The 57,671-nt window shown below is 59.6% G+C and carries 48 protein-coding genes and 2 tRNA genes (2 of these 50 running past the window's edge); 36 read left to right on the plus strand and 14 right to left on the minus strand.

The window, feature by feature from the left end:
• Positions 1 to 1,348: the 3' portion of a 23S rRNA (uracil(1939)-C(5))-methyltransferase RlmD gene (gene rlmD / locus RV1423_RS14145; RefSeq protein ID WP_034297678.1), read on the plus strand. Its footprint begins 11 nt before the window's first position; only the last 1,348 of its 1,359 coding nucleotides appear in the window; the start codon falls outside the window, past its left edge; it ends in the stop codon at positions 1,346 to 1,348.
• A gap of 66 nt (positions 1,349 to 1,414) precedes the next feature.
• On the opposite strand, the gene RV1423_RS14150 is transcribed toward rlmD, so the two are convergent.
• The gene (locus RV1423_RS14150) at positions 1,415 to 2,107 is read right to left on the minus strand and encodes a Bax inhibitor-1/YccA family protein (RefSeq protein ID WP_034297681.1); all 693 of its coding nucleotides are present in this window, start codon (positions 2,105 to 2,107) and stop codon (positions 1,415 to 1,417) included.
• A 227-nt stretch (positions 2,108 to 2,334) separates the two neighbouring features.
• Between RV1423_RS14150 and ndk the strand changes: the two genes are divergently transcribed.
• The 16 genes from ndk (at position 2,335) to RV1423_RS14230 (ending at position 18,943) form a co-directional block, all read left to right on the plus strand.
• Positions 2,335 to 2,760: a nucleoside-diphosphate kinase gene (gene ndk / locus RV1423_RS14155; protein WP_034297683.1), complete on the plus strand. Its 426-nt coding sequence runs from the start codon at positions 2,335 to 2,337 to the stop codon at positions 2,758 to 2,760.
• 66 nt (positions 2,761 to 2,826) lie between these two features.
• Positions 2,827 to 4,008: a 23S rRNA (adenine(2503)-C(2))-methyltransferase RlmN gene (gene rlmN / locus RV1423_RS14160; RefSeq protein ID WP_034297686.1), complete on the plus strand. Its 1,182-nt coding sequence runs from the start codon at positions 2,827 to 2,829 to the stop codon at positions 4,006 to 4,008.
• The gene (gene pilW / locus RV1423_RS14165) at positions 4,005 to 4,814 is read left to right on the plus strand and encodes a type IV pilus biogenesis/stability protein PilW (RefSeq protein WP_034297689.1); all 810 of its coding nucleotides are present in this window, start codon (positions 4,005 to 4,007) and stop codon (positions 4,812 to 4,814) included. The genes rlmN and pilW overlap by 4 nt, the downstream gene beginning before the upstream one ends.
• Positions 4,807 to 5,865 (plus strand): RodZ domain-containing protein, encoded by a 1,059-nt coding sequence (locus RV1423_RS14170; protein WP_034297691.1) that lies wholly within the window; start codon positions 4,807 to 4,809, stop codon positions 5,863 to 5,865. The genes pilW and RV1423_RS14170 overlap by 8 nt, the downstream gene beginning before the upstream one ends.
• A gap of 18 nt (positions 5,866 to 5,883) precedes the next feature.
• Positions 5,884 to 7,152 carry a flavodoxin-dependent (E)-4-hydroxy-3-methylbut-2-enyl-diphosphate synthase gene (gene ispG, locus RV1423_RS14175; protein ID WP_034297694.1) on the plus strand — a complete coding sequence of 423 codons (1,269 nt, stop codon included), beginning with the start codon at positions 5,884 to 5,886 and terminating at the stop codon, positions 7,150 to 7,152.
• Between the two features lie 76 nt (positions 7,153 to 7,228).
• The gene (gene hisS, locus RV1423_RS14180; protein ID WP_034297696.1) at positions 7,229 to 8,575 is read left to right on the plus strand and encodes a histidine--tRNA ligase; all 1,347 of its coding nucleotides are present in this window, start codon (positions 7,229 to 7,231) and stop codon (positions 8,573 to 8,575) included.
• A gap of 27 nt (positions 8,576 to 8,602) precedes the next feature.
• On the plus strand, positions 8,603 to 9,265 hold the full coding sequence (locus RV1423_RS14185; RefSeq protein WP_034297698.1) for a tetratricopeptide repeat protein: 663 nt from the start codon (positions 8,603 to 8,605) through the stop codon (positions 9,263 to 9,265).
• Between the two features lie 43 nt (positions 9,266 to 9,308).
• Positions 9,309 to 10,493: an outer membrane protein assembly factor BamB gene (gene bamB, locus RV1423_RS14190; protein ID WP_034297700.1), complete on the plus strand. Its 1,185-nt coding sequence runs from the start codon at positions 9,309 to 9,311 to the stop codon at positions 10,491 to 10,493.
• Positions 10,494 to 10,499: 6 nt separating this feature from the next.
• Positions 10,500 to 11,840: a ribosome biogenesis GTPase Der gene (der, locus tag RV1423_RS14195; protein WP_034297702.1), complete on the plus strand. Its 1,341-nt coding sequence runs from the start codon at positions 10,500 to 10,502 to the stop codon at positions 11,838 to 11,840.
• Between the two features lie 120 nt (positions 11,841 to 11,960).
• Positions 11,961 to 12,200, plus strand: a complete 240-nt coding sequence (gene hfq / locus RV1423_RS14200; protein ID WP_034297704.1) for an RNA chaperone Hfq — start codon at positions 11,961 to 11,963, stop codon at positions 12,198 to 12,200.
• Between the two features lie 39 nt (positions 12,201 to 12,239).
• A complete protein-coding gene (gene hflX, locus RV1423_RS14205; protein ID WP_034297707.1) occupies positions 12,240 to 13,367 on the plus strand; it encodes a GTPase HflX in 1,128 nt (375 codons plus the stop codon).
• A gap of 98 nt (positions 13,368 to 13,465) precedes the next feature.
• Positions 13,466 to 14,776, plus strand: a complete 1,311-nt coding sequence (hflK, locus tag RV1423_RS14210) for an FtsH protease activity modulator HflK (RefSeq protein ID WP_034297710.1) — start codon at positions 13,466 to 13,468, stop codon at positions 14,774 to 14,776.
• Entirely contained in the window at positions 14,776 to 15,660 is an 885-nt protein-coding gene (hflC, locus tag RV1423_RS14215; RefSeq protein ID WP_034297713.1) for a protease modulator HflC, read from the plus strand. Before hflK ends, hflC begins: the two co-directional genes overlap by 1 nt.
• A gap of 239 nt (positions 15,661 to 15,899) precedes the next feature.
• On the plus strand, positions 15,900 to 17,051 hold the full coding sequence (locus RV1423_RS14220; protein WP_034297716.1) for an ATP phosphoribosyltransferase regulatory subunit: 1,152 nt from the start codon (positions 15,900 to 15,902) through the stop codon (positions 17,049 to 17,051).
• A 3-nt stretch (positions 17,052 to 17,054) separates the two neighbouring features.
• Positions 17,055 to 18,368: an adenylosuccinate synthase gene (locus RV1423_RS14225; protein ID WP_034297717.1), complete on the plus strand. Its 1,314-nt coding sequence runs from the start codon at positions 17,055 to 17,057 to the stop codon at positions 18,366 to 18,368.
• A gap of 38 nt (positions 18,369 to 18,406) precedes the next feature.
• Positions 18,407 to 18,943: a phosphoribosyltransferase gene (locus RV1423_RS14230; RefSeq protein WP_034297720.1), complete on the plus strand. Its 537-nt coding sequence runs from the start codon at positions 18,407 to 18,409 to the stop codon at positions 18,941 to 18,943.
• Between the two features lie 89 nt (positions 18,944 to 19,032).
• Here the strand turns inward: RV1423_RS14230 and RV1423_RS14235 are convergent, their stop codons facing one another.
• Together RV1423_RS14235 and RV1423_RS14240 are read right to left on the minus strand one after the other, a co-directional pair.
• Positions 19,033 to 20,088 (minus strand): SDR family oxidoreductase, encoded by a 1,056-nt coding sequence (locus RV1423_RS14235; RefSeq protein ID WP_034297722.1) that lies wholly within the window; start codon positions 20,086 to 20,088, stop codon positions 19,033 to 19,035.
• Positions 20,089 to 20,116: 28 nt separating this feature from the next.
• A complete protein-coding gene (locus RV1423_RS14240) occupies positions 20,117 to 21,301 on the minus strand; it encodes an MFS transporter (protein WP_034297725.1) in 1,185 nt (394 codons plus the stop codon).
• A 101-nt stretch (positions 21,302 to 21,402) separates the two neighbouring features.
• On the opposite strand from RV1423_RS14240, the gene RV1423_RS14245 reads away from it, so the two are divergent.
• The 3 genes from RV1423_RS14245 (at position 21,403) to pbpC (ending at position 30,453) form a co-directional block, all read left to right on the plus strand.
• Complete coding sequence (locus RV1423_RS14245; RefSeq protein ID WP_034297728.1) at positions 21,403 to 22,284, plus strand: LysR family transcriptional regulator; 882 nt, start codon at positions 21,403 to 21,405, stop codon at positions 22,282 to 22,284.
• Positions 22,285 to 22,414: 130 nt separating this feature from the next.
• A complete protein-coding gene (locus RV1423_RS14250; protein ID WP_034297730.1) occupies positions 22,415 to 28,231 on the plus strand; it encodes an alpha-2-macroglobulin in 5,817 nt (1,938 codons plus the stop codon).
• A gap of 56 nt (positions 28,232 to 28,287) precedes the next feature.
• The gene (gene pbpC, locus RV1423_RS14255; protein WP_034297790.1) at positions 28,288 to 30,453 is read left to right on the plus strand and encodes a penicillin-binding protein 1C; all 2,166 of its coding nucleotides are present in this window, start codon (positions 28,288 to 28,290) and stop codon (positions 30,451 to 30,453) included.
• A gap of 237 nt (positions 30,454 to 30,690) precedes the next feature.
• On the opposite strand, the gene RV1423_RS14260 is transcribed toward pbpC, so the two are convergent.
• Positions 30,691 to 30,775: transfer RNA gene (locus RV1423_RS14260), tRNA-Leu, on the minus strand.
• A gap of 179 nt (positions 30,776 to 30,954) precedes the next feature.
• Between RV1423_RS14260 and RV1423_RS14265 the strand changes: the two genes are divergently transcribed.
• Positions 30,955 to 32,010, plus strand: coding sequence for a DMT family transporter (locus RV1423_RS14265; protein WP_034297732.1), 1,056 nt, complete (start codon positions 30,955 to 30,957; stop codon positions 32,008 to 32,010).
• Between the two features lie 237 nt (positions 32,011 to 32,247).
• Here RV1423_RS14265 and RV1423_RS14270 read toward each other — a convergent pair.
• A tRNA-Leu gene (locus RV1423_RS14270) sits at positions 32,248 to 32,332 on the minus strand.
• Positions 32,333 to 32,580: 248 nt separating this feature from the next.
• On the opposite strand from RV1423_RS14270, the gene rnr reads away from it, so the two are divergent.
• The 3 genes from rnr to cysE all read left to right on the plus strand — a co-directional run bounded on the left by rnr (position 32,581) and on the right by cysE (position 36,735).
• Positions 32,581 to 35,055 (plus strand): ribonuclease R, encoded by a 2,475-nt coding sequence (rnr, locus tag RV1423_RS14275; protein WP_034297734.1) that lies wholly within the window; start codon positions 32,581 to 32,583, stop codon positions 35,053 to 35,055.
• Positions 35,056 to 35,094: 39 nt separating this feature from the next.
• Positions 35,095 to 35,832, plus strand: coding sequence for a 23S rRNA (guanosine(2251)-2'-O)-methyltransferase RlmB (gene rlmB, locus RV1423_RS14280; protein WP_034297736.1), 738 nt, complete (start codon positions 35,095 to 35,097; stop codon positions 35,830 to 35,832).
• Positions 35,833 to 35,985: 153 nt separating this feature from the next.
• Positions 35,986 to 36,735 carry a serine O-acetyltransferase gene (cysE, locus tag RV1423_RS14285; RefSeq protein ID WP_034297738.1) on the plus strand — a complete coding sequence of 250 codons (750 nt, stop codon included), beginning with the start codon at positions 35,986 to 35,988 and terminating at the stop codon, positions 36,733 to 36,735.
• A gap of 41 nt (positions 36,736 to 36,776) precedes the next feature.
• Here cysE and RV1423_RS14290 read toward each other — a convergent pair whose 3' ends face one another.
• The 5 genes from RV1423_RS14290 to RV1423_RS14310 are packed head-to-tail and all read right to left on the minus strand — an operon-like array spanning position 36,777 to position 41,259.
• The gene (locus tag RV1423_RS14290; protein WP_034297739.1) at positions 36,777 to 37,571 is read right to left on the minus strand and encodes a UDP-2,3-diacylglucosamine diphosphatase; all 795 of its coding nucleotides are present in this window, start codon (positions 37,569 to 37,571) and stop codon (positions 36,777 to 36,779) included.
• A gap of 23 nt (positions 37,572 to 37,594) precedes the next feature.
• Positions 37,595 to 38,083 carry a peptidylprolyl isomerase gene (locus tag RV1423_RS14295; protein ID WP_034297742.1) on the minus strand — a complete coding sequence of 163 codons (489 nt, stop codon included), beginning with the start codon at positions 38,081 to 38,083 and terminating at the stop codon, positions 37,595 to 37,597.
• Positions 38,084 to 38,120: 37 nt separating this feature from the next.
• Positions 38,121 to 38,708 carry a peptidylprolyl isomerase gene (locus RV1423_RS14300; RefSeq protein WP_034297744.1) on the minus strand — a complete coding sequence of 196 codons (588 nt, stop codon included), beginning with the start codon at positions 38,706 to 38,708 and terminating at the stop codon, positions 38,121 to 38,123.
• 59 nt (positions 38,709 to 38,767) lie between these two features.
• Entirely contained in the window at positions 38,768 to 40,024 is a 1,257-nt protein-coding gene (locus tag RV1423_RS14305; protein WP_034297747.1) for a L,D-transpeptidase family protein, read from the minus strand.
• Entirely contained in the window at positions 40,024 to 41,259 is a 1,236-nt protein-coding gene (locus RV1423_RS14310) for a nuclear transport factor 2 family protein (protein ID WP_051516687.1), read from the minus strand. Before RV1423_RS14310 ends, RV1423_RS14305 begins: the two co-directional genes overlap by 1 nt.
• A gap of 208 nt (positions 41,260 to 41,467) precedes the next feature.
• Here RV1423_RS14310 and cysS point away from each other — a divergent pair, with 208 nt between their 5' ends.
• The 4 genes from cysS to tilS all read left to right on the plus strand — a co-directional run bounded on the left by cysS (position 41,468) and on the right by tilS (position 46,134).
• Positions 41,468 to 42,874 (plus strand): cysteine--tRNA ligase, encoded by a 1,407-nt coding sequence (gene cysS, locus RV1423_RS14315; RefSeq protein ID WP_034297752.1) that lies wholly within the window; start codon positions 41,468 to 41,470, stop codon positions 42,872 to 42,874.
• Positions 42,875 to 42,879: 5 nt separating this feature from the next.
• A complete protein-coding gene (locus tag RV1423_RS14320; protein WP_034297754.1) occupies positions 42,880 to 43,524 on the plus strand; it encodes a DNA-3-methyladenine glycosylase in 645 nt (214 codons plus the stop codon).
• A 117-nt stretch (positions 43,525 to 43,641) separates the two neighbouring features.
• Positions 43,642 to 44,622, plus strand: a complete 981-nt coding sequence (locus RV1423_RS14325) for an acetyl-CoA carboxylase carboxyltransferase subunit alpha (protein WP_034297757.1) — start codon at positions 43,642 to 43,644, stop codon at positions 44,620 to 44,622.
• Positions 44,623 to 44,706: 84 nt separating this feature from the next.
• Positions 44,707 to 46,134 (plus strand): tRNA lysidine(34) synthetase TilS, encoded by a 1,428-nt coding sequence (tilS, locus tag RV1423_RS14330; RefSeq protein WP_034297760.1) that lies wholly within the window; start codon positions 44,707 to 44,709, stop codon positions 46,132 to 46,134.
• Between the two features lie 121 nt (positions 46,135 to 46,255).
• On the opposite strand, the gene RV1423_RS14335 is transcribed toward tilS, so the two are convergent.
• A complete protein-coding gene (locus RV1423_RS14335) occupies positions 46,256 to 46,624 on the minus strand; it encodes a hypothetical protein (protein WP_373419962.1) in 369 nt (122 codons plus the stop codon).
• 47 nt (positions 46,625 to 46,671) lie between these two features.
• Positions 46,672 to 46,827 (minus strand): DUF3096 domain-containing protein, encoded by a 156-nt coding sequence (locus RV1423_RS29075; RefSeq protein WP_081768828.1) that lies wholly within the window; start codon positions 46,825 to 46,827, stop codon positions 46,672 to 46,674.
• A gap of 183 nt (positions 46,828 to 47,010) precedes the next feature.
• Between RV1423_RS29075 and RV1423_RS14340 the strand changes: the two genes are divergently transcribed.
• Positions 47,011 to 47,646: a LysE family transporter gene (locus RV1423_RS14340; RefSeq protein WP_034297764.1), complete on the plus strand. Its 636-nt coding sequence runs from the start codon at positions 47,011 to 47,013 to the stop codon at positions 47,644 to 47,646.
• A gap of 106 nt (positions 47,647 to 47,752) precedes the next feature.
• Here RV1423_RS14340 and RV1423_RS14345 read toward each other — a convergent pair whose 3' ends face one another.
• The gene (locus RV1423_RS14345) at positions 47,753 to 48,046 is read right to left on the minus strand and encodes a PsiF family protein (protein ID WP_034297767.1); all 294 of its coding nucleotides are present in this window, start codon (positions 48,044 to 48,046) and stop codon (positions 47,753 to 47,755) included.
• 147 nt (positions 48,047 to 48,193) lie between these two features.
• Positions 48,194 to 48,589, minus strand: a complete 396-nt coding sequence (locus tag RV1423_RS14350; RefSeq protein WP_034297769.1) for a lysozyme inhibitor LprI family protein — start codon at positions 48,587 to 48,589, stop codon at positions 48,194 to 48,196.
• A gap of 116 nt (positions 48,590 to 48,705) precedes the next feature.
• On the opposite strand from RV1423_RS14350, the gene RV1423_RS14355 reads away from it, so the two are divergent.
• The 7 genes from RV1423_RS14355 to RV1423_RS14385 all read left to right on the plus strand — a co-directional run.
• Complete coding sequence (locus RV1423_RS14355; protein WP_034297772.1) at positions 48,706 to 49,056, plus strand: hypothetical protein; 351 nt, start codon at positions 48,706 to 48,708, stop codon at positions 49,054 to 49,056.
• A gap of 119 nt (positions 49,057 to 49,175) precedes the next feature.
• Positions 49,176 to 51,677 (plus strand): ABC transporter permease, encoded by a 2,502-nt coding sequence (locus RV1423_RS14360; RefSeq protein ID WP_034297774.1) that lies wholly within the window; start codon positions 49,176 to 49,178, stop codon positions 51,675 to 51,677.
• A gap of 29 nt (positions 51,678 to 51,706) precedes the next feature.
• Complete coding sequence (locus tag RV1423_RS14365) at positions 51,707 to 52,105, plus strand: group II truncated hemoglobin (RefSeq protein WP_034297775.1); 399 nt, start codon at positions 51,707 to 51,709, stop codon at positions 52,103 to 52,105.
• Positions 52,106 to 52,474: 369 nt separating this feature from the next.
• Entirely contained in the window at positions 52,475 to 53,197 is a 723-nt protein-coding gene (locus tag RV1423_RS14370; protein WP_081768829.1) for a TonB family protein, read from the plus strand.
• Positions 53,194 to 53,700 (plus strand): RNA polymerase sigma factor, encoded by a 507-nt coding sequence (locus RV1423_RS14375; RefSeq protein ID WP_034297777.1) that lies wholly within the window; start codon positions 53,194 to 53,196, stop codon positions 53,698 to 53,700. The genes RV1423_RS14370 and RV1423_RS14375 overlap by 4 nt, the downstream gene beginning before the upstream one ends.
• A gap of 114 nt (positions 53,701 to 53,814) precedes the next feature.
• Positions 53,815 to 54,816 carry a FecR domain-containing protein gene (locus RV1423_RS14380; RefSeq protein ID WP_051516688.1) on the plus strand — a complete coding sequence of 334 codons (1,002 nt, stop codon included), beginning with the start codon at positions 53,815 to 53,817 and terminating at the stop codon, positions 54,814 to 54,816.
• A 271-nt stretch (positions 54,817 to 55,087) separates the two neighbouring features.
• Positions 55,088 to 57,671: the 5' portion of a filamentous haemagglutinin family protein gene (locus RV1423_RS14385; protein WP_081768830.1), read on the plus strand. Its footprint extends 9,629 nt past the window's final position; 2,584 of the gene's 12,213 nt are visible here — the first part of the coding sequence; the start codon lies at positions 55,088 to 55,090; its stop codon lies off the right edge, out of view.

Raw genomic sequence — 57,671 nt, forward strand, 5'->3', positions numbered from 1 at the left:
TATCATCGATATCAAGGCCCTCGACATGGACGGGCGCGGCGTCGGTCATCTGGCGAACGAGGACGGCACCCAAGGCAAAGTGATTTTCGTCGAAGGCGCCTTGCCGGGCGAGCGGGTGAGCTTCCAGTCTTTCCGCAAGAAGCCCAAATGGGAAGCCGCCACCATGACGCAGTTGTATCGGGAGTCATCCTTGCGCGTCAAGCCGCAGTGCGAATATTTCGGGGTTTGCGGCGGCTGCGCCATGCAGCATCTGGAGTCTTCAGCGCAGGTAGCCATGAAGCAGCGCGTGCTCGAAGACAATCTCTGGCATCTCGGTAAGCTCAAAGCGGAAACCATGTTGCGCCCGATTTACGGGCCGACTTGGGGCTATCGCTATCGCGCACGGATTTCGGTTAAGAATGTCGTCAAGAAGGGCACGGTGCTGGTCGGTTTCCATGAAAAGAAATCACCTTTCGTCAGCGACATGAAAACCTGCGTAATCCTGCCGCCGAACGTATCGGCGATGCTGGTACCGCTGCGCCAGTTGATCGGCTCGCTGTCGATCATCGACCGGTTGCCGCAGATCGAATTGGCAATCGGCGAGGGCGATGGCGGCGAGAAAACGACAGTGATGGTCTTGCGCGTGATGGCTCCGCCGAGCGCCGAGGATGAGGTCAAACTGAAAGCTTTCGCCGACCAACATAAGGTCGAATGGTGGCTGCAACCCAAAGGCCCGGACACGGCCTATCCTTACTATCCGCCGCAGTCGACCCTGCATTACACCTTGCCGGAGTTCGGTATCCGTATGCCGTTCAAACCGACCGATTTCACTCAGGTCAATCATCAGATCAATCGTGTGTTGGTGGCAAGGGCGCTGCGTCTGCTCGATGTGCAGCCGCATGACCGCGTGGCCGATCTATTTTGCGGGCTGGGCAATTTCACTTTGCCGATCGCGACGCTGGCAAAGGAAGTGGTCGGCATTGAGGGCAGCACGGCATTGACAGAGCGCGCTGCCGAGAACGCCAAGATCAATCAGGTGGCGGAGAAAACCGCTTTCCATTGCCGCAACCTGTTCGAGGCGACCGTCGAAGACTTTATTGCGCTCGGCAAATTTGACCGCATGCTGATCGATCCGCCGCGCGAAGGCGCTTTGGAGGTCTGCAAGGCGATCGCCGGGCTTGGCGGAAGTCATGCCTATCTGAAGCCTAAACGCATCGTCTACGTGTCATGCAATCCGGCGACATTGGCGCGCGATGCCGGAGAGCTGGTAAGTGCCGGCGGTTATCGCCTGAAGCTGGCAGGAGTCGTTAATATGTTCCCCCATACGGCGCATGTGGAATCGATCGCGGTATTCGATTTGCCGGACTGAAACGCCTTGCTCAATAAAAAGCCGACCCGGAGGTCGGCTTTTCGTTTTTTTTTTGCAAGCAGGGTTTTAGTCGCGGTTGCCGCCAAAAATACCCAGTATCGACAGCAGATTGACGAACACGTTGTAGACATCCAGGTAGATCGCCAGCGTCGCCGAAATGTAATTGGTTTCGCCGCCGTTAATTACTTGTTGTACATCAAACAAGATGTAAGTTGAAAAAATGGCGATTGCGACGACGGAAATGGTCAGTTGCAGTGCCGGCAATTGCAGGAAAATATTGGCCAACGAGGCGACAATGATTACCAGCAACCCGGCAAACAGCCATTTGCTCATGCCCGAGAAGTCGCGTTTGGACACGGTAGCAACAGTTGCCATGACGCCGAAAATCAACGCGGTACCGCCAAATGCCGTCATGATCAGTTGGCCGCCGTTGGAAAAGCCGAGCGTGTATTCGATCAGGCGCGACAGCATCAGACCCATGAAGAACGTGAAGCCGAGCAGGACGGCGACGCCCAGGCCGGAATTCTTGGTCTTTTCGATAGCATAGAAGAAGCCGAACGCCACCGCCATGAACACGACGAAACCGATCATCGGGCTGCCGGCGAACATGCTGAAATGCATTTGTACGCCCAGCCATGCGCCCAGTACGGTTGGAATCATGGACAATGCAAGCAGCCAGTATGTGTTGCGCAGCACGCGATTGCGGGCGACGGCGCTGGTGCTGACAGTTTCAAATGCGTCTTGCGGATATTGGTTCATTGTTCCTCCAGTAGCGTTAAATGCGAACAGAGCATAGCACGACGCTCCTTGCATGAGACAGTGGCGTATCAATGAAGTTCTTCGGATCGTTGTCCGTCAAATTTGTCAGAGTGTCATGTTTTACAGCGAATATAGGCTGATAAACGGCCTTTTCGTGGTAGAATCAAAGGTTGATTGAATTGTTAATTAACAGCTTTAACCCTTTCTTTTTATTGGAGTTTTTACACATGGCAATTGAACGCACCCTGTCGATTATCAAACCGGACGCAGTTGCGAAAAACGTGATCGGTCAGATTTATACCCGTTTCGAAAACGCCGGCCTGAAAATCATCGCTGCGCGCATGATTCATTTGTCGCGTGCCGAAGCAGAAGGTTTCTACGCGGTCCACCGCGAACGTCCATTCTTCAAGGATCTGGTCGACTTCATGGTCTCCGGTCCGGTGATCGTGCAAGCCCTCGAAGGCGAAAACGCGATCCTGAAGCACCGCGACCTGATGGGCGCCACCGATCCGAAGAAGGCAGAAAAGGGCACAATCCGCGCCGATTTCGCCGATTCCATCGACGCCAATGCCGTACACGGTTCCGACGCGGCAGAAACAGCGAAAGTTGAAATCGCTTACTTCTTCCCGGCGCTGAATATCTATTCGCGTTAATTTGCAGCAAAGTTGCCTTGAAGTTTGGCAGTCCATGCATCAAGGTTAACCATAGCGGTACATGTTATGACAACAGCTCTCACCAATCTGCTGGATCTGGATCCCGCACAACTCGTCGCCTATTGCGGCGAGTTGGGTGAGAAGCCGTTTCGCGCAAAACAATTGCAGCGCTGGATTCACCAGTATGGCGTTGCCGACTTTGCCGAGATGACCGATCTCGCCAAATCGCTGCGCGAAAAACTGGCCACGCGCGCCCATGTGACGGCGCCGGCCATCATCAGCGATCACACTTCCACCGACGGCACCCGTAAATGGCTGGTGGATGTCGGCAACGGCAATGCCGTTGAAACCGTGTTCATTCCCGAAGAGACGCGCGGCACCTTGTGCATTTCCACCCAGGCCGGCTGCGCCGTCAATTGCCGTTTCTGCTCGACCGGCAAGCAAGGCTTCAACCGCAACCTGAGCGTCGGTGAGATCATCGGTCAGTTGTGGATGGCCGAGTTCGAGTTGCGCAAGACCAAGGGCGTGGAGCCGGGCCCCAAAGGCGAGCGCCAGATCACCAACGTGGTGATGATGGGCATGGGCGAGCCTTTGCTGAATTTCGAGCCTACCGTTACCGCTTTGAAACTGATGCTCGACGATAACGCGTATGGTCTGTCGCGCCGCCGCGTGACGCTGTCGACCAGCGGCGTGGTGCCGATGATCGACAGGCTGTCGCAAGAGTGTCCGGTGGCGCTGGCAGTGTCGCTGCACGCGTCCAACGATGCGCTGCGTGACGGTCTGATTCCCTTGAATAGGAAATATCCGCTGTACGAATTGATGGCGGCGTGCAAACGCTACCTTGAATTCGCACCACGCGATTTTGTGACTTTCGAATATTGCATGCTGGACGGCGTCAACGATAGCGACGCGCATGCGCGCGAACTGGTGGCGCTGGTGCAGGGTGGCGGCGACGGCAAGGCCGCGGTGCCATGCAAATTCAATCTGATTCCGTTCAATCCTTTCCCCGAGTCTGGGTTGAAGCGTTCGCACAATCCGCGCATCAAGGCGTTTGCCCAGATCCTGATGGATGCCGGCATCGTCACGACCATCCGCAAGACGCGCGGCGACGACATTGATGCCGCCTGCGGCCAATTGGCGGGCGAAGTCAAAGATCGCACGCGTGTGCAGGAGCGCATGCAAAAGATGACCGAATACCAGCAAAAATTCGGCAAGGATTTCGGCCGCATCGTGGAGATCTCCGAGTGAAGAAAAGCTGGCAGAACGGTGTAGTTGCCTTGATGCTGGCGCCTGCTTTGCTGCTGACCGGATGTGTTTCTGCTAAATCCGACAAGCCAGAGCTTGTCGGCGATGTTGTTCCCCGCACCGTGATTCCGGCTGATGCGCAAAAGCGTGCCGACATTCGTTTGCAACTGGCGATCGGTTACTACGAACAGCGCCAGTTTGCGGTGACGGTGGAGGAGGCCGGTCTTGCCTTGCAGGCTGTTCCCGATTTTGCCGAGGCGTACAGCATGCGCGCGTTGGCCTATATGGAGATGGGGCAGGTGCAGGCGGCCGAAAGCAATTTCCTCCGGGCGCTGAATCTGGCGCCGGGCAATCCTGATTTTGCAAATAACTACGGTTGGTTTTTGTGCAACGACAACCGTGCCGCCGAGGCGATTCCATATTTCGAGGCGGCTGTCGGCAATCGAGCCTACCAATCTCCGGGTAAGGCATTGGCCAATGCTGGTGCGTGTAGTTTGAAGCTGCGGGATGTGCAGGCTGCGGAACGTTATTTTTCACGTGCTTTTCAGTTTGACCCGGCCAGTCTGACGACTAATGTCAATTTGACCAGGCTTTATTTTGACCGTCGTGAATTCGAGCGGGCGCGCTTTCACATCGGTCTGGCGGTAAACAATGGCGTCTTGGATGTGGATACGCTATGGCTTGCCATCAAGATTGAACGTAAACTAGGCAATCAATCAGCCGAAAATGAACTGGCGGCGCAGTTGCGTCGTCGCTATCCGTCTTCGTCAGAATACGCGGCTTATCAACGTGGAGCATTTGATGAGTGATCAGCAGGGAAATGAAGCGCCAGTCTCGGGCTTTGCATCGGGGACAGAAGAGGTAAGGCCGGCAGCATTACCCGGCGCGCTATTGGCTGCACAACGTCAGGCCAGGGGGTGGTCTGTGGAGCATGCCGCCAGTCAGTTGAAATTTGCAACGCGGCAAGTGCTTGCCCTTGAGGCGGACAATTATGCCGCGCTGCCTGGCCCGGTCATTGTCCGGGGGTTTGTACGTGCGTACGCCAAGCTGCTGGGCATGGATTCCAATGTCCTGGTGGCGGCGTTGCCGCAAGAAGCGCCTGTGCAGAATGCGCCTATCGCACCTCAACGCACGCTGTCGACGCCGTTTTCGGAGTCGCCCCTGCCATTGGGCAATCGCAGCAAAATGTCGTTTGGCCTGGCAGTCGGCATTATTCTTATAGTGGTATTGGTCGGTGCGGCAGCGGTCCTGTACCGTACCGATCTGCTTAACGATGTGCCTCAACTGGCCTGGCTGAAACATGCTGTCAAGCCGGCAGCGGCGTCGGAAGAGCCGCCGGCTCAGGCGCAAGCCGATATTCAGCAGGATTTGCCGCCTGAAGTGCAGGACGGTTCCGACAAGAGCAAGCTGGAGAAGGCCGAGTCAGCGATGGTGGATGCGGCCAGCTCGGCGATCACGAGCGTTTCCGATCATGTGGCGAACGCGGTTTCGCCGCCTTCCCAGCCGGAACCGGCGGTTTCCGCGAAGGCCGCGCCATCGACCGACCCGGCGCAACCCAAAGTCGCAGTGGCGCCGGTGAATCCTGCCTCTCCTGTGACAGGCAATCTGAGCATCAGCAACAGCAAGGATTTATTGCGCCTGACGTTCCGCGAGGACTCGTGGGTGGAAATTCGGCGCGGCGACAAGTCGACCATGATTTCGCGCCTGCTCAAGGCCGGTACCACGGAAGCCTTCGATATCACCGAACCGGTTACGTTGGTGGTCGGCAATGCTGCCGGCGTTGATGCCAGCTTGCGCGGCGCCAGATTGGATCTGGAAACCAGCGCCAATAGCAATGTGGCTCGTTTGAGTCTGAAATGAACCTGAAATAAAGCGCGTATGTCTTCTTCGCCTTCTCCGATTGCATCTGGTCCATTGGGCCGTCGTCAAAGCCGCCGCGCCGTCATCCGATATGGCGATCGCGAAGTTGCGGTCGGCGGCGGCGCCCCGGTCATGGTGCAATCGATGACCAATACGGATACCGCCGACGCCATCGGCACTGCAATCCAGATCAAGGATCTGGCGCGGGCGGGGTCCGAAGTGGTGCGCATCACCGTCAATACGCCGGAAGCTGCGGCGGCAGTGCTGGCCATCCGAGAGCAACTGGATCGCATGGGTGTGGATGTGCCGCTGGTGGGCGATTTCCATTACAACGGCCATACGCTGCTCAACGATTATCCCGACTGCGCCAGGGCGTTGTCGAAATATCGCATCAACCCCGGCAATGTGGGCAAGGGCGCCAAGCGCGATACTCAATTTGCACAGATGATCGAAGCGGCCTGCCGCTATGACAAGCCGGTGCGCATCGGTGTCAACTGGGGTAGTCTCGACCAGGCTTTGCTGGCGCGCATCATGGATGAAAATGCTGTACGCAAGGAGCCGTGGCCGGCGCAAGCCGTGATGTACGAAGCGCTGGTGACGTCCGCTATCGAGAACGCGCAGCGCGCCGAAGAGCTGGGGCTGGACGGCAACAAGATCATCCTGTCCTGCAAGGTCTCCGGCGTGCAGGACCTGATCGCCGTTTATCGCGAATTGGCACGCCGCTGCGATTATCCGTTGCATCTCGGTCTGACCGAAGCAGGCATGGGCAGCAAGGGTATCGTTGCGTCGACGGCGGCCCTGTCGGTGTTGCTGCAGGAAGGCATCGGCGACACCATCCGCATTTCGCTGACGCCGGAACCGGGCGGCGACCGTACCCGCGAAGTCATCGTCGGCCAGGAGATCCTGCAGACCATGGGCTTGCGCAAATTCACGCCGATGGTGATCGCCTGTCCGGGGTGCGGCCGTACGACCTCGACCGTGTTCCAGGATCTGGCGGACAAGATCCAGACCTATCTGCGCGAGCAGATGCCGGTATGGAAGGGCGTGTATCCCGGCGTCGAAAGCATGAACGTCGCCGTCATGGGTTGCATTGTCAACGGTCCGGGCGAATCCAAGCATGCGAACATCGGCATCAGCTTGCCGGGCACCGGCGAATCGCCCGCCGCGCCGGTGTTTATCGATGGCGAAAAGCGTATGACATTGCGCGGCGACCGCATCGCCGAAGAATTCCAAACCATAGTGCTGGACTACGTGCAAACGCATTACAGCAAGCAAACCGCGGCCTGAACTGTGGCCAGAACTCGCCTGAGGGCGGGCCTTTGCGCAGATGGCCGCCGACTGAACAAACCTGAAAATCACTAGCATGTCTGAAAACAAGAAAATCGAAAAAATCGTCGGCGTCAAAGGGATGAATGACATCCTGCCGGCCGATGCCCCGCTGTGGGAATTGTTCGAGAATACCGTGCACTCGGTATTGAAGAGCTACGGCTTCCAGCAAATCCGCACGCCTATCGTCGAACCGACCGCCTTGTTCGCACGCGGCCTGGGTGAAGTCACCGATATCGTCGAAAAGGAAATGTATTCCTTCACAGACTCCATGAACGGCGACAACCTGACTCTGCGGCCGGAAAACACCGCCAGCGTGGTGCGCGCAGCGCTCGAACACAACCTGACTTACGATGGTCCCAAGCGACTCTGGTACGCGGGTCCGATGTTCCGCCACGAGCGTCCACAGCGCGGCCGCTATCGCCAGTTCCATCAGGTCGGCGCGGAAGCGCTGGGCTTCACGGGCCCGGATATCGACGCCGAACTGATCATGATGTGCCAGCGCCTGTGGGACGACCTCGGCCTGCAGGACATCCGCCTGGAACTGAACTCCATCGGCGACGCGGAAGAGCGCAGCAAGCATCGCGCCGATCTGATTGCCTATTTCGAACAGCACAAGGAGTTGCTGGACACCGATGCCCAGCGTCGCCTGTACGCGAATCCGCTGCGCATCCTCGACACCAAGAATCCGACGATGCAGGAGATGGTCAATGCGGCCCCCAAGCTGCTGGACTACCTCGGCGAAGAATCGCGCGCGCACTTCGAAGGCGTGCAAAAGATCCTGCGCCACAACAACATTCCGTTCACGATCAACCCGCGCCTGGTGCGCGGCATGGATTATTACAACCGCACCGTGTTCGAGTGGGTGACCGACCAGCTCGGTTCGCAAGGCACTGTCTGCGGCGGCGGACGCTACGATCCGCTGATCGAGATGTTCGGCGGCAAGCCGACACCGGCCTGCGGTTTCGCCATGGGCGTGGAACGTTTGCTGGAGCTCATGAAAGCCGGCGGCGAGCAATATGCGCCGAACCAATGCGACGTCTATCTGGTCCATCAGGGCGAAGATGCACAACTGCAATCCTTCGTGCTGGCGGAAAGATTACGCGGTGCCGGGCTGGATGTTGTGCTACATTGCGCATCGGCGAGCGCAGGCGGTAGTTTCAAGTCGCAAATGAAGAAGGCGGACGCCAGCGGTGCGGCGTTTGCGGTCATTATTGGCGAAGATGAAGTAATGAACGCGACTGCGACCGTCAAGACCATGCGCACGGAGGATGGCGAAAGCAAGCAGGTTACGATTCCGTTTGACGGCGTGACCGATTATGTCGTGGAGCAGATCGTCGGCGATCACGACCATGATCATGACCACGTTCATTACCATCCTTAATCCCTGAACCATTTTTAGACTTATTTCATGGCATACGATCTCGAAGAACAAGAACAGTTGGCGTCCATCAAGGCATGGTGGAGCAAGTACGGCAATCTTCTGACCTGGGTAGTGATTGTCGCGTTGGCCGCTTACGCCGCCTGGAGCGGCTGGGGCATCTACCAAAGCAAGCAATCGCAACAGGCGGCGCAATTGTACGAAGAGCAGCAAAAGGCGGCTGACGCCAAGGACAACGCCAAGGACAACGCCAAGGTGCTGCGCGCCGCGACCGACATGCAAGAGAAGTTCAGCGGCACCGCGTATGCGCAGATGAGCGCGCTGGTGGCAGCGAAAGCGGCATTTGACGCCAACGACGCCGACAACGCCAAGAAACAGTTGCAATGGGTCATCGACCATGGCCGCGATGCTGAATACAAGGCGATTGCCGCAATCCGTCTGGCCGGCATCCTGCTCGATGCAAAGGCGTATGACGATGCATTGAAACTGCTAGCCGGTGATTTTCCGGCTCAGTTTGCCGGTGCGGTAGCCGATCGCAGGGGCGATATTCTGGTGGCGCAAGACAAGCGCGACGAGGCGCGAGTTGCCTACCAACTGGCGTTGGACAAGACCGACGAGAGAAATCCCGGCCGCCAACTGATCCAGTTGAAGCTCGACGCCATTGGCGGCGCCCCAGTCAAGGCTGCGGCCTGAGTGTTATTCCAACAGCGTGAAATCCGGTAAGAGGAAAAATTATATGCGTCGTGAGTCACAAGTCGTTCCCCAGCGCGTTTCCAGGCGTGCAGCTTCCCTGGCGGTCAAACTGAGCGCGTTTGCTGCGGTTGCCGTCCTGTCGGGCTGCTCGCTGTTTTCCAGCAAGAAGGAAGTGAATCCTCCGGCGCCGCTGGTTGAGTTCAAGCAGACTTTGCGCACGCAAACCGTATGGACGGCATCGGTCGGCAAGGCCGGCACCTTCCAGTTCAGCCCGGTCTTTGCCGGCGGTAGTATTTTTGCCGCAGCAGCCGATGGCGCTGTGGTGCGTCTGAATGCAGCCAGCGGCCAGGTCGTCTGGCGCGTCAATGCGGGTACGTCGCTGACGGCCGGCGTCGGCAGCGATGGCAATACTGTGGTGGTGGTAGGCGAGAAGGGCGTGGTCCAGGCTTTCGACGGCAATGGCAAATCGCTGTGGAAAGCGCAGGCGCCTAGCGAAGTCTTGTCCGCTCCTGCGATCGGCTCTGGCTTGGTGGTGGTGCGCAGCATCGATAACCGCATTACCGCATTCGACGCCGAAAGCGGTGCGCGCCGCTGGACGGTGCTGCGTCCGTTGCCGACGCTGACCCTGCGCACCGCACCGGGTATCGTGCTGGATGCGCAGACGGCCTATGTCGCTTTGCCGGGCGGTCGTCTGTCGGCGCTGGCGCTCAACAACGGCGCTCCGCGCTGGGAAGTCGCCGTGGGCGATCCGCGCGGCACGACCGAACTTGAACGTATCGCCGACGTGTCCGGCGTGCCGGGTCTGGGCGTACGCGATGTTTGCGCGGTTGCTTTCCAGGGGCGTATCGGATGTTTCGATGTCGCCAATGGCAATGTGCGCTGGATCAAGGACTTTTCGAGCGAATCCGGTTTGACGCTGGATGAGCGTTACGTCTTTTCGGCTGACGACAAGGGCGGTGTGACTGAGTTCACCCGCGATACCGGCGCCGCGCTGTGGCGTAACGGCAAACTGGCCTATCGCCGCTTGTCGCCGCCGATTGCAGTTGGCAAAGCCGTCGCGGTAGGGGATTATCAGGGTTACATCCATTTCCTGTCGCGCGACGATGGTTCGTTTGTCGCCCGTATAAGCACTGACGGCAGTCCGATTCTGGCGACGCCGATTGCCGCCGGGCAAGCCGTCGTTTTTCAAACTCAAGCAGGAACAGTCGTCGCCTTGGCGGCAGAATAATATTTAATGAAGCCGGTTATTGCACTTGTTGGTCGTCCCAATGTCGGTAAGTCGACATTGTTTAATCGGCTCACCCGTTCACGTGATGCGCTGGTCGCAGACTTGCCCGGATTGACCCGCGATCGTCACTACGGCGAAGGCCGGGTCGGCGAACGCCCCTTCTTGGTGATCGATACCGGCGGTTTCGAGCCGGTGGCCAAAGAAGGCATCATGCATGAAATGGCCAAACAGACCAAGCAGGCTGTGGTCGAGGCCGATGTCGTAATATTTATTGTCGATGGTCGCCAGGGCCTGACCCCGCATGACAAGACCATCACCGATTTCCTGCGCAAATCCGGCCGGTCGGTCATGCTGGTGGTCAACAAATCCGAGGGTATGAAGTACACCTCGGTGACTGCCGATTTCTATGAGCTGGGACTGGGCGATCCTTACGTGATTTCCGCCGCGCATGGCGATGGCGTTGCCGACCTAGTGGAGGAGGCGCTGGACGTCGCCGTGGCGCAGCGCCCCGATCTCGGCGAAGAAGTCGATGTCGCGCGCGGCATCAAGATCGCCATCGTCGGCCGCCCCAATGTCGGCAAGTCGACGCTGGTCAACACCTTGCTTGGCGAAGAACGCGTGATCGCTTTCGACATGCCGGGAACGACTCGCGACTCGATCGAGATTCCTTTCGAACGCGACGGCAAGCAATATACGCTGATTGATACCGCCGGTATTCGCCGTCGCGGCAAGGTGTTCGAAGCCATCGAAAAGTTTTCGGTGGTGAAGACCTTGCAATCGATCTCGGAAGCCAACGTCGTGCTATTGCTGCTCGACGCCCAGCAAGATATTTCAGAGCAGGATGCGCATATTGCCGGTTTTGTCTTGGAGTCTGGACGTGCGCTGGTGGTGGGGGTGAACAAGTGGGATGGTCTGCAAAGCGATCGGCGTGATGAAATCAAGATGGATCTCGAGCGCAAGCTCAACTTCCTGTCGTTCGCCAAATTCCATTTCATCTCCGCGCTGAAGTCCACTGGCATCGGCCCGCTGATGAAGTCCATCGATTCGGCTTATGCGGCGGCAATGGCCAACCTGAGCACGCCGAAGCTTACGCGCGCCCTGATTGAAGCCGTAGAACATCAGCAACCTCGCCGCAAAGGCTCCATCCGTCCGAAATTGCGCTATGCGCACCAAGGCGGCATGAATCCTCCGGTCGTGGTGATTCACGGCAACGCTCTTGAAGGCGTGGACGACAACTACAAACGTTATCTCGAGAAGCATTTTCGTGAAACTTTCTCGCTGGTTGGCACTCCACTCCGTATCGAGTTCCGCTCGAGCAAGAATCCTTTCGTACGCCAAGATAAATAAGCATCGAATCTTGGCGGTAGGTGGGAAATCGTTTACATTCATAACGCATAGATTGGTAAAGCACTTGAAATTTTTTCAGGTGCCTCCAAATCCTAATCACAACAACACAGTGGAGCTGCCATGAGCAACAAAGGGCAATTGTTACAAGACCCATTTCTTAATGCCTTAAGAAAAGAACACGTCCCCGTTTCCATCTATCTGGTCAACGGGATCAAACTGCAGGGCCACGTGGAGTCGTTCGACCAATATGTCGTTCTGCTGCGCAATACCGTGACGCAAATGGTGTACAAACATGCCATTTCGACCGTCGTTCCTGCTCGCGCCGTCAACCTGAGCCTCGATTCGGCAGAAGCGGAATAATGGTTTATCCAGCCGGCGCCATGCCGTGTGCATACTGATATGCGTGCCGCGCTAGTCGGCCTGGATTTCGGCAAGAGCGATTTTGCCGCAAGTCTGGATGAACTGTTTTTGCTGGCCAAATCGGCTGGCGCAGAACCTGTGACGACCATCACGGGCAAGCGCGCCAGTCCGGACGCCGCGCTTTTTGTCGGTTCCGGCAAGGCTCAGGAGATCGCCGATGCGGTCGCGGACCTGGAACTCGACATTGTCATCTTCAACCACGCCTTGTCGCCCGCGCAACAGCGCAACCTAGAACGGGTGCTGAAAACGCGGGTGCTGGACCGTACCAGCCTGATCCTCGATATTTTCGCCCAACGCGCCAAAAGCCATGAAGGCAAGGTGCAGGTCGAACTCGCTCAATTGCAACACTTGGCGACCCGCCTGATTCGTGGGTGGACTCACTTGGAACGGCAAAAGGGCGGTATCGGCCTGCGCGGCCCGGGCGAGACCCAGCTCGAAACCGACCGCCGGCTGCTGGGAGATCGCGTCAAGGCCTTGCGTGGCCAATTGGACAAGTTGCACCGCCAACATGCCACGCAGCGCCGCGCACGCGGTCGCAATGATACGTTCTCGGTGTCGCTGGTCGGTTATACCAATGCCGGAAAATCGACGGTTTTCAACGCCCTGGCCAAGGCCGGCGTGTATGCCGCGAATCAACTGTTTGCCACGCTCGACACGACCTCGCGTCGGGTTTACCTGGGTGAAGTGGGGCATGTTGTCATTTCCGATACGGTCGGTTTCATCCGTGAACTGCCTCACCAATTGGTGGCGGCTTTCCGTGCGACGCTGGAAGAAACCATCCATGCCGATTTGCTGCTGCATGTTGTGGATGCGGCAAGTCCGGTGCGCATGGAGCAAATCGAGCAGGTCAATCTGGTGCTCAAGGAGATTGGCGCAGAGCATATTCCCCAAATCCTGGTCTGGAACAAGATCGATGCCGCCGGGCTGGAACCGGCGATCGAACAAGACGAGTATGGTAGAATCCACCGGGTTTTTGTCAGTGCGAAAACTGGTGCTGGCCTGGATTTGTTGCGGCAGGCAATTGCCGATTCGCTCAGGTCGTCGATTGAAGCGCGCAGGGGCGCTCAATCGCAGATTCTCGATTCTCAAGATATGCACGCGCATTAATCAGTTGGCGTGAACCGCTACGGTTGGTCGTGCAGGCGGTTCTGAGGTTGGCGGGCATTCCTTTTGATTCTTTAAATTACTAAGCCGGATCGCAACGCATGCTTGTTTCTCTATTCAAAAAACTCGGTTTGAAGTTTTCGCTGAACGACCCCCAATGGGGGCGCGGTTCGCAAGACGACAACAACCGTCAAAATCAGAATAACGGTGGTAATGGCGGCAAGAAGCCGGAAGACGGCCCTCCCGATCTCGATCAGCTCTGGCGCGATTTCAATCAGCGTCTGAGTCGCATGTTCGGCAAGCGTGGCAATGGCGGCGGTTCGGACAACGGCGATGGCGGCTTCAATCGCGGTGACATCAAGGGCGCAGGCATCGGTGCCGGGGTAATTGCCATCATCGTCGCTTTCCTGTGGCTGGCCAGCGGTTTCTTTATCGTGCAGGAAGGCCAGACGGCTGTCGTCATGACCTTCGGCAAGTATAGCCATACCACGCTGCCGGGCTTCAACTGGCGCTGGCCGTATCCAGTGCAAAGCCATGAAATCGTCAACGTGTCGCAAGTGCGCACTGCTGAAATCGGCTATCGCAGCAACGCCAAGAACAAGCAATTGAAGGAAGCCCTGATGCTGACCGATGATGAAAATATCATCGATATCCAGTTTGCCGTCCAGTACAAGTTGAAGAATGCCGCCGAATGGCTGTTCAACAATCGCGATCAGGACGAAACCGTGCGTCAGGTCGCCGAGACCGCCATTCGTGAAATCGTCGGCCGCAGCAAGATGGACTTCGTACTGTATGAAGGCCGTGAAAAAGTTGCACTGGATGTCGGTCAACTGATGCAGCAAATCCTTGACCGTTACAAATCTGGCGTGCAGATTACCAATGTCACCATGCAAGGCGTGCAACCGCCCGAACAGGTGCAGGCAGCCTTCGATGATGCCGTCAAAGCAGGCCAGGATCGCGAGCGTCAAAAGAACGAAGGCCAGGCCTACGCCAACGATGTGATTCCGAAAGCCAGCGGTGCGTCTTCGCGTCTGCTGGAAGAAGCTGAAGCCTATCGTTCGCGCATCGTCGCCAATGCAGAGGGCGATGCGGCCCGCTTCAAGCAGGTTCTGGATGAGTATCAGAAAGCGCCTGCCGTGACGCGCGACCGCATGTATCTGGAAACCATGCAGCAGATATTTTCCAACACGACCAAGGTCATGGTGGACGCCAAGAGCGGCAACAACTTGCTGTACCTGCCGCTGGACAAGTTGATCCAGCAGACCGACAGCACCGCCGCCAAGCCGACGACGCCGTCGCCGGCAGCCGCCGCGCCAACACTTCCAGGAACAGATCCAGTGTATCCAGTCGATGTCCAGCGCGACTCCCGTAATCGGGATGCGCGTGATTCCCGCGATCGGGAGGTACGTTAATGAGCCGCCTGATCACCAGCATCATCGTTGCCGTCATCGCCATCTGGCTGGTGTCGTCAACCATTTTCGTCGTCGAACAGCGTCAGTCGGCCATCGTCTTCGCCCTCGGCGAAGTCAAGCAAGTGGTGACCGAGCCGGGTCTGCATTTCAAGTTGCCGCCGCCGTTCCAGAATGTGATCTATCTCGACAAGCGCATCCAGACCTTGGATACGCCTGATGCTGACCGTTTTATCACGGCAGAGAAGAAGAACGTCCTGGTGGACTCCTTCGTCAAGTGGCGCATCGTTGATCCTCGCCTGTATTTCATCAGCTTCGGCGGCGATGACCGTCGTGCGCAAGACCGTCTGTCGCAGATCGTCAAGGCGGCGCTCAATGAAGAAATTACCAAGCGTACCGTGCGCGAAGTGATTTCCGGCGAGCGCGGCAAAGTGATGGACGCGATCCAGCGCAAAGTCGCCACTGAGGCCAAGCAGATCGGCGCCGAAATCATTGACGTCCGACTGCGCCGGGTTGATTATGTCGAGCAGATCAACAATTCCGTCTATGAGCGCATGAAGTCCGAGCGCGCCCGCGTGGCCAATGAACTGCGCTCCACCGGTGCGGCAGAGTCGGAAAAAATCCGCGCCGATGCGGATCGCCAGCGTGTCGTGATCCTGGCGGAAGCTTACCGCGATGCCGAAAAGATCCGCGGCGCCGGTGATGCCAAGGCCTCCCAGATTTATGCGCAGGCATTCGGCCAGAATCCTGAATTCTTCAAGTTCTACCGTAGCCTTGAGGCATACCGTGCGAGCTTCAAGAACCGGCACGATTTGATGGTAGTGGACCCCAATTCCGAATTCTTCAAATATTTCAAGGGCGTAGGAGGCGTCAGCGCCAAGAAATAGAGCATGGGAAGATCGTGATATAACAGAAGTTCGGGGTTCAAGGGGTTCAGAGAACCCAGGAATGGATGCCGCTGGTTCGAGGGTATCCTTCTGTTTTTTGTTGCTCTGGTATTTCTTTCGAGTATTTGTTTCCCCAACATTGACGCAGTTTCCATCAGGCATACGCTTCTTCGGACGCGTGTGCCTTGCTGCGTGTGGTGGGGGTTTGGTTCAGACATATTTTTGGATTGAATTGTGTTATGCCTAACTGGCTTCTTCCTGAAAACATTGCCGACGTCTTGCCGTCCGAAGCGCGCAAGATTGAAGAGTTGCGCCGCAGCATGCTCGACAATTTCCGATTGTACGGCTACGAGATGGTCATGCCGCCGCTGCTCGAATATCTGGAGTCGCTGCTGACCGGCGCCGGGCAGGACACCGACCTGCGCACCTTCAAGCTGGTGGATCAGTTGTCGGGACGTACGCTGGGTATTCGCGCCGACATGACCACGCAAGTGGCGCGCATTGACGCCCATTTGCTCAATCGCGATTCCGTTACGCGCCTGTGCTATGCCGGCAGCGTGCTGCATACGCGTCCATCTGGTTTGCACGCCACGCGCGAACCGCTGCAGATCGGCGCCGAGATATATGGTCACGCTGGTCTCGAAGCCGATGCTGAAATCCAGGAACTGGCGCTGGCGTCGCTGGCGCTGGCCGGTATCGACAAGGTGCGCCTGGATCTGTGTCACGTCGGCGTGCTGCGCGCAATCATCGCCAAGGATGAGAAGGCGAGCAAGCAGGCCGCACAATTGTTCGGCTTGCTGGAAGCCAAGGATATTCCCGGTCTGCAGGTCGTGACGAAAGATTATCTGCCGACTACGCGCGACGCCTTGCTGGCGCTGCCCGGCCTGTATGGCGACATCGATGTTGTCGCCAAGGCGCGCAAGGTCTTGCCGTCAATGCCCGGCATCGCCCAGGCGCTGGACGAACTGCAGTCGCTGGCGCGACTGGCGGGCGAAGCCAATGTCACCGTCGATCTGGCCGACTTGCGCGGCTACCATTATCACAGTGGCGTGATGTTTGCGGCGTATGTGCCGGGCCTGCCCAATGCGGTGGTGCGTGGCGGCCGTTACGACCACGTCGGCGAAGCATTCGGACGCGCCCGTCCAGCGACCGGTTTTTCCATGGATTTGCGCGAACTGGCCCGTCTGATGCCGGGTGCGGAAAGAAAGCGCGCAATTCGCGCGCCATGGGGTACCGAGGCCGGTTTGCGTGAGAAAATAGCGGAATTGCGCCAGGCCGGAGAAATTGTCATTCAAAGTCTCCCGGGACACGAGAACGACCAGGACGAGTTCGACTGCGATCGCGCAGTGGAGCTCAGCAATGGAAATTGGATTATCAAAAATTTGGGTTAAGCCATGTTACAGAAAAGCAATGCAAGGAATGTCGTCGTCATCGGTACGCAGTGGGGCGATGAAGGTAAAGGCAAGATCGTCGATTGGCTGACCGATCATGCGCAAGGCGTGGTGCGTTTCCAGGGCGGCCACAATGCCGGCCATACACTGGTCATCGGCGGTCAGAAGACCGCACTGCAACTGATTCCGTCCGGCATCATGCGTCCTGGCGTGGCTTGCTACATCGGCAATGGCGTGGTGCTGTCCGTGCCCGACCTGCTGCGCGAAATCGACAAACTGCATGCGGCCGGCGTTGAAGTCGCCACGCGCCTGAAAGTGTCGGCGGCCTGTCCGCTGATTCTGCCTTACCACGTCGCCCTGGACGTGGCGCGTGAAGCTGCGCGCGGCGCCGCCAAGATCGGCACCACCGGCAAGGGCATCGGCCCGGCCTACGAAGACAAGGTCGCCCGCCGCGCCATTCGCGTTGCCGACCTGCTCAATGAAAAGCGTTTCGCCGAAAAGCTGCTGGAGAACCTGGACTACCACAACTTCGTCCTGACCCAATACCTGAAGACCCAGCCGGTCGACTACCAAAAGACGCTGGACGACGCGCTGGCCAATGTGCCGCGCCTCAAGCCGATGGTCGCCGACGTTTCCAACGACCTGCACATCGCCAACCAACAAGGCGCCAACCTGCTGTTCGAAGGCGCGCAGGGCAGCCTGCTGGACGTCGACCACGGCACCTATCCGTTCGTGACCTCGAGCAACTGCGTGGCCGGTAATGCCGCTGCCGGCGCCGGCGTCGGTCCCGACATGCTGCATTACATCCTGGGCATCACCAAGGCCTACACCACGCGCGTCGGTTCCGGCCCGTTCCCGGCAGAACTGCCGACCGATGCCGGCGTCGGCAAGCACCTCGCTTCCGTCGGCCACGAATTCGGCACCGTGACCGGCCGCGCGCGCCGCTGCGGCTGGTTCGACGCCGCGCTGCTCAAGCGTTCGGTGCAGATCAACGGCGTCTCCGGCATGTGCCTGACCAAGCTGGACGTGCTGGACGGACTTGAGTCGCTCAAGCTGTGCACCGGTTACACGCTCAACGGCAAGACCGTCGATATCTTCCCGGTCGGCGCCGAAGAGGCCGCAGCCTGCCAGCCTATCTACGAAGAAATGCCGGGCTGGAAAGAATCGACCGTCGGCGTACAATCGCTGGAGGTTTTGCCGCAGAACGCACGCGCCTACATCAAGCGCATTGAGGAACTGGTGGGTGTGCCGATCGACATGATTTCGACCGGCCCCGACCGCGAAGAAACCATCGTGTTGCGCCATCCGTTCAAGTAATTCGGCAAAAGCAATTCTGTACGACGAGCATCAGAAAAATGAAAATATCCGACGACAAAGACCTGTGGGTCTCCTGGGATGATTACAACCGCAGCATTGAAAAGCTGGCCCTGAAAGTGTTCGAGTCGGGCTGGCAGTTCGATCAGGTCCTGTGCCTGGCGCGCGGCGGCCTGCGTCCCGGCGACGTATTCTCGCGCATCTTCGACGTGCCGCTGGCGATCCTGTCCACCAGTTCTTACCGCGAAGCGGCCGGCACCATTCGCAGCAGCCTGGACATCGCCAAATACATCACCATCACCAAGGGCAGCCTGTCGGGCCGCGTCTTGCTGGTGGATGACCTGGTGGATTCCGGTGTGACGCTGCAGAAGGTGCAACTACACCTGAAGGAGCATTATCCGGCCGTGACCGAGATCAAATCGGCCGTGTTGTGGTGGAAGGCCTGCTCGATCATCGAGCCGGATTACCATCTCGACTACCTGCCGACCAATCCGTGGATCCATCAGCCGTTTGAGGACTACGACGGCCTCGGCCCGCATCAGTTGGCGGCATGGGTCAAGAAGGGCGAGTCGAAGTAATTTGGTGTTTCTTGCGCCGCAAATGAAAAGAGCTTACGCATCGGCGTAAGCTCTTTTTTTATGCTCAAGGCCGGCGCTCCGGTAGGGCGTCAGGGAATCACCTTGCGCCGGCGGAAATCGTCGAAGATGTCCATGAACATGCGTTCCGTCTCGACATATTCATGGAAACCGAAGCGGCGCGCCTTGGAGCTGTCTCCGAACATGTCGTAATCCCACGAGAAGACGAAGTCGCTGAACTCCCATGACGACAAATCTGTAAAGCTGTGCGGAGCGAGGCCATGCTTTCCGGCGATCTGTTTCCACAGATCGGCCTTGTCGGCCATCACGCTCGTCAACGATAACGGCAGCGGCGGCGCCGCTTCCAGATCGAAGTAGCGGGCGATTTTCGGCCACATTTCGCTCCAGCGGAACAGGTCGCCGTTGCCGATGTTGAAAGCCTCATTCGCGCAGCGCGGATCGGTCGCCGCCCATGCCGTCGCCTTGGCCAGCAGGCCGGCATCGGTCATTTCCAGCAGCTTGTCGTAAGAGCCAGGTTTGCCGGGAAAGCGCAGCGGCAGTCCCAGTTCTTTCGACATCGAGGCGTACACCGCAATCGCCAGCGCCAGGTTCATTGGATTGCCCAGCGCAAAACCGCCGACCACCGCCGGACGTATGCCCGACCAGCTCCACGGCTTGCCCTGTTGGCGGTTCTCCAGATAGGTCTGCTGGTCGAACATGAATTCCGGCGGCATGAAATGCGCATCGGTCTCGCGCGCCGGCGTCTTGAAGGGACCGAGGTGGCCGCCGTAGACCTTGTAACCCTGCATCAGGCTGACGTGCTGCAAGTTGCCGGCGACAGGTTCGATGCTTTCCAGCGTATTGACCAGCATCGCCAGATTCGGCGCCACCAGCTCGGCCCAGGTCGGGCGGTGCTGGTAGGCGGCGTAGAAAATGTGCGTGACTTGTCGCAGGCCGCCCAGTTTGGCGCGGGCATCTTCCTTGTCGAGCAGGTCCACCGCGATGTGCTGCGTGCGGCCGGCCGACTCGCCGCCGCGGCGCGACAGGCCGACGACGTTCCAGTCGTCCTGATCGCGCAGATGAGCGATCAGGTTGCAGCCGATAACGCCTTGGGCGCCGACCACCAGGGCGACTTTTTGCGTGTCCATGGCAGATGCTCAGATTGGTCGGATGGATTTAACAGACTTCGCCGACGGTACTGAGTCTGGATGCCGCCGCCGTTTTGCGATCGAGCTTCCAACTGATCAGCGCTACCACCAGTCCGCCGGCGGTGATCAGCGCTGCAACCAGCGCCACGGCGTTGAGGCCGGGGCCGTGGTCGATGGTGACGCCGCCCAGCCATGCGCCCAGCGCGTTGCCGAGATTGAAGGCGGCGATATTCACGGACGACGCCAGGTTGGGCGCGCCGGCGGCTTTTTCCAGCACGCGCATTTGGAGCGGCGGCACGGTGGCGAAGGCGGCGGCGCCGAGCAGGCCGACGGTGATCACGGCAGCCAGCTTGTAATGGCTGGTGAACGAGAACAGCACCAGCACGCCGGCCAGCAGCACCAGGCTCGTCACGAGGGTGGGCATCAGGTACTTGTCGGCGAATTTGCCTCCCAGCAGGTTGCCGCCCACCAGGCCGACACCGAACAGCAACAGGATCGGCGACACTGCGCCAGGCTGAAAGCCGGTGATGTCGGTCAGGATAGGCGCGATATAGGTGAAGGCCGCGAACACGCCGCCAAAGCCCAACACCGTCATCAACAGGCCCAGCAACACTTGCGGGCGGCCTAGCACGCGCAGTTCGCTGCTGAAGTCGGCATCTTGTCTGGCATCCGAACGTGGCACCAGATAGGCGGTCGCCAGCAAGGCGACCACGCCGATGGCGCTGACTGCCCAGAATGTCGAACGCCAGCCGTAAGCCTGGCCCAGCCAAGTGCCGAAAGGCACGCCCAGCACGTTGGCCACGGTCAGGCCGGTGAACATCAGGGCAATCGCCGAAGCCTGTTTTTCCTTGGCGACCAGGCTGGTGGCGACTACCGAACCGACGCCGAAGAAAGCGCCGTGCGAGAACGAAGCAACGATGCGAGAAATCATCAACACGGTGTAATCTGGCGCCAGCGCACAACCGAGGTTGCCGATGACGAACAGCACCATCAGGCCGACCAGCAAGGTCTTGCGCGGCAGTTTGCCGGTGGTGGCGGTGACCAGCGGTGCGCCGACGAACACGCCGAGCGCGTAGCCGGTCACCAGCAGCCCGGCCGATGACAGGGTTGTCCCCAGATTGGCGGCGACTTCGGGCAACAGGCCCATGATGACGAATTCCGTGGTTCCTATCGCGAACGCGCTGATGGCCAGCGCCCATAAAGCAATCGGCATGATGCACACTCCCTTTAATGATTGACAGGGGGCATTGTGAGGCTTAAGTTTGTTGAGAAAAATACCGTTAAAATCAAAAAATATTTGAATCGGAGTCAATAATGACCATGCAATCGGATGAAATGCGCATATTTATCGCCGTGGTCGAGGCCGGCAGCCTGAGTGCTGCCGCCGAAGTGCTGGAGCAGACCACCTCGGGCGTCAGTCGGGCGCTGACCAGGCTGGAAGAGAAGCTCGGCACCAGCCTGCTGACGCGCACTACGCGCCGCATGGAATTGACCGAAGAAGGGCAGGTATTCCTCGAACAGGCGCGCGAGATCGTCGCGGCCATGGAACAGGCGGAAGAGTCGATCCGCATCCGCAGCCAGAAACCGGTCGGCAAGCTGCGCGTCGACGCCTCGGTACCGTTCATGCTGCACTGTATCGTCCCGCATGTCGGCGCCTTCCGCGAAGCTTATCCCGATATCGAACTCGACCTGACCACCAATGACCGCTTCATCGATCTGGTCGAGCAGCGCACCGACATTGCCATCCGTATCGGTGAATTGCAGGATTCGACCTTGCACGCCAAGCCGCTGAGCTCGGCCCGGCTGCAATTGCTGGCCAGTCCGGACTACCTGCGTCGCCACGGCACGCCAAAGACGGTCAAGGATCTCGACAAGCACCAACTGATCGGTTTCACTCAGCCGGAAGGCCTGAACCATTGGCCGCTGCAACATGAAGACGGCGATCGTTACCCGATCAAGCCGGCGTTTCGCGCCTCCAGCGGCGAGACCATCCGCCAGTTGGCATTGCATGGGCAAGGCATCGTCTGCCTGTCCAACTTCATGTCCGATGCCGATGTCGAAGCGGGCCGGCTGGTGCGGGTGCTGGAAAAATCGCACACTGCATTCCGACAGAAAATCCATGCGGTGTACTACCGGAATACGCAGATTTCCCGGCGTATCAGTTGCTTCCTCGATTTTCTTCAGTGCAAACTTTGATGTATCGCGAAGCCGGAGAAGTCAAAGCGAACCAATAACCGTAAGCCGGGTCTGGAGCAAGGCGCCATGATTTTGACGGCGCTCGTAACGGCACTGAGCCTCAAACGAAAAATAATGTAGCGGAGCGAGCATGCATCTGATTTCCCGTACTGCGTATCTGACCTCTTTACTGGCGCTCGCAACGAGCCTGATTGCGGGACTGATACAGCCGTCCGCCGCGCATGCGGCCGGCGTCGCGGGCTTTTCCCCGCAAGGCGAGGTCGCGAAGATCCGTCAGGCGCGCGCAACATTTTCCGAAGAGATGGTCAAGTTCGGCGATCCCAAGGCGGCTGCGCCTTTCGATATCGATTGTCCGGTCGCGGGTACCTCGCGCTGGGCTGACGGCAAGAACTGGGTCTATGATTTTGAGCGCGACCTGCCGCCGGGAACGCGCTGCGCATTCACGCTCAAACCTGGCGTCAAAACCACGGCCGGCGCCGCGCTGACCGGTCGCAGCATGTTCCGCTTCAACACCGGCGGTCCGGCGGTCGTGCGGCAATTGCCGAACGGCGGCAATATCGAGGAAGAGCAAGCCTTCATCCTGTTCCAGAACGGTCCCGCCAATGCCGACACCGTGCGCGAACATCTGTATTGCGAAGCTGAAGGCGTGCATGAACGGATCCCCGTCAAATTTGCCAGCGAGGCCATGCGCAAGGATCTGCTCCAGCAGTTCGCCAAAAAAATCGATCCGGCGCTGGTGACGATCGTCCAATGCCGGCAGCGCCTGCCCAACGACGCCGCCGTCAGGCTGACCTGGGATAAGGGTATCGCCACGCCGTCGGGCATCGTCACGACGACTGCGCAGACCTTCAAGTTCCATGTGCGTCCGGAATTCTCGGCCAGTCTCAGTTGCGAGCGCGAGAACGCCAATGCGGCGTGTTCGCCGATCTTGCCGATGACCCTGTCTTTTTCGGCGCCGGTGCCGCGCAAGCTGGCCGAGGCGGTCGAATTGAAGAGCGCCAGCGGCAAGCTCAAGCCTTTTTTTGAAAAAGGCGACGCCAGCGAGACCGTGCACAGCCTGACCTTCAGGCCGCCGTTTGCGGAAAATGCGGAATTCACGATCAGCCTGCCATCCGGTTTCAAGGATGAAAGCGGGCGACCGCTCGTCAATGCCGCGATGTTCCCGCTCAAGTCGCGCACGGCCGGCTATCCGCCGCTGGCGAAGTTTCCCGCGGCGCCGTTCGGCATCATCGAGCTGAACGCCGATCCCACCTTGCCGGTGACGCTGCGCCGGGTCGAAGCCAATTTGCTGGTCCGCGGCGTCGACGGCAAGGCCTTGCCTGGCAAGGTGGCCAATCTCAAGGTCGACGATGACAAAGGCGTCATCGCCTGGCTCACGCGCCTGAACCGTTACCACGAACGTTGGGGCAATCCCGACAAGAAGGCCATCGATTCGCGCGCCGTCGGTTTGCTGGCGAAGGAACCAGGCGTGAAAATGCTGGACTTGCCGGCATTGACAGAGGCCAGGGACGGCGAACGTCCGTTTGAAGTCGTCGGCATTCCGCTCCGGGACCCGGGCTTTTATGTGGTCGAGCTGGCGTCGCAAAAACTCGGCGCCTCGCTGCTCGGCAAGCCGGCGCCGATGTATGTACGCACCAGTGCGCTGGTCACCAACCTGTCGGTACATGTCAAGACCGGACGCGAAAATAGCGCCGTGTGGGTGACCACGCTGGATACTGCCAGACCGGTGGCCGATGCCGACGTGCGTATTTCCAATTGCAGGGGCGAAGAGCTGTGGCGCGGCAAGACCGGCGCTACTGGCGTGGCGATGGTCGCCAGGCGCATCGAGGATGTGTGCGCCAGCGGCAAGACCGAGGACGGCGCCATCGGCGGCCTGTTCGTCAGCGCGCGCAAAACCGACGACAAGGGACGCGCCGACATGGCGTTTGCATTGACGTCGTGGAACGAAGGCATCGAGTCGTGGCGCTTCAACTTGCCGACGGATCGTTCGGACAATGCCACCGCGCGCGCGCATACGATCTTCGATCGGACGCTGTTCCGCGCCGGCGAGACGGTGTCGATGAAGCATATGTTCCGCCTGGAAGACATGAACGGCTTTGCCTTGGCGGGCAAGGGCAAGTTGCCGGGGCGCGTGCGCATCATCCACCAAGGGAGCGGCCAGGAGTTTCAGTTTCCGTTGGTCTGGCGCGGGCAGAAATCCGCCGAGACGGTCTTTGCGATTCCCAAGGATGCCAAGCTGGGAAGTTACGATGTGATGCTCGACAGCGGCAAGGTCAAGAGCGGCGACGAGGCGGGCGCGGCGACGGAAGACGGCGATTACGGTCCGGGCAGTTACGGCACCGGCAGTTTCCGGGTGGAAGAGTTTCGTCTGCCGCTGATGCAGGGACGCATCACGCCGGTGCTCGCCGGCAAGGGCAGCCTGGTGGCGCCGAAAGAGCTGCCGCTCGACGTGCAGCTCAATTATCTGAACGGCGGCGGCGCATCGGGGCAGGCGGTGCGCATTACCAGCCTGATGCGTCCTAAGGACGTGAGCTTTCCGGCATATGAAGGCTATTCCTTCGACGCAGGCAGTTATGGCGGCTACGACGGCGAGAATGGCAGCGGCGGCAACGGCCAGAATGACGACCAGAAAATCGTCGCCGACAAATTGCCGGTGACGCTGGACAAGACCGGCGCCGGTCGCACCACGATCAAATCCTTGCCGGCGGTGAAGACGCCGCGCGAACTGCTGACCGAAATGACCTACAGCGATCCCAACGGCGAGATCCAGACCATCTCCAATGTCACCTCGCTGTGGCCGTCGGCGGTGATCGTCGGCATCAAGGCCGGCAATTGGGTCTCGGTGAAAAAGAAACTGGCGCTGAGCATGGTGGTGCTGAACGCCGCAGGACAGCCGCAAGCCGACGTGCCGATCGAAGTGAGCGCCGAGGCGAAACAGACCAACTCGCATCGCAAGCGCATGGTAGGCGGTTTCTACGCCTATGAAAACGTCAAGTCGTCGCAGAACCTCGGCACGCTATGCACGGGCAAGACCGACAAGCATGGCGTACTGATTTGCGAAGCGTCCTTGTCCGAGGCCGGCAACGTCGAACTGACGGCGATGGCAAAGGACGCCGTCGGCAACGCCTCTTTCGCCAAGACATCGGTATGGGTGACGCGTCAGGGCGAGCTGTGGTTCGACGGCGAAAACCAGGATCGCATCGACATCCTGCCCGAGAAGAAAACCTACCAGCCCGGCGAGACCGCCAAATTCCAGGTGCGCATGCCGTTCCGCTATGCGACTGCCCTGGTGGCGGTGGAACGCGAAGGCGTGATCGAAACGCAGGTGGTGCAACTGAGCGGGCAAGACCCGACCGTCAGCTTGCCGGTCAAGGGCGGCTTTGCGCCCAACGTCTATGTGTCGGTGCTGGCGGTGCGCGGCCGCATGCGCGAAGTGCCGTGGTATTCCTTCTTCACCTGGGGCTGGAAGGAACCGATCAACTGGTGGCATGAGTTCAAGGAATATCAGGCGCCCGGGACCATGGTCGATCTGGCCAAGCCCGCGTACAAGTTCGGCATTGCCGAGATTGCGGTCGGCAGCGCGGCGCATCAGTTGAAGGTGGCGGTGAGCGCCGACAAGGCCAGTTATCCGATACGCTCCGTCGCCAGGGTCAATGTGCAGGTCAGCCTGCCGGACGGCAAGCCGGCGGCGGGAGCGGAAATCGCGCTGGCGGCGGTGGACGAAGCGCTGCTCGAACTGCAACCCAACACCAGTTGGAACTTGCTGTCGGCGATGCTGCAGCGGCGCAGCTATGGCGTGGAGACCGCCACTGCGCAGATGCAGGTCGTCGGCAAGCGCCACTATGGCAAGAAGGCGACGCCGGCGGGCGGCGGCGGCGGCAAATCGCCGACGCGTGAACTGTTCGATACGCTGCTGCTGTGGAAGCCGTCCATTGTGCTCGACGCCAACGGCAGGGCGCAGGTCGACGTGCCGCTCAATGACGCATTGACGGCGTTCCGCATCGTCGCGGTCGCCGAAAGCGGCGCCGGTCTGTTCGGCACCGGCGCGACCAGCATCCGTTCGACGCAGGACGTGCAAATCATTTCCGGCCTGCCGCCGCTGGTGCGCGAAGGCGACCGGTTCAATGCCGTGATCACGGTGCGCAACACCACGGCGCGCAACATGCAGGTCCGGCTGACGGCCAGAGCCTCGGCTTCCGCGCCGATTGCCTTGCAGGACAAGGACATCGCGATTCCCGCGGGCGAGGCGCGCGAAGTCATGTGGCCGGTTGCCGTGCCTGCCGACATTGCCCAATTGACGTGGGACATTGCCGCGCAAGAGCAATCGGCGCAGGCCGCGAAAGACAGCATCAGGTTCGTCCAGCGCGTATTGCCGGCCGTACCGGTGACGGTGCAGCAGGCGACGCTGTTCCAGCTCGACAAGACGTTCGCGATGAATGTGGCGCCGCCGGCGGACAGCCTGCCGAATCGCGGCGGATTGGCCATTTCGCTCAAGCCGAGCCTGGCGGGCGGCAGCGAAGGCATTCGCAAGTATTTCGCCGATTATCCGTTCGCGTGCCTGGAGCAGCGCGCATCCAAAGCGATCGGCCTGCGCGATGACGCCATGTGGCAAAAACTGCTCGTCGAACTGCCGACTTATCTCGATGCCGACGGCCTGGCGTATTACTTCCCGCCCAGCGAGTCGAATGCGCGGCGCGGCAGCGATACGCTGACGGCTTACCTGCTGGCGGCATCGAACGAGGCGTCGTACGCCTTGCCGGTGCAGAGCCGCGACAAGATGCTCGACGGTCTCGCCGCTTTCGTCGAGGGCAAGCTGACGCGCGAATTCTGGGCGCCGAAAAAGGACCTCGACATCCGCAAGCTGTCCGCATTGGAGGCGCTGTCTCGCTATCACCGCGTGCAGCCGTCCATGCTCGGTTCGCTGCAGATCAATCCCAATCTGTGGCCGACCTCGGCGGTGCTCGACTGGATCGCCATCCTGCAGCGCGTGACCACGATACCCGAACGCGACCGGCGTCTGGCCGAAGCCGACCAGATCATTCGCTCGCGCCTGAACTACCAGGGCACGCGCATGGGATTTTCCAACGAGGAAAGCGACTACTGGTGGTGGCTCATGGCCAGCGGCGACAGCAACGCCAATCGCCTGATCCTGACCATGCTGAATAACCCGGCCTGGCGCGACGACATGCCCAAGCTGATCAGCGGCGCCATCCAGCGCCAGCAGCGCGGACACTGGAGCACCACTACCGCCAATGTGTGGGGCGGTCTGGCGCTGGAGAAATTCAGCCACGCCTTTGAGACGGAAAAAGTCGCCGGCAACACGCGCATCGCCTCCGATCAGGGTAGTAGCGGTCATGCGTGGAGCGGCGCCGGCGCTGCTGGCGGCAAGCTGGCGATGGCATGGGGACCGACCGCACCAGGGACATTGAAATTTAGTCAGGAAGGCGCCGGCAAGCCGTGGATCACCGTGCAAAGCCTGGCCGCCGTACCGTTGAAGACGCCATCCGGCAGCGGCTATCGCATCACCAAGACGATCGTACCGGTCGAGCAAAAGCAGAAGGGCGTCTATACTCGCGGCGACGTGTTGCGCGTCAATCTCGACATCGACGCGCAGACCGACATGACCTGGGTAGTGCTGAGCGATCCGATTCCGGGCGGCGCCAGCTTGCTGGGTTCGGGACTGGCGCGCGATTCGGCGATCACGCGCAGCGGCGAGGATGACGGCCGTTCACGCAGCAACGCCTGGCTGGCTTACGAGGAGCGCAGTTTCGAAGGCTACCGCGCTTACTATGAACGCTTGCCGAAAGGCCGTTCCAGCATCTCTTACACGGTGCGGCTGAACAACGCCGGCGAGTTCAGCCTGCCGCCGACGCGCGCCGAAGCGATGTACGCGCCGGAGATGTTCGGCGAGGTGCCGAACGCCACGATGAGCATCAAGGCGCAATGATGGCGTCGCGCATTCACCGGCGTTTTGCGGCATCACTGAAGGGCGTTCTTGCAACGATGTTGTTGTGTGTCGCCGGTGCGGCAGGTGCCGTGCCGGGTTTTGCGGAAGTGCAGCAGTCGTTCCGCTCGTCCGATGCCGGTTTGTATGACCGTCATGGCGAACTGCTCCAGCAGTTGCGCCTGAATCCCAATGAGCGCCGCCTGTCCTGGATTGCGCTGGAAGATGTGTCGCCAGCCTTGCGCAATGCCCTGATCGCATCGGAAGACCGGCGTTTCTACCAGCACAGCGGCATCGACTGGAACGCCGTCGCGGCGTCCGCCTGGGGCAATTTGTGGAATACGAAAACGCGCGGCGCTTCCACCATCACCATGCAACTGGCGGGTTTGATCTACGACGACTTGCGCCGCAAATCGGCGGCGCGCTCGCTGGCGCAAAAGGTGTCGCAGGCGTTCATCGCGCAATCGCTGGAACGCAACTGGCGCAAGGACCAGATTCTGGAGGCTTACCTCAACCTGGTCAGTTTTCGCGGCGAGCTGGTGGGGGTGCATGCCTTGTCTCGCGTCCTGTTCGCCAAACATCCGAGCGGCCTGAACCAGAGCGAAGCGGCAATTGCCGTGGCGCTGATCCGCGCGCCCAATGCCAGGCCGGCGAAGGTTTCGGAACGCGCCTGTGCGATTTTAAAAGAACAGAAATCGCCGCAGGAATGTGACGGCTTGCAAGGCCGTACCGAACTGGTGCTGGCGCGCGCGACCGCCAAAGGCGAAATCAGCGGCGCCGCGACGGCGCCGCAGCTTGCCCCGCATCTGGCGCGCAAGTTGCTCAAGGATGCCGGTCAGCCGGTCTACGCCACGCTCGATGCGGCGACTCAGCGTTTCGCCAGCGATGCCTTGCGTCGCCAGTTGTCGGCGCTGGTCGACCGCAATATCGAAGACGGCGCTGTAGTGGTGATCGACAATGCCAGCGGCGACGTGCTGGCCTGGGTTGGATCGAGCGGCTCGTTGTCCGGCGCGGCGCAGGTGGACGGTGTGCTGGCATTGCGCCAGGCCGGATCGACGCTCAAGCCGTTCCTGTATGAAATGGCGATCGAGAAGAAATGGCTCACGGCAGCATCGCTGCTGGACGATTCGCCGGTCAACCTGGCGACCTCGGCCGGACTGTATATTCCACAAAACTACGACAAGCAATTCAAGGGATTGGTCAGCCTGCGCACGGCGCTCGGGTCATCGCTGAACATCCCGGCGGTGCGCACGCTGGTGATGGTGACGCCGGAGCGTTTTTTCCGACGCTTGCAGACGCTGGGTTTCAATCTGCGCGAGTCAGGCGATTATTACGGTTACAGCCTCGCGCTGGGTAGCGCCGACGTCAGCTTGCTGGCGTTGACCAATGCCTACCGCGCGCTGGCGAACCAGGGCCGCTACAGTCCGGTGCGTACGGCAATGAACGATCCGCGCGTCGTCTATCGGCAGTCGATGGGCGACGACGCCTCGTTCATCGTCGGCGACATCCTGTCGGACCGCAGCGCCCGGGCACGGACCTTCGGCCTGGAGAGCGCCCTGTCGACGCGCGTCTGGACCGCCGTAAAAACCGGCACCTCGAAAGATATGCGCGACAACTGGTGCGTAGGATTTTCATCGCGCTACACGGTTGGAGTATGGGTCGGCAACGCTTCCGGCGCGCCGATGTGGGATGTGTCAGGCGTTACTGGCGCAGCGCCGGTCTGGCAGGAAGTGATGCAATACCTGCACCGGCAATCAGGTTCGCAGGAACCGGTGAAGCCGGTGTCGGTGGAGGCCCTGCCGATTCAGTTCGAGAATCAGCTTGAGGCTATGCGCACCGAATACTTCCTGCCAGGCACCGGCCAGCGCATGTTGCGTGTGGCGAAGTCGAACGATATCGCACCATCGATCGCCTATCCGACGCCGGGTATGCTGGTGGCGATCGATCCCGACATCCCGCCTTCGCGCCAGCGTCTGCGCTTCAGCGCGCAGGGAGTGAAGCAGGGAGCGTGGCTGCTTGACGGCAAACCGCTCGTCGGGCCGGCAGGAAGAAAAACGGGCGATCTCGGCTATGACTGGATGCCATGGCCGGGCAGGCACAAACTGGTTTTGCAGGACGTGAACGGCGCGGTGCTCGACCAGTTGCAGTTCGAGGTGCGCGGCGCGCTGGTGCGTCCGCCCGAAGGAAAAGCGGTGAAGAGTCGGGGCAGTCTGTCGGCCAAGTGAAGAGCAAGAGAATCGCGAAAATATCATTGGCCGGAAAACGCAAAAGGCCGACTGATTTTCATCAATCGACCTTTTATGTTTTGGTGCCCACGGAGGGACTCGGTCACGTGTCGCGACCCCGCCCGGCCTTGCAAGGCCAGGCTTTCGAGTCCCACCCGCAAGGCGCGCAGGCGCCTTGCTCGCGTACCCCAAAACGCAAAAGGCTGATTGATTTTCATCAATCAGCCTTTTATGTTTTGGTGCCCACGGAGGGACTCGAACCCCCACACCTTGCGGCACATGGACCTGAACCATGCGCGTCTACCAATTCCGCCACGTGGGCCTGAAGCGTTGCCACACAAGGCGGGCAGCGCTTAGAAGGGCTGAATAATACTTGCATTGCAGCAGACGGTCAACAAGAGAATCGGGAAAATACGATGCTTGCGCCCCGTTGGACTGACGCGTCGTTTACACTGTTGTTTTGTGGGCCGCCTGATCGAGGCAGGCTGAGGATAATTGCACATGAACTGGAAAAATGGATTGGCCCAACCCGGCGTCGCAACTGCCCTGGCAGCGGCCGCGCTGTTCGGTGCGGGAATGCCGCTGGCAAAGTATTTGTTGCGTGACATGTCGCCATGGATGTTGGCCGCTTTACTGTACCTGGGATCGGGAACCGGCCTTGCGGTGTATCGGATGATTGTGCGTGCGCCGTCCGTGCATCTGCTTCGCGGCGAATTGCCGTGGTTCGCCGGCGCGGTGGTGGCGGGCGGGATCGTCGCTCCCGTTTTGCTGATGGTTGGATTGCTGAATATGCCTGCATCCGGCGCGTCGTTGTTGCTGAACGCGGAAGGCGTCTTTACCGCGTTGCTGGCCTGGTTTGTTTTCAAGGAAAACTTCGATCGCCGCATTGCGTGCGGCATGCTTGCTATTTCCGCCGGCGCGTTGATTCTCAGTTGGCCGGACCAGGCCGGCTTTGCGGGTTTCGTTCCGGCGCTGGCGATCCTTGGCGCGTGTCTGGCATGGGCGTTCGACAACAATCTGACGCGCAAGGTCTCGCTGACTGACGCAAGCTGGATCGCCTCGGTCAAGGGGCTGGTATCCGGTGCGGTGAATCTGACGCTGGCTGTCGCATTGGGGGCGACGCTGCCGGATCCGCTCCATGTCGGGGCGGCGATGCTGGTCGGGTTGTTGGCTTACGGCATGAGTCTCAGCTTGTTTGTGGTGGCGTTGCGCCACCTTGGCACGGCGCGTACGGGTGCCTATTTTTCTACCGCGCCTTTTCTTGGCGCGGCGCTGGCCCTGCTGATGGGGGAGGCACCGACCTTGGCTTTACTGGCGGCTGGGATGCTGATGGCGGTGGGGTTGTGGCTGCATCTGACGGAGCGTCACGAGCATATCCATACGCATGAAGAAATGGAGCATGAGCATGCCCACACGCACGAAGACGATGAGCATCATCGGCACACACATCCTTTTCCGGTCGCGCCGGGAGTGGAACATACCCACAAGCACAGTCATGGCGTCTTGACGCACGCGCATGCACACTTTCCGGATATGCATCACCGGCACAAGCACTGACAGTGGTGCGCAGGCACCTTGCTCGCGTACCCCAAAACGCAAAAGGCCGACTGATTTTCATCAATCGACCTTTTATGTTTTTGGTGCCCACGGAGGGACTCGGTCACGTGTCGCGACCCTGCCTGGCCTTGCAAGGCCAGGCTTTCGAGTCCCACCCGCAAGGCGCGCAGGCGCCTTGCTCGCGTACTCCAAAACGCAAAAGGCCGACTGATTTTCATCAATCGACCTTTTATGTTTTGGTGCCCACGGAGGGACTCGAACCCCCACACCTTGCGGCACATGGACCTGAACCATGCGCGTCTACCAATTCCGCCACGTGGGCAATAACGCGAAAGACAGAGATTATAGCCGATTTTCAGTTATTGTCAATCTCTTGCGTCGGGCAATTCGATTTATTTTCATTTGCGGTAGGGCGTTTCGGGCCTCTGCGTTAGGTAATTAAGGCAACCTCCGTTACACTAGGACCTGTTGCACCCAAGGGCCCAGGCCCGCCGTAGTCGTGTTCCAGCAGCTCGCCCGACGGCTCCGCTGTCGCGATGCTGATGAATAACAATTTACCTGATTACACTTTTGAGCCAATTTCCCTATTCCATCCCCAGCCGCGAGGAAATTCTCGGTATCCTGCGCACTTCTTCCGGCGCGCAAAATGTGATGACACTGGCCGCAGCGCTCAGCGTCAAACCTGAAGAAATGGATGGCCTGACGCGCCGCCTGAACGCGATGGAGCGAGATGGCCAGATCAAGCCCGACCGTTCCGGCAACTACCAGCTCACGCATTCTGCCAATTTCATCGAAGGCCGCGTCAGCAGCCATCGCGACGGTTTTGGTTTCCTGTTGCCGGATGACGGTAGCGACGACATTTTCCTGCCTGAGAAAGAGATGCAGAAGGTGTTGCATGGCGACCGCGTCCAGGCCCGCATCATCGGCACCGACCGCCGCGGCCGTCCGGAAGGCACGATCGTCGAAGTGGTGGCGCGCGCCAATACCCACGTCATCGGCCGCCTGCTCAATGAGAACGGCGTCTGGGTGGTGGCGCCCGAAGACAAGCGCATCGGCCAGGACGTGATCCTCGCCGGTTCGCCGGGCAAGGCCAAGGCGGGGCAGGTGGTCAGCGTCGAGCTGACCGAGCAGCCATCGCGCTACACCCAGCCGGTCGGCAAAATTGCCGAAATCCTCGGCGACATCGACGACCCGGGCATGGAAATCGAAATCGCCGTGCGCAAGTACGGCGTGCCGCATGAATTTTCTGAAGCTGCCAAAAAGCTGGCATCAAAACTGCCGGGAGAGGTCCGGGCTGCCGACTTGAACGATCGCGTCGACTTGCGCGACGTGCCGCTGGTCACCATCGATGGCGAAGATGCGCGCGACTTCGATGACGCGGTCTATTGCGAACCAGTCAAGATCGGTCGCGCCAAAGGCTATCGCCTGATCGTTGCGATTGCCGACGTCAGCCACTATGTGAAGCCCAACGATGCGCTCGATGTCGACGCGCTGGAGCGCAGCACCTCGGTGTATTTCCCGCGCCGCGTGATTCCGATGCTGCCGGAAAAACTGTCGAACGGCTTGTGCTCGCTGAATCCCGATGTCGATCGCCTGACGCTGGTGTGCGATGCCGTCATTACCGCCAAGGGCGAGGTCAAGGCATACCAGTTCTATCCGGCGGTGATCCATTCCGCCGCGCGTCTGACCTATACCGAAGTCGCCTCCGTGCTGGCCAACACCAAAGGTCCGGAAGCCGCCAGGCGCGCCGGCCTGGTGCCGCATCTGCTGCATCTCTACGAAGTATTCCAGGCGCTATTGCAGGCGCGCCATGCACGCGGTGCGATCGATTTCGAAACCACCGAAACCTACATCGTCTGCAACGCCGCCGGCAAGATCGAGAAGATCCTGCCGCGTACCCGCAACGATGCGCACCGTCTGATCGAAGAGTGCATGCTGGCGGCCAACGTCTGCGCCGCCGATTTGCTGCATCGTCACGAGCATCCGGGTTTGTATCGCGTCCACGCCGGACCGACCAAGGAAAAGCTCAACCAGTTGCGCACCTTCCTCAAGCAGATCGGCCTGAACCTGGGCGGCGGCGATACGCCGAGCGCGTCCGACTATGCCGAGCTGATGCCAAAGATCAAGTCGCGTCCAGATGCCTTGCTGATCCAGACCATGCTGCTGCGTTCGATGCAGCAGGCCGTCTATAGTCCGGAAAACATCGGCCACTTCGGCTTGTCGTATGATTCTTACGCCCATTTCACCAGCCCGATCCGCCGTTATCCGGATTTGCTGACGCACCGCGCGATCAAGGCGATCCTGCTCGGCAAGCGTTACGATCCCAAAGGCATCGACACCAGCGTGCTCAACACCATGCTGTCGCCGGCCGCGCGCAAGGCGCAGGCGCTGGATCGCGCCAACGGCAAGAAGAAATCGGAAAGCAGCATTGCCATCTGGGAAGCGCTCGGCATTCACTGTTCCGCCAATGAGCGTCGCGCTGACGAAGCCTCGCGCGACGTCGAGGCATGGCTCAAGTGTTACTTCATCCGCGACAAGCTGGGCGAAGAATTCACCGGCACGATTTCCGGCGTCGCCACGTTCGGCATCTTCGTGCAACTGGATGCGCTGTACATCGAGGGCATGGTGCATGTCACCGAACTGGGTGCGGATTACTTCCAGTACGATGAAGCGCGCCACGAATTGCGCGGCGAACGCACCGGCATCCGCTACCAGTTGACCGACCGCGTCACGGTGCAGGTCAGCCGCGTTGATCTCGATGCGCGCAAGATCGATCTGCGCCTGGTGACAGAACCGGGCATTCGCACCATCCTCAAGAATGAAGCGCGTCGCGCGGAAAGCGCCCAACAGGCGCGCAGCAAAGGCTCCCCAGGCACCGGCGCCAAACCGGGTGCGAAGACGGCGGCGCCGGCCGGCAAGCCTGCAACGGCTGGCAAGGCGGCAGCCGGCAAAGGCAAGGCAACCGTACGCGTCAAAGGCGCGGTTGAGTCGGAGCGCAAGCGACCGGCGAAGGGGTTCTCCCGACCCAGCAAGAAGAAACGCTGAAACAGCGCGACGCAATCTAAGGTAAAAGAAGCAAAGCACATGAAAAGTAAAATGATTTTTGGTTTCCACGCCGTCACCTCGCGGATTCGCCACGAGGCGTCGTCGGTGGAGGAACTGTACGTCGACGCGGACCGCAACGACGCCCGCATGCGCGACCTGCTGCATGCCGCCAAGGCGGCCGGCGTGCGCATCATCCAGGCGGACGACCAGCGCCTGTCGAATATCGTCGGCACGCGCCGCCACCAGGGCGTGGTCGCCAAAGCCGGCGAGCTGTCGCTGGCGCGCAATCTGGACGAGCTGCTGGACGCCATCGAAGGGCCGCCCTTGCTGCTGATCCTCGACGGCATCACCGATCCGCACAACCTCGGCGCCTGCCTGCGTGTCGCCGACGGCGCAGGCGCGCATGCCGTGATTGCGCCCAAGGATCGTGCAGTCGGCCTCAACGCCACTGCCGCCAAGGTTGCCAGCGGCGCAGCGGAAACCGTGCCTTACATCACCGTGACCAATCTGGCGCGCACCATGCGCGACCTCAAGGACCGCGGCGTCTGGCTGATCGGCACCACCGACGATGCCGAAAAAGACCTGTATGCCGGAGATTTCACCGGTCCGACTGCGCTCGTCATGGGTTCGGAAGGCGAGGGCATGCGCCGTCTGACACGTGAAACCTGCGATTTGCTGGTCAGTATCCCGATGTTCGGCTCGGTCGAGAGCCTGAACGTCTCCGTCGCTTCCGGCGTCTGTCTGTACGAAGCCCGCCGGCAGCGTCTGCCCAAGTAATCCGGGCGCCTGCCGGGATCTCCGGCAGGCATTTCTCCCTCGTATGATCCCTTTATTGACGTCAGGAAAACCGGGCCATGCTCGGCAAGACCGACAGTAAACGATTAAGATTGCACTTCCCGCATCGACACAGACCGTATTGATTCCAAATCTATGTTTACCCAACTTCGAGAAGACATTTCCAGCATCATCGAACGCGATCCGGCAGCGCGCAACGCTTGGGAAGTCTTGACCTGTTATCCGGGCCTGCACGCGGTGGTATTGCATCGTATTGCACACAAATGCTGGATCAACGGTTTGAAGTGGTTGGGGCGTTTCATCTCGCAACTGGCGCGTTGGTTCACCGGTATCGAAATCCATCCGGGCGCCACCATCGGCCGCCGCGTCTTTATCGACCACGGCTTCGGGGTGGTGATCGGTGAGACCGCCGAGATCGGCGACGACTGCACCATCTATCAGGGCGTGACATTGGGCGGCACCTCGCTCAACAAGGGCGCCAAGCGCCATCCGACGCTGGGGCGCGGCGTCATCATCGGCGCGGGCGCGCAGGTGCTGGGCGGCTTCACCGTCGGCGATGGCGCCAAGGTGGGTTCAAACGCTGTGGTGGTCAAGGAAGTGCCGCCGGGCGCGACTGCCGTCGGCAATCCGGCCCGCGTGGTGCGCAAGGAAGTGCAGGATCCGCGCGAACAGGCTGCGGCGCGCATGTTTGCCGCCTACGGCGTCATGCCCAACGGCGACGATCCCTTGTCCAAGGCGCTGCATGGCCTGATCGACCAGGCTGCCGCGCAAGAACATCAGATCGAAGTCATCCTGGCGGCGTTAAAGAGTGCCGGTATCGGTTGCCAGAAGTTGGAAGAGCTGGAAAAATTCGATCCCGCCCAGTTGAACAAGCTGGTGGAATGAAAAAAGAGGAGCGATTGCTCCTCTTTTTTTCTTCGGGATTGTTATTCCAATTCCATTCCAGTGGCATCGAAACGATGCAGCACGCCATCCTGCGTCAGGCTGATCCAGCCGCCGCGCGCCGGTTCCACGTCGTATTCCCAGTCAGGCAAGACATAGCGCAGGAGCGTTCGGCCACCGGCTTCGACGGCATGCAACGCCGGGCGATGCGTGTGGCCGTGGATCAGCGTTTGCGTCCCGGTGCTGTCGTAGAGATTGCGGATGGCGTCGGCGTTGACGTCCATGATCTCGTACGATTTTTCCTTATTGGCATCCTTGCTGTTTTGGCGCACGCCTTCGATGATGGCTTTGCGCTGGGCCAGCGGCATGGTCAGGAATTGTTGTTGCCAGGCCGCTTGCCGCACTTGCGCACGAAACGCCATGTACGCCGTGTCATCGGTGCATTGCGCGTCGCCATGCGCCAGCGTGATGTCGCGTCCGGCCAGGCGGATTACGTGCGGATCGTCGAGGATGGTCAGTCCGGCGGCTTCGGCAAAGCTGGCACCGACCAGGAAATCGCGGTTGCCGGCAATCCAGAACAGTTGTACGCCCCGGTCGCTCAGGCGGCGCAAGGCGTCGGCGATGGCGCGGTTGTAAGGTGTGTCGAGATCGTCGTCGCCGGCCCAGTATTCGAAGATGTCGCCGAGCAGATACAGGTGTTCGGCGAACGCCGCCCGCTGCGTCAGGAAATCGAAGAATGCCTGCGTCGTGCGCGGCAGGCCGGCCTGCAAATGCAGGTCGGAAATGAAAAGCGCAACCGCCCGGGGTTGCGCTTTCGATAAAGACGATGTGTCGGTCATCGGAGAGGAGCGATGGCGGTCGCTCAGACCACTTCAGCCTTTTCGATTACCACGTCGTCGACCGGCACATCGGCGAACATGCCCGAACGGGTGGTCTTGACATCCTTGATCTTGTCGATCACTTCGGTGCCTTCGACGACCTTGCCGAATACACAGTAGCCCCAGCCGTCCTGACCCGGATGGTCGAGGAAGCTGTTGTTCTTGACGTTGACGAAGAACTGGGCCGATGCCGAATGCGGCGCCGAAGTGCGGGCCATGGCCAGGGTATACGGCTCGTTCTTGAGGCCGTTATTGGCTTCGTTTTCTACCGGATCGTTGGTCGGCTTTTGCTTCATGCCTGGTTCGAAGCCGCCGCCCTGGATCATGAAGCCGTCGATCACGCGATGAAAAATGGTGCCGGAGTAGTGGCCTGAGTTGACGTAAGCCAGGAAGTTTTCAACAGTCTTCGGCGCTTTTTCCGCGTCCAGTTCGACCTTGAAGTTACCGTGGTTGGTGGTGAAGAGAACAGCCATGAGAATCCCTTTTGCGTAATAAAAAAATGAATGGGTATTACTTGATCAGCGTCGCCGACTGGATCACGACCGGCGTCACCGGCACATCGTCGTACATGCCGCTGCTGCCGGTGCGGACCTGCTTGATCTTGTCCACCACGTCCGCGCCCTGGACGACCTTGCCGAACACCGCATAACCCCAGCCGTCGCGGCTCGGATAGTTCAGCGGCCCGTTGTTGGCGACGTTGATGAAGAATTGCGCGGCGGCGGAGTGCGGATTGGAGGTACGCGCCATGGCGATAGTATACGCTTCGTTTTTCAAGCCGTTCCTGGCTTCGTTCTGGATCGGGGCGTCAGTCGGCTTTTCGCGCATGTCCTTGTCGAAACCGCCGCCCTGAATCATGAAGCCGTTGATCACGCGGTGGAAGATGGTGCCGTTGTACTGACCCTTTTTGACGTATTGCAGGAAATTGGCCACGGTGACCGGCGCCTTGTCGGCATCCAGTTCCAGCGTGATGTCGCCCATGCTGGTCTTGAGCAGCACGCGCGGGGCGTCAGCCGCATGCGCCAGCAGGGCGGCGCCGGACAGGGAGAGCACGGCGAGGCATTGCAGCAGCTTGCGGCGGGACATCAGGGTTTGAATCATGTGGAGCTTTCCTTGCTGAAAAAGACTGAAATGAGTGGCGGAACGGATGTGGAAATCGCTCAGGCTGCGCCTTCGTAGACGATCTTCCATTGCGCTCCTTCTTTTTGCCAGTATTGGCGTTTGCGGACCGCATTCTTGTTTTTGCCGACGGCAGTTTCCTGGATGAAAGTACTGACGATCAGCTCATCCTTGCCGGGGTAGCGGTACAGGCTGAGGTCTCGCACTTTGACACTGGAAGGACGGGCGCCGTTCAGGCTTTTTTGCTGGCGGGAAAACCAGGTACCGAGGCTTTCGCCCAGGCTGGAGCGGAAGGCCGGAGAATAGTTTGCCAGCACCTTATCGGCATCCGGAGCTTCCATGTCCTGCTGCCACTGGTCCATGAACTTGCTGGCCGAGCCGCGTTCCTTGTCCCATTCGCTCTTGTTGACGAACTGGATGCCATCGCTGATCACGACCACGGTCTTGCCGACTTCGGCGGTGGAGTACAGGCTTTGCAGGTCGGGGTTGGCCAGCACCACACAACCGTCGGAAGACAGCGGCGGACGGCTGAAGTTGTCGGATGGCGTGCCGTGCAGCCAGATGCCGGAGCCGCTGCGGCCGTTGCGCTTGTCCCACTCGTTGGGATAGTTGAGCGGCAGGGCGCCGGTGCCGTAAAAGTCAGGCAGCTTGGGGCCGGGAATACGGCCATTGACGTAATACACGCCGATCGGCGTACGCTGGTCGCCTTCGCGCGATTTGTTCACGCCATAGCGGCCTTGCGAAATATAGTAGTCGGTGATGAACTTGAGCTGGCCGCCCTGGTTTTCGTAGACATACATGCGCGAGCGACTGGTGTCGACCACCAACACGTTCTTCTGATCTTCGCCGACTTGCAACACCGGTTTCGGGATCAGGCTGGGGTTGGGGCGTTCCTGCAGCGATCGGATGCGTACCATGGCCTCGGCGCGCAAATCCTTGAGTTTGTCGGCTGGCGCATCGGCGATGGCGGCGAAGCCTTTGACCGGACGCGCGTGCATCATCAGCAGGTCGCCGCGTACCAGATGGCCGAGGCGAAAATGGGGATAGGCAGCCACCAGCGCATCGGCTTTGGCTTGCGCTTCCTGCAAGCGGTTATTGCCCAGGTCTTTGTAAATGTCGAGCAGCAAGGCTTCGGGATCCGGCTTGTGGATTTCCGATTGCATGGCTTGCGGCGGGATCGCCGAAGAGGACGCAACGCTGGTCGCAACCGGCGCGCTGGCCAGGCAACTCAATATCAGTCGTCCAAGGACCGATCGCAAGGGCAATCCCTTGCGAGTATGTGCAGCGAAACGAACCATCAGCCTCCCACGCGCTCCTGTTTGATCAGCCACCTGTTGCCCTGTCTGGTCAGGATCAGTGTCTTGCGGCTGTTAACGGTCAGACGGTTGGAATTATATATCTGACGGAAGCGAACCGTGGCGGTGTCGTTTTTGATCGCGATCTGTGGCGCTTCGACCTTGACGCTGATGCGTCCTTTTTCCTCGATGCGGGCGCGTCGTTCGTCGGCCCATTCCTTGCGCGACTCGCCCTTGGGCGTTTGGAAGTCGCTGCCGTAGGCGGCCAGGTAGGATTTCACGTCCATGTCGCTCCAGGCCTTGGCCCAGTTGTTGACGGCTGCCAGCACCACGGCCTTGTCTTTTTCGGCGCGAGCGGCTTCGGCGGCCTTTTCAGCGGCTTTTTCGGCTGCCTTGTCGGATTTGGATGGCTTCTCTGCCTTGTCAGCCGGTTTTTCTACGGGCTTGTCGGCTGGCTTTTCCACTGGCTTCTCAACAGGCTTCGGTTTTTCAACCGGCGCAGGTTTGGCTGGAGCGGGTTCCGGTTTCGGTTCCGGCTTCGGCTTCGGCTTTACCTCCGGCGCGGGCGCCGGAGTCGGTGTTGGGGCGGGAAGCGGGGCCGGGATTGGCGCAGGCGTTGTTGCTACGGGCGCCGTCGGTTTGCTTGTCGTGCCTGCGCTCGCCAGTTTGGGAATTGTCCCGCCGGTAACGTTGCCGGCCAGCGTACGCACCAGTGTCAGTTTTGGTTGCGGGACGTTGCTGCCGGGATCGATCTGCAGCGCCTTGTCATAGGCCTGGCTGGCCAGCTTGGCGTAGATGTCGCCGAGGTTTTCGAGCGCGGTAGCGTAGGTCGGGTTGGTGCGGATCGCCATATCGAGTGTTGCGCGGGCCTTGTCGTATTGACCATTGGCGGCGTACAGCACTGCCAGGTTATTGTAAGGTTCAGGCAGGTCAGGGAAGTCTTCGGTCAGCTTGCTGAAGATGGCGATGGCTTCGGCGGACTTGTTCTGTTCTGCTAAGATCAGGCCTTTGACGAAACGCATCTGCGCGTCGCGCGGATGCTTTGCCAGTACCGCGTCCGTCTTGACCAGGGCTTCGGCATATTGCCCGGTGCGCATGAGTTTGTTGATGTCCGAAACCTCGGTGGCCTGCGCGGAGTAGATTGCGGCGATCAGGCCGGATAGAATGACGGTCTTGTTCAAAATGCCACGCAATGCATTGCGATATGTGTGCGGAGATGCAAGAGGCATGGTTTTCATCAATGCTATACTCGAACGAAAAGACGCATTTTATCAAAGAAGCACTATAAAAAGGGTTTTGGCAATCGTGTTGTATTCATGTTGTAGACCGCTATAAAAAAACAAGCGCGGACGCACTGAAACGTGCTGGCAGATGGCAACTCGCGCCACCCGCTCAGCATCGAAACGCATCACGAATGATTATTGCCGGAACCGATATTTCCCATCCATGAGCAATCTGAAAATCTACAACACGCTGGCGCGTGATAAGCAGGCTTTTTCCCCAATCGAACCGGGCAAGGTCCGCCTCTACGTATGCGGCATGACCGTGTACGACTACTGCCATCTCGGTCATGCGCGCGTGATGGTGGTGTTCGACATGGTGCAGCGCTGGTTGCGCGCTTCCGGATTCGACGTGACGTATGTGCGCAACATCACTGACATCGACGACAAGATCATCCAGCGCGCGATTGAAAACCGCGAGTCGATCGGCCAACTGACCCAGCGTTTCATCATTGCCATGGACGAAGATGCGGCTGCGCTCGGCGTGCAGAAGCCGGACCATGAGCCGCGCGCCACAGCTTACGTGCCGCAGATGCTGGCGATGATCGGTCAACTGGAAAAGAACGGGCTGGCTTATCAGGGCAGCGACGGCGACGTCAACTATTCGGTGCGCGATTTTCCCGGTTACGGCAAATTGTCGGGGAAATCGCTCGACGACCTGCGTGCCGGCGAGCGCGTCGACGTCAATGCCGGCAAGCGTGATCCGCTCGACTTCGTGCTGTGGAAAGCCGCCAAGGAAAGCGAACCGGGCGAAGTCAAATGGGATTCGCCGTGGGGCAAGGGACGTCCAGGATGGCATATCGAGTGCTCGGCCATGTCCGGCGAACTGCTCGGCGATCACTTCGACATCCACGGCGGCGGCCAGGATTTGCAGTTCCCGCACCATGAGAATGAAATCGCGCAATCCGAAGGTGCGCACCGGCACACCTTTGTGAATTACTGGATGCACAACGGTTTCGTCCGTGTCGACAATGAAAAAATGTCGAAATCGCTGGGAAATTTTTTCACTATCCGTGATGTGCTGAAAAAATACGATCCCGAAGTGGTACGCTTCTTCATTCTGCGCGCGCATTATCGTAGTCCGCTGAATTATTCGGACGCGCATCTGGATGACGCCCGCCAAGCCTTGACGCGTCTTTATACGGCGCTGAAAGAAGTGCCGGTGGACGACTTGGCGGCGGTTACGGCGGTGGACCAGGGTGAGGCGCATGCGCAGCGTTTTGCCGAAGCGATGAACGACGATTTCAATACGCCGGTGGCGATTGCGGTGTTGTTCGATCTCGCCAACGAGATCAACAAGAGCAAATCGGTTGCACTTGCCCGGCAATTGAAAGCGCTGGCCGGCGTGATCGGCCTGTTGCAGCGTCCGGCCGACAGTTTTCTCAAAGGCGGCGTCGGCAGCGAAGCTGCAGGATTGTCTGCGGCAGATATCGAAGCAAAGATCGCGGCGCGCATCGCCGCCAAAAAAGCAAAGAATTTCGCCGAAGCAGATGGCATCCGCGCGGAACTTGCCGCGGCCGGCGTGATTCTGGAAGACAAACCGGGCGGTTTGACCGAGTGGCGACGAGGCTGACGAGAATGACAAAAAACAATCCGACTGATCAGGCAATCAGCGTGCCGGCGTACTGGGAGGACGCCAAGGCGGAACTGATGAAGCGCGACCGCATCATGCGCAAGCTCATCCCGCAATTCGGCGACCTGCAGCTCACCGGGCGCGGCGATGCATTCACCACACTGGCGCGTTCCATCATCGGCCAGCAGATTTCCACCAAGAGCGCCCAGGCGGTCTGGCACCGTTTCCTTGAAACTTGCCCTAAATGCCTGCCGGTTCAGGTCATCAAGGCCGGACACGAGAATCTTGTCGCATGCGGTCTGTCCAAACGGAAGGCGGAATACATCCTCGACCTCGCCAATCACTTCAAGGCCAAGACCGTTCATCCCGACAAATGGGCGGAGATGGGCGACGAAGACGTCATTGCCGAGATGCTCCAGATCCGCGGGATCGGCCGCTGGACAGCCGAGATGTTTTTGATATTTAATCTGCTGCGGCCGAACGTCCTGCCGCTGGACGATCCAGGGTTGCTCAAGGGCATCAGCGACAGTTATTTTTCAGGTGAGCCGGTGTCGCGCAGCGATGCGCGCGAAGTTGCCGCCAACTGGGAGCCGTGGCGTACTGTTGCCACCTGGTATCTGTGGCGCAGTCTGGATGCCGTCGCGTCCTGACGATTGAAACGAATGAAGCGCTTGAATCGATTGCCTGGTTGGCAAAGCGGCAACGAAAATAAGGCGGCGCGGGCTGTTATACTGCCGCCTGTTCATGAAAATGAGTAAAGGAATACGATGAGCAAGTCGACAACGACATTTCTGGGTTTCGAGCAGGCGATCGCCGAACTCGACGCCAAAATCGAGGAGTTGCGCTTTGTGCAAGACGACTCGGCCGTCGATATCTCGGAAGAGATCGAGCGCCTGGTCAAAAAAAGTCAGCAACTGACCAAAGATATCTACGCCAAGCTGACGCCATGGCAAGTGTCGCAAATCGCACGTCATCCGCAACGTCCCTACACCATGGACTACGTGAATGAAATCTTCACCGACTTCCACGAACTGCACGGCGACCGCACCTATGCGGACGACCTGTCCATCGTCGGCGGCCTAGCGCGTTTCAACGGCCAGGCTTGCATGGTGATCGGCCACCAGAAGGGCCGCGACACCAAAGAACGCGCCATGCGCAACTTCGGCATGCCGAAACCGGAAGGCTATCGCAAGGCCATGCGCCTGATGAAAGTCGCCGAAAAATTCAATTTACCCATTTTTACCTTCGTCGATACGCCGGGCGCGTTTCCCGGCATCGATGCGGAAGAGCGCGGCCAGTCCGAAGCAATCGGCCACAATCTCTACGTCATGGCCGAACTGAAAGTGCCGCTGATCGCCACCATCATCGGTGAAGGCGGTTCCGGCGGCGCCCTGGCGATTGCGGTGGGCGACTCGGTGTTGATGCTGCAATATGCGACTTACTCTGTGATTTCGCCGGAAGGCTGCGCCTCGATCCTGTGGAAGACCGCGGACCGCGCTGCCGACGCCGCCGAAGCGCTGGGCCTGACTGCCCACCGCCTCAAGGCCATGGGACTGATCGACAAGATCGTCAACGAACCGCTGGGCGGCGCGCATCGCGATCCGAAGCAAATGGCCTCGCTGCTCAAGCGCGCGCTGGCCGATACGCTGCGCCAGTTCCAGGGCATCAAGACCAAGGAATTACTGGCGGCGCGTCATGAAAAGCTGATGAGCTACGGCAAATTCAAGGAACTCAATACGCAGGAATAAGCCTCTAGCCGGAGAACGTTTTTATCCCATAGCCGATGGCCTCGTTTGAGGCCATTGTCTCTTCTGCGAGCAGGAAAAACGCACATGTCTGCCTCAGGCGCCGTCCCATCCCTCCAGGAACAACTTGCCCAAGCCCTGCTTGCGTTGAGCACTTCGCATCGTTTCGATAACGGAGGCACGTTTCCCGCCGCATTTCCCTCGATGGCAATTGCCTACAGCGGCGGACTCGATTCATCCGTACTGCTGCATATCGCGACCGCGTTTGCGCGCGAGCGTGGCGTGCGCCTGTTTGCGTTCCATATCCATCATGGCATCAGCGTCAACGCCGACCGGTGGCAGGCGCATTGTCTGCAACAGTGCGAACGTCTTGGCGTCGCTTTCGGCACGCGCAACATCACGCTCGTGCAGAAGGACAAAAGCGGCGTGGAAGAGGCTGCGCGCGTTGCTCGTTATCAGGCGCTCGGCGCGTTGTGCCGCGAACACGGCGTGGAGTTGCTGCTTACTGCGCATCATCTGGACGACCAGGCCGAAACCGTGCTGTTGCAAATGCTGCGCGGCGCTGGCGTGGCCGGCCTGTCGGGCATGGACAGCGCCAACAAGGCGGCCGAGTTGCTCGGCAATGCCGGATTGCTGATGGCGCGCCCCTTGCTCGCCGCATCGCGCAGCGAACTCGAGCGATACGCGCAGCAGCAGGAAGTGCAGTTCGTGGAGGACGAATCCAACAGCGACACGCGCTATGCACGCAATGCGTTGCGGCACAAGGTCATGCCGGTGCTGGCGGAATTCTTTCCAGGATTCCAGGAGCGATTTGCGCGCGCGGCAGGACATGCGCAATCGGCACAGCGGTTGCTGATCGTGCTCGCGAGCCAGGACCTCGCCGCATGCATGGATGGAGAATACCTGAGCGTCCCGGCCTTGCGCCGACTCGACCCGGAACGGATCGACAACCTGTTGCGCTACTGGTTTGGCCTGCGTGGCTTGCGCATGCCGTCGGCGGCGTGGTTGCTGGAATTGCGCACGCAATTATTGGATGCGAAATATGATGCGCAACTTTGCGTGACGCACCCCGATTGCCATATCCGGCGTTATCGCGAGCGTGTTTTCCTGACGCCGCGACGGCCGCTGTTCGATGAGAATACGGCGCCGCAACCGTTTGTCTGGCGCGGCGAAGAAAAACTGCATTTCCCGCAGTTTGCCGGCAGCCTGTTTTTCGACGTTGCCGAACAAGGTTTCAACGCGGCATGGTTGCGCGAACAGCCATTGTCAGTATGTCTGCGCAGCGGCGGCGAACGCGTGAAGCTGGCATGGAACCGGCCGTCCAAGAGCCTTAAATATCACTATCAAAGCATGGATATACCAGCCTGGGAACGTCCGTATCTGCCCATCGTGTTTGCGCAGGAACAGATCCTGTATGCGGCAGGCATCGGCATGGATTGCCATGCGCAACGCGAGATCGGCGGGCAGGGCGACGGACCTCGCATTGCCTTGCGCTGGCAGGCCGATCTGGGCTGAGCGCCGCGTACCCGATATCCTCGCGCAGCAATGAAAAAAGCGGTTTGCCATGTTTCGATGGCAAACCGCTTTTGTTGATACGCCCTGAGCGTGTTGCGTGCTTCATCGCACGCTACTTGAATTACTTGGCCTTGGCAGGTGCTGCTGCATCGGTTGCAGGTTTTGCAGCCGGTGCATCGGCGGTCTTCTCAGTCTTTTCCTTCGCGACCTTCTTGGCGTGCTTCACAGTCTTGTGTTTGGCGGCGTGTTCAGCCTTGGGAGCGGCAGTCGCAGCCGCAGGAGTTGCCGGTGCTGCAGCAGGCGTAGCTGGTGTGCCGGTTTGAGCGAACACTGGCAGAGTCAGAGCGGAGAACAGGGCTGCAACGATGATGGATTTCGATTTCATGGCAATTTCCTTAAAGAGAAGTTTTTTCAGTATCGGCGCTAGATTGTTGCGCCTTACTTCCATTAACGAGCCGGAAACCGAAGCGACGACATCAGAGTGTTTCAAAAGATGCCATATTTGTAAGTGACTGTTGCAGCCGTTCTGCTTCGTTTCTAGGAAAACGGCCAGCCGCGTGAACCGAACAGGCCTACCAGGCCGATGACGATCAGGTACAGCGCGATGATGAAATTGAGCAGGCGCGGCATCACCAGGATCAGAATGCCGGCAATCAAAGCCACCAGCGGGCCGAAAGACAGATGGATGTTCATGTGGCGCTCCTTGCAGGTTGATCTTGATCGGAACAGCTATCTCCTATCAGACGGTGTTCGCATGGCGGAGTTCAGCGTATGGCGCCGGTTGTCCTTGGAATTCATTTCGTCAATAGGCGCTCACGCCCATTGATGAAATGAGTTCTATAATGCTGATCCGATTTACCTGCAGAAAGTGACGGCATGGCTTTTCAATCCTGGTTTGCTTTTTTTCTGGCGGCTTGCCTGATCGCGATTTCTCCCGGTTCGGGAGCAGTCTTGTCAATGAGTCATGGCCTGAACTATGGCGTGCGCCGCACCAGCGCTACCATCCTTGGCCTGGAGATCGCGCTCGTGCTGATTCTGGTCATTGCCGGCGCCGGCGTGGGGTCGCTGCTGGTGGCGTCCGAAGCGGCTTTCAACACGATCAAAATTCTCGGCGCGGCGTATCTGATTTATCTCGGCTGGTCGCAATGGCGCGCGCCGGTGCACATCGACGATAAAGAGGTTGCGCGTCCTGTCGCTGCAACGGCATGGTGGCAACGCACGGTGACCGGCTTCCTGACCAATGCCACCAATCCGAAAGGCATCGTGTTCATGGTCGCGGTTTTACCGCAATTCATCAATCACGACAGGCCGCTGTGGCTGCAATTGCTGCTCATGGCAATCACCATGGTGACGGTGGATCTGGTCGTGATGCATGGCTATGCGTTTGCAGCCAGCCGCATGCAGCGATTTTTCCGAGATGCGAAGGCGGTGAAGATGCAGAACCGTTTTTTCGGCGGCGTGCTGATGTTGGTCGGCGCGGGCTTGTTCTTCTTCAAGCGCAGTCAGGCATGATGTCTTTTTAGTAATATTGTGCACGCAAAAAAGCCCGCATCGGATTTCATGTGCGGGCTTTTTGCTGTGCGCCGCAGTGTGGCGGCTTATTTCGCTTACCTGACTTTTACTTGTCTTTCTTCAGGCATTCCTTCATGAAGGCTTTGCGTTCGTCGCCTTTCTTGCCCTTGGCGTCGGCGTTGCAGGTCTTCATCTTTTCTTGCTGCGTTGCAGGGGCGGCCGGCATCGCTGGTTTATTGGAGAGGCATTCTTTCATGAAGGCCTTGCGTTCATCGCCTTTCTTGCCGGTGGCATCCTTGTTACAGGAGGTCATTTTGCTTTGCTGGGTGTTCTGCGCCATGGCGGCGGGGCTGAGCAAGACGGGAGCGATGAGGGCGATGGCGGCGAGCAGCTTTTTCATGGTTTTCTCCATTCAGGGATGACGTGGGTTGTGCGATTGGGATATCGTGGCCTGCGCTTGAGGCATTACAGCATGAATCTGTAGTGCCTGCCAATGAACGTTTGCCAAACCGCCCGCGTTGACAGCGCAGCGCCTGCAGGCCCTGGTTCAACGAGGACAGGAGATATCGCCTTCCGGGCATGCCGACAGCGCCTTGAGCTCCCTGGTGCGTTCCTGTGTCTTTTCCGTCAGGCAGGATTGCAGCGCTATGCTGTGCGCCGAGCCGCCGACGCTGGCGGAACTGGCATACTTGCAGGACAGGTCACGATATTTGATCCACGCCAGTTGTACGTCGCGAATCTCGTTCTGCCGGGCTTTGCCGAGGCGGTTGCGGTAATCGACGTAAGTCTGGTTCAATTCGGCGTCAGCCTTGTTGAGCGCCTGGGCGGCGCATTCGTTCATGTCGTTTTGCGTCTGGGCCTGATTGCAATCGAGCGCGTAGCTGGCAAGACTGAAGGCGGACAGCGATAACAGAGTGGCAATGCGCCACGGGAATAAATTCATTTCTTTCCTCAACTTTGACTAGGTGCAAGTGTCTACCGGTGGCAGCAACGAGGCAATACCAAAGGCAGGGATTAGAAGAGCCGGATCATATTGAGTTCAATGACATGGAGTAATGAATGGCTATTAACTGGATTGCCGCATTCAAACTGATACCGTGGTCGGATGTCGTGCAGGCCACGCCGACCGTGGTGCGCGGCGCCAAGGATCTGTGGGCGCGCACCAAGAAAGCCAAATCGGTCACCCGGGAGGACGCCGGCATCATCGAAGCCGACAGCAACGCAGAGCTTACGCAGCGCATTACCCAATTGGAAAGCGAACAACTGGAAGCCTCCGCGCTGATCAACACGCTGGCCGAGCAGAATGCGCAACTGGTGGCGGCGCTGGATAACCTGCGCACGCGTCTCAAGATGCTGTTCGCGGCATGCGTGCTGCTGACGCTGGGAGGACTGGCGCTCTGGCTGCGCTGACGGTTGCGTTGACACCTGATCGCGCCGGATGCGCTATTCTGTCGATCAAATCATTCAGTGATTCAGTGCCAGTCTTGCGGCGCCGCTGACCATCCATCATTTTTCCTGTCTGGGCCTGCATGTTTTCTTTATCGTTGCGTATGACGCGCCGTGACTGGCGCGCCGGGGAGTTGCGTTTTTTGCTGATCGCGCTGATTGTCGCGGTGGCCGCGCTGTCTTCGGTCGGCTTCTTCGTCGATCGCATGCGCGCTGGCCTGGTGCGCGATGCGCATCAGTTGCTTGGCGCCGATTTGCTGGTCGGCGCCGACCAGCCGCTCAATGCCGGCTGGCTGGACCAGGCGCGCCAGGCGAATCTGGCGATGGCGCAGACGGTGGTATTCCCGAGCATGGCGATTGCCGGCGAGGGAGCGGCAGGGCGGTCCATCCTGTCATCGATCAAGGCGGTCACCAGCGCCTATCCCTTGCGCGGCCAGTTGACGCTGGCCAATCCTGCCGGCGGCGCCGACCGGATTGCCGACGGCGTGCCGCAGCCAGGTACGGTATGGGTCGATCCGAACATTCTGTCGGCCTTGCAGGTCAAGCTCGGCGACGTCGTCAAACTGGGCGACAAGACATTCCGTATTGCCGGCGTGATCGCGGTCGAGCCGGACCGCGGCAGCGCCTTCGTCAATTTCGCACCGCGCGTGATGCTGGCAATGGATGACCTGGCTGCTACCGGCCTGGTGCAATACGGCTCGCGCGTCACGTATCGCTTGCTGCTCGCAGGCGCGCCTGAGCGGATCAAGACCTACCAGCAATGGCTGCAGAAGACCATCGACGACGGCAACGTCAAGGGCGTGCGCATCGAGTCGCTTGAATCGGGACGGCCGGAAATGCGCGCCACGCTCGACCGCGCCGAGCAATTCCTGTCGCTGGTCGGCCTGCTGTCGGCCTTGCTGGCGGCGGTCGCCGTGGCGATGGCCGCGCGCCGTTTCATGCTGCGCCACCTGGACGCCTGTGCCATGCTGCGCTGTTTCGGCATGACGCAAAACCAGGTCACGGTGATGTACCTGCAGGAATTCGTTGTGATCGGCCTCGCCGGCAGCGGGCTTGGCGTATTGCTCGGCTTTGCAGCCCATTTTGCATTGATCGAGTGGCTCGGCCGCTTCATGCCGACCGCGTTGCCGGCGGCGAGCTGGTGGCCGGCGTTGCAGGGCATCGCCATCGGTTTGCTGTTGCTGGTCGGGTTCGCCTTGCCGCCGTTGTTGCAGTTGCGCAATGTGCCGCACAACCGCGTGATCCGGCGCGAGTCGTCTGCACCCAAGGCGATGAGCATCGCCGCCTATGTATTGGGCATGATCGTGTTTGCCGGATTGCTGCTATGGCAGGCCGGCGACATCAAGCTGGGCGCCATGACGGCCGCAGGGTTCCTTGGCGGCTTTGCGCTGTTTGCATTGGTCGCCTGGGCTTGCCTCAAGAGCGTGCAATCCTTGCGCGGCCTGTTCGACAACCAGAGCTGGCGCTTCGCCATCGATGGCTTGCAGCGCCGGCCCGGTGCGACCACGATGCAGATCGTGGCGCTCGGCCTCGGCCTGATGGCCCTGCTGTTGCTGACCGTGATCCGCGGCGACCTGATCGGCGCCTGGCGCCAGGCCACACCGGCGGATGCGCCGAATCGCTTCGTCATCAACATCCAGCCCGACCAAAAAGACGTGGTCGAACAAAAACTGACGCAGGAAGGCTTGCAGCAAGTACGGCTGTTCCCGATGATCCGCGGCCGGCTGGTGCAGATCAACGGCAAGCCGGTGACCAACGATACGTATCAGGAAGACCGCGCCAAACGCCTGGTCGACCGCGAATTCAACCTTTCAACCATGCGCGACGTGCCGGCGCAGAACACCATCGTCGGCGGCAAATGGTATGACGACAGCCGTCCCGAAGCTTCGGTGGAAGAGGGGCTGGCCAAGACGCTCGGACTCAAGCTGGGCGACCGGTTGCAATTCGATATCGCCGGTCAACTGATCAGCGTGCCGGTCACCAGCATTCGCAAGCTGGAATGGGGCTCGCTGCGCGTCAATTTCTTCGTCATCATCAATCCGGCGGCGATGAAGGACATGCCGCAGACCTGGATCACGGCATTCCATTTGCCGGACGCCAAGGCCGGTCTCGGCAATGTGCTCACGCGCGATTTTCCGAACCTGACCGTGGTCGACATCGGCAGCGTGCTCAAGCAGATCCAGGATATCGTCGATCAGGTGATTGCCGCAGTGGAATTCCTGTTCCTGTTCACGCTGACGGCGGGCGTACTGGTGTTGTATGCCGCGCTGGTCGGCACCCAGGATGAGCGCGTGCGCGAGGCGGGTTTGCTGCGCGCGCTCGGCGCCACGCGGCGGGAGTTGGCAAAGGCGCAACGCATCGAAGTCATGCTGATCGGCAGCGTGGCCGGCTTGCTGGCGGCGAGCGGCGCCGCTGGCATCGGCTGGGCGCTGGCGCATTATGTGTTCGACTTCGAATGGCGTTTCAGTCCGTGGCTGTGGCTGTCCGGCGCCGCGATCGGCATTCTGTGCGCCGTATTCGGCGGCTGGGCCGGCTTGCGCGACGTGCTGTCGAAGCCGCCGTTGCAGACGCTGCGAGAGGCATAAGCACGCTGAAGCGGGTATCATCTCGGTCTATGCAAATCGAAGAACTCAATCAACCGACTGTCTACGACATGATCGGCGGCGCGGAAAAGCTGCGCGCAATGGTGGATCGTTTCTACGACCTGATGGACCTCGAGCCGGAGTTCGCTGGCCTCCGGGCGCTGCATCCGGCGTCGCTCGACGGTTCGCGCGACAAGACCTACTGGTTCCTCTCCGGCTGGAGCGGCGGTCCCAACCTGTACATCGAACGCTTCGGCCATCCTTTCCTGCGTGCGCGCCATCTACCGTTTCCCATCGGCATCTCCGAGCGCGACCAATGGCTGCGTTGCATGGCCTGGGCGATGGAAGACACCGGCCTCGATGAAGCCTTGCGCACACGGCTGATGCAGTCGTTTTTCCAGACCGCCGATTGGTTAGTAAACCAGAAATAGTTGGTTGGGAAAACCCCCTGAGCTTTCTTCTCGACATCTTGGCGGCTATTAGAACGCATCTCACGCCTATTGATGAAATGAGTTCTAGACTGTACGGCATGGTCAGAGAAGACCGAAAGCTAATGTTGCGCGATGGCGCGCATGGACTGGCGGACAGCATTTGAACGGATATTCCACCCATTCAGCCAACCACGATGCTTGACTGGATCGCAGTTCGCTATGACGGCCTTATGCCGCCACTTCCGGTCGCAGTCCTGTCGGCCCGTTCAGTGTCATTGAACTGTCATTTTTGACGAATACAATCCGCGTTCATTCCGCGTGGTATCCACGTGTCCCGATTTCTTCAACTGGTCGCACTTTATTCGAACCATGACAGCTAGTTCGGCATTGGTCGGTGTGCTTACACTGGCAGGGTGCCTGGTAAGTACAGGCATTTCCGCGACGCAGGCAGTGGTTCAATCGGTATTGCCAGGGCAGGGTGAAACGGATGAAGCCGAACTGTTTTCTTTCAACATCGCATCTATTCCGTTGTCCCTGGCATTGCAACAATACGCAAGTCTCACGCACTATCCCACATTGTTTCGCAGCGAGCTGGTCGCCAATCGGACGTCGACGGCGATTCAAGGCGACTATGCCGCCGAGGACGCGCTACACGTCATCCTCACGGGAACCGGGCTGATTGCCGAAGAATTCAATTCAGGCGCCTCGCGCGCTTTCATTTTGAAGCTTGCGTCCGACAATCTGGTAGTGAAAGGCGAACAGCGCTGGGTGCTGTATTCGAGGCTTTTGCAAAAGCGTATTTGGCAGACGCTGTGCAGCAGTCCGAGGACGGCACCCGGACAATATCGCACCTTGTTGCGTTTCCGCGTGGACGCCATCGGGAAGATCCAGCAGTCGGTCCTGCTGACTTCTACCGGCGATAAGGGACGGGACAAGGCTGTCCTCGACGTATTGCGGCAATTGCAAATGAACCCGGCGCCACCTGTCGATATGCCGCAGCCGCTGACCATGCTGATCGTGCCGAACGATGCAGAGGCAAGCATGCGTTGCGACGAGAGCAATCAAGACCGCAATCAGGATGGACGGCAATGAGCGAGCAAGCGACTTCAAGCTTGGTCGATTATCTGATCAGACACTATGGCAGTCTCAAATCGCGTCTGTCGCGCATGTTGGGCAGTAGCGATCTTGCCGGCGACGCGCTGCAGGACGCCTGGTTGCGCCTGCAGAGCAAGGAAGAGGAAGAAACGATACAAAATCCCGCCGGCTATCTGCTGCGCATGACCGTCAACATCGCGATCGATATCCAACGGCGGCAGTCGCGCTCGGTGTCGCTGGACGAGGTCAACGAAGTCATCGAGCTGGCCGATCCGGCGCCCGGCACAGAGCATATCGTGCAAGCCCGTTCGGAAGTCGAGGCCGTGCTGCGCCATATCGAGCGCCTGCCCAAACGCCAGCAGGACGTGATTTATATGGTGCATTGGGATGGGATGGAGCAAAAGGAAGTGGCCCGGCGTCTGGATATTTCTCTGCGGACGGTCGAGTCGGATCTGAAAAAAGCGCATGACTTCCTGATCGCCCAGAGAAAAAATGAGTAAAAATGTGCGGTTACCCCCTACCGTCGTTCGTCATAGAATCAGGAGGCGACCACGAAAGAACGTTTCCATTTACGATAACAGTCGGCAACTGCAAGCCGGCAGACATCCCACAGCATGAAGACACATTCGAACAACAAGATATCTCCGGAGGCCAAGCTTGAAGAACAAGCCTGGGTCTGGTTGCGCTTGCTCCATTCGGGCGATGTCAGGCAATGGGATCTCGACGGATTCAAACGCTGGGTGCGCACCAGCCCGCAACATCATGCGGCATTCAGTGCTGCGCGACGTCATTGGGAGCTGGTCAAGTCGGCATCGAGCGCGATGGCGCCTGTCGACGTTGCGAACTTGGGAAGGGCCGCCGGTTCACAAAATATCCCTCTTCTTGTCAAGCCGACACGCCGTCTGTTCATGGGCGCAGCGGTAACTGCCGCAGCCGTTGCCGCCGTGGCGGTGGTGCATCCGCCGTTCGGCTTGTGGGCAGCACCTGGCGAATGGAGCGCGGATGATCGCACTGTCATCGGCGAACAGCGCTCGTTTGAGCTCAACGACGGTATACACCTTACGCTCAACACGCAAACCAGTATTCGCCGTCAGGTCGTCGCCGATCGGATTGCGGGCATCGAATTGCTGGGTGGTGAAGCCGCGGTCGATCTGAAGACGACAGGCCGGGTATTTTCCGTCAGTGCGAGCGTGGGGAAAAGCACGTCGAGCGAAGGGCGCTTCGAGGTGCGCTATGTCGACGACAAAATTTGCGTCACTTGCCTTGCCGGCACGGTTTCCGTCAGCCATCCAGCGGGCGAGCGTACATTGACTGCGCGTCAGCAAACGGTCTATGACCGTCACGCGCTCAGCGGCATCGCCGCGATCGAGCCGCAACTGGTATCGGCCTGGCGTCATGGGGAACTCAGGTTCAACGAAGTTGCGCTGGGGAGGGTCATCGATGAGATCAATCGTTATCGTCCGGGCAAGGTCGTTCTCATGAATGCCGCCGTGCGCGATAAGCCTGTGAGCGGCAGCTTCTACATCGCGTCGCTGGATCTCGCGCTGTCGCAATTGCAGCGTTCGTTCGACCTGCAAGCCACTTCGTTGCCGGGCGGTTTGTATGTGCTGAGTTAGCTGCGGCGTTGGCTGCGGAGTTAATTGCCAGCCCTGTTTTATGACAAAAAAATGACATCGCACTGGTGTCATTTTTTTTGCGGGTTTTTGTGCGCTAAGTGTGAAATGAGTTCTAAATAATCTGCGGGTCGATTGCCTGTCGTTCGTCTTGACGTATCGGGAGCAGGACGCAGACGTGTAGAGGTTTGTTTGCCGAAGGCTTGATAGGTATGGCGTACGCAGAAAAAAGATAAGCGATACGGCATTGACTCATTCAAAGGCGGGAAATTACATGGACAAAGGCGGTCGCAGCGTAGGCAGTCATCGGGCAATTACCCATTGCTCAATCAGGCGCAAAGAATCGGGCGTTTTCAGAGCTGCGCCGTTGGCGCATGCGGTAGCGCTTATTCTGGCGACAGGAGCCTGGCACAGCGCCCATGCGCAGCAAGCGTTCAGCAGCGCCTGGTTTGCGGCCAAGGGAGCTGCGCAAAGCAGTGCGGCAGCTACGGGATATCTGCCCAACGGCATGCCGGCGTCATCGCTGACCAATCCGGCCCAGCAAAAGCAGCAGGCCAACCAGCAGCTACAGACTTCCCTCAATAATCTCGCCATCATGGCGCGCGGCATTGCCGCCCAGCAGGCGGCGCAAGCCGCGGCACGTCTTGCTGCCACGAATGGAGCGGGGGTGCCCGACGGCCTGACCGACGGCGGCCTCAAGGTCGATACCGACAGCCTCACCAAAGGCTGGCTCAACGCCAATGCGCCAACACAGACGACTGTCGACGGCAAGACCGTGGTGGCGATTCAGCAGACTGCCGACAAGGCGATCCTGAACTGGGAGACGTTCAACATCGGCAAGAACACGATCCTGAGTTTCCTGCAGCAGCCGAGCTGGGCGGTGCTCAACCGTATCAACGATCCGCTGGCGCGCCCGAGTCAGATCCAGGGCCAGATCAAGGGCGATGGCACGGTAATGATCGTCAACCGCAACGGCGTTATTTTCAGCGGCAGCAGCCAAGTCGATACGCGCAATCTGGTCGCTGCCGCAGCGGCCATCAGCGACAGTCAGTTCACCGCCAGCGGTCTTTACGGCGCCAACGGCACCACACCCAGCTTCACCGATGCCAACGGCAAATTGATCGTCGAAGCTGGGGCGCGGATCAGCACCGCGCCAGCGGCCTCGGTTACGCAAGGCGGGGGCTATGTGCTGCTGCTGGGCAGCGAGGTGAGTAACGCCGGCACCATCAGTACGCCCAAGGGGCAGGCGGCACTGGCCGCCGGCGACAGCTTCATCATCCGCAAGGGCTACGGCACCGATGCTAATGCAATGTCGACCACGCGCGGCAATGAAATATCGCCGCAATTCATCAACGGCAGCACGGCCGGCAAGGTCGTCAACACAGGCTTGCTGACCTCGCCGGAGGGAGACGTAACCCTGGCCGGCCGCGACGTGCAGCAAAACGGTGTGGCTATTGCCACGACGACCGTCAACACGCGCGGCACCATCCACTTGCTTAATTCGGCCAGCGATGCGCAAGGCAGCGTCACGCTGGGAAGCGGTTCTTATACGGCGGTACTGATTGATGACGATGGCACGACGACTGCCTTGAACAGTCAGCGCGACGCGCTCATTGCCGATTCGGCGAAGCAGGATGCGCTGCGCGCAAGCGCATCGTCGGGCGTCTTCGACAATCTTTCCAAGCTCTCAGACCGGCGCGACCAGTCGCGTGTGGAAATCGTCAGCGGCGGCAACATCAATTTTGCAGACGGTTCTCTGACGCTGGCCAGCGGCGGGCAGATCGCCGCCAGCGCGACCAAGCGCGCCTTTGCCGCGAGCGGTTCGACGCTGGACGTCTCAGGTGCGGTAGGTGTATCGCTGCCGATGTCGTCGAACGGTTTGCTGGTGAACATCCAGGGCAATGAATTGCGCGATGCGCCGGTCGCGCGCGATAGCGGAACGCTTAGCAGCAGCAACGTCTGGATCGACACCAGCCGGCTGATCTATGTGCCGGCCGGCACCGGCGGCTACGCCTCGGACCGCTGGTACACAGCGGGCGGACTGCTCGAAGTCGGCGGTTACCTCGCCAACCAGGGACATCGCGTCGGTGAATGGGCGGCGCAAGGTGGCGCACTGACGCTGGGCGGGGCCGAAGTGATCACGCAGACCGGTTCCGCCATCAATATCTCCGGCGGCACCGTGAACGTGCAGACCGGCTACGTCAATGTCAGTTGGCTCAAAGGCAGCGACGGCCAGCTCTATCGCGTCGACACGGCACCGGCCAATCTGAGTTTCGACGGCGTCTACAAAGGTTTCGAATCGGCCCATGCGCGATGGGGCAACAACACCACCGAGTACTACTACAATCCGCTGATCGGCCCGCAGCACCTTCTCCAAAACGGTTATACCTCCGGGCGCGATGCCGGCAGTCTGCAGATCAATGCCTCCACCGCGGTGCTCGAAGGCGATGTCATGGCCGCTGTCTACAACGGACCGAACCAGACCGTCGTCCGGATCACAGGCGCGACCGACGGCTACAAGCTCGGACAGACCACCGCCGCGCTGGCCGGTTCGCTGGTGCTGGGCCAGTACAGCGGCGTCGGCCGCACCGGCACGTATGCCAGCGATGTGCTGATCGGCGATATCGGCGATGTGAGCACGGCAATGGCGGCGGGCGATGTGCTGGATGCAACGCGCCTGAATACCGTATGGCTGAACGCGGCTCGTCTGAACGGCGACCAGTTAGGCGCAGTGGACATGGTCACAAGCGGCCAGATCACGGTCAGGCAGCCGCTGCAGTTGGCTAACGGCGGACGCCTGAGCCTGGTCGCGCCTGTGGTGGACATCGAGGGCGACCTGACCGCACGTGGCGGCACGG

Origin of the sequence: Herbaspirillum sp. RV1423 (assembly GCF_000577615.1) — a bacterium.
Lineage (GTDB): Bacteria > Pseudomonadota > Gammaproteobacteria > Burkholderiales > Burkholderiaceae_D > Herbaspirillum.

What these genes read in the sequence shown, in the direction of transcription:
- RV1423_RS14360 (WP_034297774.1), top strand. Translation starts at nt 49,176, where the DNA reads ATGTTTTCTTTATCGTTGCGTATGACGCGCCGTGACTGGCGCGCCGGG.
- cysS (WP_034297752.1), top strand. Translation starts at nt 41,468, where the DNA reads ATGAGCAATCTGAAAATCTACAACACGCTGGCGCGTGATAAGCAGGCT.
- hflX (WP_034297707.1), top strand. Translation starts at nt 12,240, where the DNA reads ATGCGTGCCGCGCTAGTCGGCCTGGATTTCGGCAAGAGCGATTTTGCC.
- bamB (WP_034297700.1), top strand. Translation starts at nt 9,309, where the DNA reads ATGCGTCGTGAGTCACAAGTCGTTCCCCAGCGCGTTTCCAGGCGTGCA.
- hflC (WP_034297713.1), top strand. Translation starts at nt 14,776, where the DNA reads ATGAGCCGCCTGATCACCAGCATCATCGTTGCCGTCATCGCCATCTGG.
- der (WP_034297702.1), top strand. Translation starts at nt 10,500, where the DNA reads ATGAAGCCGGTTATTGCACTTGTTGGTCGTCCCAATGTCGGTAAGTCG.
- hfq (WP_034297704.1), top strand. Translation starts at nt 11,961, where the DNA reads ATGAGCAACAAAGGGCAATTGTTACAAGACCCATTTCTTAATGCCTTA.
- hflK (WP_034297710.1), top strand. Translation starts at nt 13,466, where the DNA reads ATGCTTGTTTCTCTATTCAAAAAACTCGGTTTGAAGTTTTCGCTGAAC.
- RV1423_RS14345 (WP_034297767.1), bottom strand. Translation starts at nt 48,046, where the DNA reads ATGAAAAAGCTGCTCGCCGCCATCGCCCTCATCGCTCCCGTCTTGCTC.
- RV1423_RS14365 (WP_034297775.1), top strand. Translation starts at nt 51,707, where the DNA reads ATGCAAATCGAAGAACTCAATCAACCGACTGTCTACGACATGATCGGC.
- rlmB (WP_034297736.1), top strand. Translation starts at nt 35,095, where the DNA reads ATGAAAAGTAAAATGATTTTTGGTTTCCACGCCGTCACCTCGCGGATT.
- RV1423_RS14230 (WP_034297720.1), top strand. Translation starts at nt 18,407, where the DNA reads ATGAAAATATCCGACGACAAAGACCTGTGGGTCTCCTGGGATGATTAC.
- RV1423_RS14225 (WP_034297717.1), top strand. Translation starts at nt 17,055, where the DNA reads ATGTTACAGAAAAGCAATGCAAGGAATGTCGTCGTCATCGGTACGCAG.
- RV1423_RS14375 (WP_034297777.1), top strand. Translation starts at nt 53,194, where the DNA reads ATGAGCGAGCAAGCGACTTCAAGCTTGGTCGATTATCTGATCAGACAC.
- RV1423_RS14245 (WP_034297728.1), top strand. Translation starts at nt 21,403, where the DNA reads ATGACCATGCAATCGGATGAAATGCGCATATTTATCGCCGTGGTCGAG.
- pbpC (WP_034297790.1), top strand. Translation starts at nt 28,288, where the DNA reads ATGTTGTTGTGTGTCGCCGGTGCGGCAGGTGCCGTGCCGGGTTTTGCG.
- RV1423_RS14295 (WP_034297742.1), bottom strand. Translation starts at nt 38,083, where the DNA reads ATGGCTGTTCTCTTCACCACCAACCACGGTAACTTCAAGGTCGAACTG.
- RV1423_RS29075 (WP_081768828.1), bottom strand. Translation starts at nt 46,827, where the DNA reads ATGAACATCCATCTGTCTTTCGGCCCGCTGGTGGCTTTGATTGCCGGC.
- rlmN (WP_034297686.1), top strand. Translation starts at nt 2,827, where the DNA reads ATGACAACAGCTCTCACCAATCTGCTGGATCTGGATCCCGCACAACTC.
- RV1423_RS14250 (WP_034297730.1), top strand. Translation starts at nt 22,415, where the DNA reads ATGCATCTGATTTCCCGTACTGCGTATCTGACCTCTTTACTGGCGCTC.
- RV1423_RS14380 (WP_051516688.1), top strand. Translation starts at nt 53,815, where the DNA reads ATGAAGACACATTCGAACAACAAGATATCTCCGGAGGCCAAGCTTGAA.
- RV1423_RS14355 (WP_034297772.1), top strand. Translation starts at nt 48,706, where the DNA reads ATGGCTATTAACTGGATTGCCGCATTCAAACTGATACCGTGGTCGGAT.
- RV1423_RS14150 (WP_034297681.1), bottom strand. Translation starts at nt 2,107, where the DNA reads ATGAACCAATATCCGCAAGACGCATTTGAAACTGTCAGCACCAGCGCC.
- RV1423_RS14320 (WP_034297754.1), top strand. Translation starts at nt 42,880, where the DNA reads ATGACAAAAAACAATCCGACTGATCAGGCAATCAGCGTGCCGGCGTAC.
- RV1423_RS14340 (WP_034297764.1), top strand. Translation starts at nt 47,011, where the DNA reads ATGGCTTTTCAATCCTGGTTTGCTTTTTTTCTGGCGGCTTGCCTGATC.
- RV1423_RS14220 (WP_034297716.1), top strand. Translation starts at nt 15,900, where the DNA reads ATGCCTAACTGGCTTCTTCCTGAAAACATTGCCGACGTCTTGCCGTCC.
- RV1423_RS14235 (WP_034297722.1), bottom strand. Translation starts at nt 20,088, where the DNA reads ATGGACACGCAAAAAGTCGCCCTGGTGGTCGGCGCCCAAGGCGTTATC.
- hisS (WP_034297696.1), top strand. Translation starts at nt 7,229, where the DNA reads ATGTCTGAAAACAAGAAAATCGAAAAAATCGTCGGCGTCAAAGGGATG.
- RV1423_RS14305 (WP_034297747.1), bottom strand. Translation starts at nt 40,024, where the DNA reads ATGGTTCGTTTCGCTGCACATACTCGCAAGGGATTGCCCTTGCGATCG.
- cysE (WP_034297738.1), top strand. Translation starts at nt 35,986, where the DNA reads ATGTTTACCCAACTTCGAGAAGACATTTCCAGCATCATCGAACGCGAT.
- RV1423_RS14170 (WP_034297691.1), top strand. Translation starts at nt 4,807, where the DNA reads ATGAGTGATCAGCAGGGAAATGAAGCGCCAGTCTCGGGCTTTGCATCG.
- RV1423_RS14290 (WP_034297739.1), bottom strand. Translation starts at nt 37,571, where the DNA reads ATGACCGACACATCGTCTTTATCGAAAGCGCAACCCCGGGCGGTTGCG.
- RV1423_RS14350 (WP_034297769.1), bottom strand. Translation starts at nt 48,589, where the DNA reads ATGAATTTATTCCCGTGGCGCATTGCCACTCTGTTATCGCTGTCCGCC.
- RV1423_RS14265 (WP_034297732.1), top strand. Translation starts at nt 30,955, where the DNA reads ATGAACTGGAAAAATGGATTGGCCCAACCCGGCGTCGCAACTGCCCTG.
- ndk (WP_034297683.1), top strand. Translation starts at nt 2,335, where the DNA reads ATGGCAATTGAACGCACCCTGTCGATTATCAAACCGGACGCAGTTGCG.
- RV1423_RS14240 (WP_034297725.1), bottom strand. Translation starts at nt 21,301, where the DNA reads ATGCCGATTGCTTTATGGGCGCTGGCCATCAGCGCGTTCGCGATAGGA.
- ispG (WP_034297694.1), top strand. Translation starts at nt 5,884, where the DNA reads ATGTCTTCTTCGCCTTCTCCGATTGCATCTGGTCCATTGGGCCGTCGT.
- RV1423_RS14185 (WP_034297698.1), top strand. Translation starts at nt 8,603, where the DNA reads ATGGCATACGATCTCGAAGAACAAGAACAGTTGGCGTCCATCAAGGCA.
- RV1423_RS14325 (WP_034297757.1), top strand. Translation starts at nt 43,642, where the DNA reads ATGAGCAAGTCGACAACGACATTTCTGGGTTTCGAGCAGGCGATCGCC.
- RV1423_RS14300 (WP_034297744.1), bottom strand. Translation starts at nt 38,708, where the DNA reads ATGATTCAAACCCTGATGTCCCGCCGCAAGCTGCTGCAATGCCTCGCC.
- RV1423_RS14310 (WP_051516687.1), bottom strand. Translation starts at nt 41,259, where the DNA reads ATGAAAACCATGCCTCTTGCATCTCCGCACACATATCGCAATGCATTG.
- RV1423_RS14370 (WP_081768829.1), top strand. Translation starts at nt 52,475, where the DNA reads ATGACAGCTAGTTCGGCATTGGTCGGTGTGCTTACACTGGCAGGGTGC.
- tilS (WP_034297760.1), top strand. Translation starts at nt 44,707, where the DNA reads ATGTCTGCCTCAGGCGCCGTCCCATCCCTCCAGGAACAACTTGCCCAA.